The organism is Streptomyces sp. NPDC006643 (genome assembly GCF_042870175.1).
Classification (GTDB): Bacteria; Actinomycetota; Actinomycetes; order Streptomycetales; family Streptomycetaceae; genus Streptomyces.
On record NZ_JBIAHA010000011.1, the window covers coordinates 170,443 to 226,378 of the forward strand.

The window sequence follows — 55,936 nt, forward strand, 5'->3', positions numbered from 1 at the left end:
ATCTCGACGCGTCCGTAGGTCCGGCCGGGGCGCCGCCGAGGGGGGGCGTCGAACGCTGCCGGGTCCGAGCAGGTCTCGGGCCCGGTTCCCGGCGGTTCCGGGCCCGGTCCCCGGGCGCCGTACAAATGTTGCCGACGGTGTGTCGGCGGGTTTGACTGGGGCAGGCGGTCGATACGACCGCTGTTGTCCCGTGCGCCGATTCCGGCCGCGGGATGTCCCCTACCGACGGGAGGCCGCTCGTGAGCGAGTCGACGTCCAAGGCCCCGTACACGACCAACAACGCCGGCATCCCGGTGGAGAGCGACGAGAACTCGCTCTCCGTCGGCCCCGACGGTCCGATCCTGCTCCAGGACCACTACCTCATCGAGAAGATGGCCCAGTTCAACCGGGAACGGGTGCCCGAGAGGGTGGTCCACGCCAAGGGCTCGGGCGCGTACGGCGTCTTCGAAGTGACGAACGACGTCAGCCAGTTCACCAAGGCCGACCTCTTCCAGCCGGGCAGGCGCACCGAGATGCTGGCCCGCTTCTCGACGGTCGCCGGTGAGTTCGGCTCCCCCGACACCTGGCGCGACCCGCGCGGCTTCGCCCTGAAGTTCTATACGGAGCAGGGCAATTACGACCTGGTGGGCAACAACACGCCGGTCTTCTTCGTACGCGACACGATCAAGTTCCAGGACTTCATCCGCTCGCAGAAGCGCCACCCGGCAACCGGGCTGCGCAGCAACGACATGCAGTGGGACTTCTGGACCCTGTCGCCGGAGTCCGCGCACCAGGTGACCTGGCTGATGGGCGACCGGGGCATCCCGAAGTCCTTCCGCCACATGAACGGCTACGGCTCGCACACCTTCATGTGGGTGAACGCCGCGGGTGAACGCTTCTGGGTGAAATACCACTTCAAGACCGACCAGGGCATCGACTATCTCAGCCAGGCGGACGCCGACGAGATGGCGGGCAGCGACGCGGACCACCACCGCCGGGACCTGTACGAGTCGATCGAGTCGGGCAACGCGCCGACCTGGAGCCTGAAGGTGCAGATCATGCCCTTCGAGGACGCGGCCGACTACCGCTTCAACCCGTTCGACCTGACGAAGGTGTGGCCGCACGGCGACTACCCGCTGATCGACGTCGGCCGGATGACGCTCAACAGGAACCCGGACAACTTCTTCGTCCATATCGAGCAGGCCGCCTTCGAGCCGTCGAACATGGTCCCGGGCATCGGCCCGTCGCCGGACAAGATGCTGCTCGGCCGGCTGTTCTCGTACCCGGACACGCACCGGTACCGGATCGGCCCGAACTACGCGCAGCTGCCGCCCAACCGGCCGCACTCGCCGGTCAACTCGTACGCCAAGGACGGCCCGATGCGGTACGTCGCGTCGAACGCGGCGATGCCGTACGCCCCGAACTCCTACGGCGGCCCGGCCGCCGACGTGGAGCGCTTCGGCGACCCCGCGGGCTGGGCGGCGGCGGGCGAGATGGTCCGCGAGGCGTACACGAAGCGGCGTGAGGACGACGACTGGGGCCAGGCGGGCACCCAGGTCCGCAAGGTGCTCGACGACGCGCAGCGCGACCGGCTGGTGTCGAACGTCTCCGGTCATCTGCTCCAGGGCGTGACGCGGCCGGTGCTCGACCGGGCGCTCCAGTACTGGCGTAACATCGACAAGAACATCGGCGACCGGATCGCCGCCGAGGTCAACGGCGGCTGAGCGGGGCTACGGCCGGTCCCGGCCGCCTCCGCCGCCCCCGCCTCCTCCGTCGGTGCCGGCGGAGGAGGCGCCGCCGGTGTCCGTGCCTCCGTCGCCGCCGCCGTCCGCGCCGCCGTTGTCACCACCGCCGTTGTCACCGCCTCCGTTGTCGCCGCCGCCGGAGTTGTCACCCGGCCCCGGCGGCGAGGTGGAGGGATCGCCGGACGGCGTGGGGGGATCGGACGGCGACGGGTCGGTCCCCGGACCTGACTGCGACGGGTCGGGCGGCGGCGTACTCGGGTCCTTGGTCTCCGACTTGTCCGGGGACGGCGTCGTCGAGGGCTTGGGCGGCCGGTAGGTGTCCTTGGCGACATCGAGGTCGAACGAGGCGTCGGAGCCGCCGCCCAGCGCGCCGAGCGTGTAGTCGGCCCAGATCTTGGCGGGGAAGCCGCCACCGTTGGCGCGGCCGGAGTTGGCCGTGCCGGTGAGGGTGACCTGGCCGCCGCCCTCGGCGGTGGACTCGCCGAACAGGGCGACCACCGTGGTCAGTTCGGGCGTGTAGCCGGCGAACCACGCGGACTTGTTGTTCTCCGACGTACCGGTCTTGCCCGCCGCCTCGTACGCGTCGGTGTTCGCCTCGTGCGCCGAGCCGTTCTTCACGACGCCGGTGAGGGCCGAGGTGACGGTGTCGGCGGACTCGCGGCTGATCGCCTGGTCGCCGATCCGTTCGGGCAGGTCCACCGCGCCGTCCTTGTGCTGGGCGGACTTCAGGATCGACGGCGTGACCTTCTCGCCGTGGTTGTCGAGCGTGGCGTACACGCCCGCCATGTCCCAGGTGGAGGCCTGCATCGTGCCCAGCGTGATCGCGGGCCGCTCGGGGAAGTTCTTGTCCCGCATGCCGAGGCCGAGCGCGGTCTTCTTCACCTTGTCCGGGCCGACGTCGACGACCATCTGCGCGAAGACCGCGTTGACGGAGTCGTTGGCGGCTTCCTGGACGGTGATGTCGCCGTAGTCGACGTCGTCCTCGTTCTGCGGCGCGAAGGGGGTGTCGCTGCCGACGACGGGGCGCTTGCTGGTGCCGTCGTAGACGGTCCTGAGCCCGATCGTGTCGCCGTCCTGCGTCCTCGACTCGTTCTCCAGCGCCGAGGCGAACACGACGGGCTTGAAGGTCGACGCGGGCTGGTAGTCGGTGCGGGTGGCGTTGTTGATCCAGTGCTCGGTGGCGCCGACCCCGCCGTACAGCGCGACCACCGCGCCGGTCTTCGGGTCCACGGAGGTGGCGCCCGCCTGCACGGTCGCGTCGATCTTGTTCTTCTCGCGGTCGAGCTTGGACTCCAGCTGCTTCTCGACCGCGCCGACGAGTTCCTTCTGGCGCTTCTTGTCGACGCTCAGCGTGATCGTCCAGCCGCCGGCGTCGATGTCCGCCTTCTCGACGCCCTGGCGCTCCAGCTCGCTGTTGGCGGCCTCGATGAGATAGCCGGCCTGCCCCTCCGCGCCCGGGGCGGGCTTGGGCTTCTGCGGTACGGGGAACTTCAGCCCCTGGCGCTCGGCGCCGTCCAGCCAGTTCTCCTCGACCATGTTGTCCAGGACGTAGTTCCAGCGCTCCGTGACGAGCTTCCGGCCGCCGTCCGTGGCCTGGGCCCAGTCGTACTGGTTGGGGGCCTGGAGCAGCGCGGAGAGGTACGCGCCCTGGGCGAGGGTCAGCTTGGTCGCGTCGACGCCGTAGTACGCCTGGGCCGCCGCCTGGATGCCGTACGCGCCCCGCCCGTAGTAGCTGGTGTTGATGTATCCGGCGAGGATGTCGCTCTTGGTCATCCGCTGGTCGACCTTGAGCGAGATCACCAGCTCCTTGAGCTTGCGGGTGACCGTCTGGTCCTGGTTCAGGTAGTAGTTCTTCACGTACTGCTGGGTGATGGTCGAACCACCCTGCTTGCCCTTGCCGGAGACGGTGTTCAGCAGACCGCGGGCCGTGCCCTTGATGTCGACCCCGGAGTCCTTGTAGAAGGACTTGTTCTCGGCGGCGACGAAGGCCCGCTGGACGTCCTTGGGGACCTTCTCCAGGCCGACTATCTCCCGGTTGATCTCGCCGGTCCGGGCCAGGACCGTGCCGTCGCTGTACTTGTAGACGTTGCTCTGCATCTCGGCCTGCGCGTTGGCCGTCGGCACCGGGACCAGGAAATAGATCACGACGAACGCGCCCATGCCGAGCAGGCACAGCCCGAGGAACGTACCGAGCAGCTTCCTCAGCGTGAAGAAGCCGCGTATGCCGCCGGTCTTCCCCTTCGCCCGGCGCGGTCCACGCTGCCGGGCCTGTCGCGCTTCCGCTCGGCCCATCGCTCTGTCGCTCCGCTCTCGGGTTCTCGGTCTCCGCCTCGCCGGGCCTCGTCCGCTTGTCTCGCTTGCCACAGTTGCCGCAGTTGCCGGAATCAGCTCAGAAAGCTAACACCGTCCCCTGTGACAAAGGGGCGTGATCCGGTCGTATCCGACGTGACAATCAGCACCTGTCTCACTGGAACCGACTCACGAGAGGCGCGGAGGGTTGCGAAGCGCGTTAATGTGTAATCACAATGCTAGCTGCGCCGAGAGGGCGCGAAGTAACGAGAACGGGGACCAGTCATGCCTACGACCAGCACTCCAGTGGTGGACGATCTGCCCGAGATGCCCGCGCCGCGGGTCCGTGAGTTCCAGGCGAGGAGCATCGGCGGCGGCCTCGCGCTGCTGCTCGGGCTGCTCGGCCTGGCCGGCGGGATCGTCCTGATCGTGATCGGCGCGACGCTCTCGTCGACCGGCGCGAAGGCCGCGCTCATCGTGGTCGGCATCCTGCTCGCGATCGCCGCGTTCTTCGCGATGTGCGGGCTGAACATGGTGGCGCCGGGCGAGGCCCGCGTCGTACAGCTCTTCGGGCGCTACCGGGGCACGATCCGCGTCGACGGTCTGCGCTGGGTGAATCCGCTCACCTCCCGCGCGAAGATCTCGACGCGCGTACGGAACCACGAGACCGCCGTCCTCAAGGTCAACGACGCCTACGGCAACCCGATCGAGCTGGCGGCGGTCGTCGTCTGGCGCGTCGAGGACACCGCGCAGGCGCTCTTCGAGGTGGACGACTTCCTGGAGTTCGTCTCGACCCAGACCGAGGCCGCCGTCCGGCACATCGCGATCGAGTACCCGTACGACGCCCACGACGAGGACGGTCTCTCGCTGCGCGGCAACGCCGAGGAGATCACCGAGAAGCTCGCCGTCGAGCTGCACGCCCGGGTCGAGGCGGCCGGTGTGCACATCATCGAGTCGCGCTTCACCCACCTCGCGTACGCTCCGGAGATCGCCTCGGCGATGCTCCAGCGCCAGCAGGCGGGGGCGGTCGTGGCCGCGCGCCGGCTGATCGTCGACGGCGCGGTCGGGATGGTCGAGGCGGCCCTCACCCGGCTCCAGGAGCAGGACATCGTCGAGCTGGACTCCGAACGGAAAGCGGCCATGGTCAGCAATCTTCTGGTCGTGCTCTGCGGTGACCGGGCCGCGCAGCCGGTCGTGAACACGGGCACGCTCTACCAGTGACGGAACGCAAGCAGGTACTCCTGCGGCTGGATCCGGCGGTGTACGACGCCCTGGCACGGTGGGCGTCCGACGAACTGCGCAGTGCCAACGCGCAGATCGAGTTCCTGCTCCGCCGGGCCCTGGCGGAGGGGGGCCGGCTCCCGGGCAACGCGAGACCGATCCCGCGCAGGGGCAGGCCGCCCAAGGCCCAGCAGACCGCGAAGCCGGCGGAGGAGCCGCCGGCCGAGCCGCCGGCTCAACCCGGAGACGTACCCGGCGCCGGCCCCGACGTACGCGACACCCCGGACGACCACGCACCGTAGCCCCTGCCCGAGGAGAGCCCCATGTCACTCGACGCGCTGAAGGCCGCCGTTCCCGGCTACGCCAGGGATCTGCGCCGCAATCTCGACGCGGTCGTCGAGCACGGCGGGCTCTCCGAGCAGCGCCTGTGGGGAGCGGTGCTGGCCTGCTCGATCGCCGCGCGCTCGGCGCGGGTGCTGCGGGAGCTGGCACCCGAGGCCGAGGCCCGGCTCTCCCCCGAGGCGTACACGACGGCCAAGTCGGCAGCCGCCGTCATGGCGGTCAACAACGTCTTCCACCGGACCCGGCATCTGCTGTCGGACCCGGCCTACGGAGAGCTGCGTACGGGCCTGCGGATGACGGCGCTCGGTCATCCGGGCGTCAGCAGGGCCGACTACGAGTTCTGGTCGTTCGCGGTCTCCGCGATCAACGCCTGCGGTCTCTGTCTCGACGCGCACGAACGCGCCCTCAGACGGCTGGAGGTGGATCGCGAGACGATCCAGGAGGGCATCAAGATCGCGGCCGTGATCCAGGCCGTCGCGACGACGCTCGACGCCGAGGCCGTCATGAATCCCGCCGCCGATCCCGCTACTGATCCCTCTGCCGGCCCTGCTACTGGTCCTTCTGCTGATCCTTCTGCTGATCCTTCTGCTTGAGGCGGTCCATCAGCGCCAGCATGTCCTCGACCATGGCCGGCTCCAGCCCGCCCAGATGGAGGACCTCGCGCTGGTCGACGTCGTAGGACGGGTCCAGCGGGTCCGTGTCGTCGTAGTCGACGACCTGGCCGACGGAGAGCGAGAGCACCGCCTGTCCGTCCAGGACCTCCAGCGCCGGATTCTCCCCGCCGGACTGCGTCACCAGATAGGCGCGCTCCCCCACGTCGGGAACGAGCTTCAGCGTCTCCGCCCCCGACCCCTGGTCGGCCGGGTGGACGAGCGAGGCGTCGAACTGCGGCCCGGGGTCGGTCTTCTTGTGCAGCGTGTAGGTGATCTCGGCGTACGCCCGGACGGTCGGCCCCGGATGGTCCTCGCGTCCCGGCGGCAGCTTCCGCGCGAGGTTGACCGTGCACACGGCCTGGTCGAGCGCCTTGTCCTCGCCCGTCGCCGCGAACGGGTCCCGCTTCGCGCCGATGGCGGCGCTCAGCGCCGACAGGTCGGCGTCCAGGCAGAGATTGCGGCTGACCCGGTAGCCCTGGAGGTCCGGTCCCCCTCTGTTGTACGCCCACAGGCCGCCCGTCCAGGCGAGGGACGTCACCAGCACACCGGTCAGCCCCCACACCCACGGGCGCTGCCGCAGCGGCACGCCCCGGATCAGCGGACGGTCGTCGGCGCCCATCGTCTCCGGCTCGTGCTCGGGGACGTGCTCGGGAACGCCGTCGCGTTCAGGGGCTCTCGGTGCCGGTACCGGCGCCGAGGTCCCGCCCTCCAGTTCCGGTTCGGAGATCATTCCTTGCCGCTCCGGGGCTCGCCCGGCGGCTCGTCCGGACCCGGCTCGTCCGGACCCGGCGTGTCCGGGCCGGTGGTGGGCGGCCTCGGAGGCGTGGGGGTGGTGGCGGCCGGGGCGGGCGTCGGGGCGATGTCGTGCGCCGTGGCGCCGTGCGGCCCCGGTCCGCCGCGCATCGCCTGTTCCAGGCTGTACGCGCGGAGGTAGCCGACGACGGTGTTCGTGACGGCGACCAGCGGCACCGCGACGACCGCTCCGCCGATACCGGCGACCAGTCCGCCCGTCGCGACGGCCAGTACGACGGCCAGCGGATGGACCCGCACCGCACGGCCGAGGATGAAGGGCTGGAGGATATGGCCCTCGATCTGCTGGACGGCGAGGACCACGATCAGCACCATCAGCGCCGTGAACACGTCCTGGGTGACCAGTGAGACGACGACGGCGAGCGCGCCGGAGATCACCGCACCGACGAGCGGGATGAACGCGCCGAGGAAGATGAAGACCGCCAGTGGCACCGCCAGCGGGACATCGAGGAAGTAGAGCCCGAGGCCGATGAAGACCGCGTCGATCAGCGCGACTATCAGCGTGCCGCGTACATACGCCGTGAGCGTGCGCCAGGCGCGCGGTCCGGCGCCGGCCAGACCCGGCCGGGCCGCCGCGGGCGCCAGTTTGAGCGACCACTGCCAGATGCGCTTGCCGTCGTACAGCAGGAAGAGGGTGGCGAACACGGCGAGCAGGACACCGGTCAGCAGCTCGACCACCACGGTCACGCCCTGGATGCCGGCGGAGGTGATCTCCTCGGTGTTGGTGCCGATGGCGTCGCTGAGGCTCTTCGCGAGGTCGTTGATCTGCTGTTCGGTCACATGGAACGGGCTGTTGAGCAGCCAGCGCTTCAGTTCCTCGATGCCGTCCGTGACCCGGTCGGAGAGCACGTCGATGTTCTCGACGACCTGCCACACCACGAACCAGCCGATGAGACCCATGATGACGAAGCCCGAGACGGCCGTCACCGCGGTGGCCACACCGCGCGGCAGGCCCCACTTCTTGAGCCTGGCGACGGTGGGCTGAAGGAGCGCGGTGACGAGCAGGGCGCCGACGAAGGCCATCGCCACGAGCTGCACGGCGCTGATGATCTTCATCAACACCCAGAGCATGCCCGCCAGTACGAGCAGCCGCCAGGCCGCCTCGGCGGCGACCCGCATGCCCCACGGGATCGCCGCGACCGGCTCAGGCTTGGCCGCGACGCTGGGCGCGTAGTCCGGCGGCGCCGGGACGCTGTCCCGTACCGTGCCGCCGCCCGGCTCGTCATCCCCGACGGCCTCGGCCCGGCGTTCCCCCAACCGCTCGCCCAGCTGGGTCAGTTCAGCCCCGACCCGGCCGAGCCACCCCGGCAGTTTCGACATGCTCGATCCTTCTTCCCCGGAGTCCTACTGCCTGACGGTACACGCGCAAAGCCCCTCCCCGTAGGACGGGGAGGGGCTTCACAAGGTTGAGCACCGACGGCGGGCGACGCCGGCGGGAAGAACGGGGTGCGGCTCAGTACCAGTTGTTGGCCTGCCAGAACGACCAGGCGCCACAGGGGCTGCCGTAGCGGTCGTTCATGTAGTTCAGGCCCCACTTGATCTGGGTGGCCGGGTTGGTCTGCCAGTCGGCGCCGGCGGAAGCCATCTTGGAACCGGGGAGCGCCTGGACCAGACCGTAGGCACCCGACGAGGGGTTCTGGGCCTTGTAGTTCCAGGTGGACTCGTGGTCCACGATGTTGCTGAAGCACTGGTACTGGTCGCCGGGGATCATCTGGCGGGCCATCGCCTGCACTTCGCCGACGGAGTACGAGCTCTGCACCGAGAAGTCGGAGGAGTCACGCGTCGCCGAACGGCTGGCACGCTCCTTCTCCTCCTTGGCCTCGCGCTCCTTCTCGGCCTGGTCCTCGGCGGCCTGCTTCTTCGCCTTGGCGTCCTTGGCGGCCTGAATACGAGCCGATTCCTCGGCGGACTTCTTCGCTGCCACGTCGGCGGCATTGGCCTGCGCGTCGGCCTGCTGCGTCAACGACGCGGTCTGGACCTGGGCGTGCTGACCCGCGGGGATGTCTGCGAGGAGCGTCGTGTCAGCTGCGGTCGCCTCGAAATTGTCGTCCGAGGCCTGGGGAGCGCCCGAAGCGACTCCCACGACTGCGCCGACGGTGGTGACCGCTGTAGCTGATGCCACGGCGAATCCCCGGACCGAGATCCGGCTCACACGGTTTCCTTCCAGCAGCGTCCGTGTACGTGACCTCACGGATGCAATCGTGCCCCTGGCGCTGGTCTCCGTACCGCACGTCACGGGAGACACGGGCCCGTCGGCAACTCCCGTGGTGGAAGCACCGGATGAAGCTCGGGCGGCATACGACGACAAGTGTGGAGTTGTGGTGGTGCCGCATCCCTGAAGATGCACGGGTGTCGTATGCGGGGCCTGACGGAAGCAAGACTCTGCCGGACGCCGACGCCGCAGGGCAATTCTTCGTTGCGTGGGATAGCTCACACCCCGTTTGCCACACCAGTTTCACGGAAATGGCGGCGCAGAACGGCGCCGCCCGGCTAGGCTCTTGCGGCCTTCCCGGACGGCGCCAACTACCGCATTCAGGCGGAGAACTAACCTTCCTCCAGCATTTCGGTCACCAGCGCGGCGATGGGCGAGCGCTCGGAGCGGTTGAGGGTGACATGCGCGAAGAGCGGATGGCCCTTGAGCTTCTCGACGACGGCGACCACTCCGTCGTATCTGCCCACCCGCAAGTTGTCGCGCTGCGCCACGTCATGGGTCAGCACCACACGGGAGTTGGCCCCGATCCGGGAGAGAACGGTCAGCAGGACGTTCCGCTCCAGCGACTGGGCCTCGTCGACGATGACGAACGCGTCGTGCAGCGAACGTCCGCGGATGTGCGTCAGCGGCAGCACTTCGAGCATGCCGCGCCCCAGCACCTCCTCGATCACCTCACGGCCGGCGACGGCCGACAGGGTGTCGAAGACCGCCTGCGCCCACGGGCTCATCTTCTCGGCCTCGGTGCCCGGCAGATAGCCCAGCTCCTGCCCGCCGACCGCGTACAGCGGCCGGAAGACCATCACCTTCTTGTGCTGACGGCGCTCCAGGACCGCCTCCAGGCCCGCGCAGAGGGCCAGCGCCGACTTGCCGGTGCCCGCGCGCCCGCCCATCGAGACGATGCCGATGTCCGGGTCCTGGAGCAGTTCGAGCGCGATGCGCTGTTCGGCGCTGCGCCCGTGGATCCCGAATGCCTCCCGGTCGCCCCGGACGAGCTTCACATTGCCCTCGGGGGTGATCCGGCCGAGCGCCTTGCCCCGGTCGGACTGGAGGACCAGCCCGGTGTGCACGGGCAGGTCGGCCAGCTCCGGCACGTACAGCGTCTCCTCGGAGAAGAGGAGGTCCACCTGCTCGGCCGAGAGCGCCATCTCGCTCATTCCGGTCCAGCCGGAGTCGGTGATGGCCAGCTCGGCGCGGTACTCCTCGGCGAGAAGTCCGACCGACGATGCCTTGATGCGCAGCGGCAGGTCCTTGGAGACGACGGTGACGTCGTACCCCTCGGCCTGGAGATTGCGCGCCACCGCGAGGATCCGCGAGTCGTTGTCCCCCAATCGGAAGCCGGCGGGAAGGACGCCGGGATCGGAGTGGTTGAGCTCGACGCGCAGCGTGCCGCCCAGGTCGCCCAGCGGGATGGGGGCGTCGAGGCGGCCGTAGCGGATACGGAAGTCGTCGAGCAGGCGCAGGGCCTGCCGGGCGAAGTATCCGAGCTCCGGATGGTGCCTCTTGGCCTCCAACTCCGTGATCACCACGATCGGCAGCACGACTTCGTGCTCGTCGAAGCGGGACATGGCGTTCGGATCGGCCAGCAGGACGCTGGTGTCGAGAACATAGGTGCGCCTGTCGGGCATGCGGCGCTTTGTGCTGGTCACCACGGAAGGACGTACCCCCTCGGACGAGGTCGGGATGCGACGGCGTCACGGGCTGTGGTCGCCCGCCTGGCGGCGGACGGCGGACCGGACTCGGGCCCAAGTGCATGGGCCGAGGACCGGCCCTCCACGGCGCCCGTACGCGTCACCGTACGATCGTCCTGGTGCAAAGGGCCTCCCGGGCGGACGGCTGGGCCGACCGCTGAGATTCGACGCCCGCCGTCATCGCTGACGGTTCTGCTCGGACGTCGACCTGGGAGAGGTATTCCCTCGAACGCCCGCCGCCATGCCACGGCATATGACGGACAGGGCGTGAACCTCGGGTGACGAGTCGGTCAGCCGCCCGCGCGCGCCGTGCGGCGGCGGGGCCGGCAGGCACCGGGGCGGATTCCGGGGAGGGGTATCGGAGGGCTTGGGGGGACGGGCTCAGGCGCCGTAGCGCCGGTGTCGTGCCGCGTAGTCACGGAGCGCTCGCAGAAAGTCGACCTTCCGGAAAGCCGGCCAGAAGACTTCACAGAAGTAGTACTCCGAATGGGCGCTCTGCCAGAGCATGAAGCCCGACAGACGCGTCTCCCCGCTCGTCCTGATCACCAGGTCGGGGTCGGGCTGGCCGCGGGTGTAGAGATGCGAGGCGATCAGGTCCGTGTCGACTATCTCGGCCAGCTCCTCGAAGGAGGTGCCCTTGCTCGCGTGGTCCAGGAGCATGGAGCGGACGGCGTCGGCGATCTCCTGCCGGCCGCCGTAGCCGACGGCGACATTCACCAGTATTCCGGTGTTGCCGACCGTGGCCTGCTCGGCCTCCTTGAGGACGGTCTGCGTACGGGAGGGCAGCAGGTCCATCGTGCCGACGTGGTGGACCCGCCAGCGGCCGTCGGCCGCGAGATCGCTCACGGCGTTCTCGACGATGCCCAGGAGCGGGATCAGCTCGTCCTCGGAGCGCTCGAAGTTGTCCGTGGACAGCAGCCACAGGGTGACCACCTCGACGTCGGTCTCGTCGCACCAGCCGAGCAGTTCCTGGATCTTGCTGGCGCCCGCCTTGTGGCCCTGTTCGGTGGTCCCGCCGGACGCCTTGGCCCAGCGGCGGTTCCCGTCGAGGATGACGCCGATGTGCTTGGGCAGCCCTTGGGTGTGATCGAGGCGCCTTTCCACCCGGCGTGCGTAGAGCCTGTACACCAGGTCGCGCAGGTTCACTGAGTCCACCTCTCGATTTCTGATGGGGACCGCCCGCCGGGCGGACCGCGGGGCGCCCGTCACGGCGGGGAGGGCCGTCCGCGCAAAGGGGGACCGCCCCTGGCACCCGAAGCCGTCACATTACTGCGCGGGCGGCACGACGGCCCAACCCGGTCTGTCACAAGTCCGTGATAGGGAAGGACTCGTGACTGATTCCGCCTCCTTCCTCGCAGCCCACGACCGGTACGACTCCATGGAGTACCGCCGCAGCGGACGCAGCGGCCTCAAGCTGCCCGCGCTCTCGCTCGGCCTCTGGCACAACTTCGGTGACGACCGGACGCTCGACTCGCAGCGCGCGATCCTGCGCCGCGCCTTCGACCTCGGGGTCACCCACTTCGACCTGGCGAACAACTACGGTCCCCCGGCGGGATCGGCCGAGCTGAACTTCGGCAAGCTCTTCGCCCAGGACTTCGCGGCCTACCGGGACGAGCTGATCATCTCGACCAAGGCCGGATATCTGATGCACCCGGGCCCGTACGGGGAGTGGGGCTCCCGCAAGTATCTGACGTCGTCGCTGGACGCCTCGCTGAAGCGGATGGGCCTCGACTACGTCGACATCTTCTACTCGCACCGCTTCGATCCGCACACGCCTCTCGAGGAGACGATGGGCGCGCTGGCGTCCGCGGTGCGGCAGGGCAAGGCGCTGTACGTGGGTGTGTCGTCGTACAACGCGGAGCAGACCGCCGAGGCGGCGCGGCTGTTGAAGGAGATGGGCGTGCCGGCGCTCATCCACCAGCCCTCGTACTCGATGATCAACCGCTGGATCGAGGACGACGGTCTGCTGGACACCCTGGAGGCGGCCGGTATGGGCTGCATCTCCTTCGTGCCGCTGGCGCAGGGGCTGCTCACCAACAAGTACCTGAAGGGGATTCCGGAGGGGTCGCGGGCGACCCAGGGCAAGTCGCTGGACCCGGGCCTGCTGTCGGACGAGGTCGTGCGGAGGCTGAACGGGCTCGACGCGATCGCCCGGGGGCGCGGTCAGTCGCTGGCGCAGCTGGCGATCAACTGGGTGCTGCGCGACGAGCGGATGACGTCGGCGCTGATCGGCGCGTCCAGCGTGAAGCAGCTGGAGGAGAATGTCGCGGCGCTGTCCGGGGCCACGCTGTCGGCCGACGAGTTGAAGGAGATCGACTCCTTCGCCGTGGACACCGAGGGCACCAACATCTGGGCCGGACGGAACTGACCGCGCGCACCGCGTCCGGGACCGGACGAGGTGCGGACGAGGTGCGGACGAGGTGCGGACGAGGTGTGGAGACAGAAAACGGGCCGGTCCGTGGGGGGGATACGGACCGGCCCGAGGGGGGGTTTCCACCATAACCCTTCGTAAGTGGTGCCGCGTGCCACCCAGGACCACCGCTACGCTCCGGAGTTGCCGGATTGCTGCGTCCAACACGTAGAACGCCCTGGACAGCGGGCCTGAGGCCGCTGTCCAGGGCTTCTGATTGGCGAGAAGTCGCCACCCGATGGGAGTAGTCGGGGGGGGCGGTTCAGACGGCGGCGACTCTCCCCACCGCCTTCTCCTTGTTCGCGACGATGGCGTCCATGTTGGTGTGGCCCCACTCGCCGAGCGGCACCAGCGCCGCGTTCAGCGCCCGCCCCAGCTCGGTGAGGGAGTACTCGACGCGCGGGGGCACCTCGCGGTAGACCTCGCGCTTCACGATGGAGTCGGACTCCAGCTCGCGCAGTTGCTGGATGAGCACCTTCTCGCTGACCCCGACGATGTGCCGGCGCAGTTCGCCGAAGCGCAGCACGTCGCCGGCGTCCAGCGCCCACAGGATCATCGGCTTCCACTTGCCGCCGACGACGGCGACGGCCGCGTCGAGACCGCAGCTGAAGGGGCTTTCGGGCTGTCCTGTCACTGCCAACTCCTCGCCAGATGCCGATACTTACCTTTGCGGCAGTACTCCGTCACAGGGAAGTGTACGAGAGGGTCGGAGGGGGCGGCCGAATGCGGTCGGGAACTGTCCTAAAGGCTTCCTAGGGTGGGCCGTATGACGACGAAGAACAGCGAATCCGGCGCCGGAACCGGTGGCGTGCGGGTGACTTGGGCCGCCGCCAACGCCCGGCGGCTGGCCAGGCAGGGGCTCGCCGCACCCATGGACGGCGGCCCCGCCGCCGTCACCGCCGCCATGGTCGGCGCCCACGCGCAGGTCCTGTCGGCGGCCGAACAGTCGGTGGCGCTGCGGCTGGCCGGCGGCGCGACGCGGGAGTCGGTGCGGACCGCCCTGTGGCAGGACGGCAGCCTGGTCAAGACGTACGGGCCGCGCGGCACCGTACATCTGCTGCCCTCCGCCGACCTGCCGCTGTGGACCGGCGCGCTCTCCGCCCTGCCTGCCGGACGCAACTCCATGCCGCCGGCTGTGCGCATGAGCGAGGACGAGACGGACCAGGTCGTCGGCGCCATCGCCGACGCGCTGGCCGACGACGACCTGACCGTCGACGAGTTGACCGACGAGATCGTGGCGCGCACGGGCCCGTGGGCCGGGGACCGGGTCATGGACGCGTTCCAGACGAAGTGGCCGCGGTGGCGGCAGATGACCCACACGGCGGCGCACCGCGGCGCGCTCTGCTTCGGGCCCAACCGGGGGCGGAAGGTCACGTACACCAACCCGCACCGGCTGCTGCCGGGGTTCACACCGCTGCCGGGACCGGTGGCGCTGGCCGGGCTGGTGGAGCGTTATCTGTACGCGTACGGCCCCGCCACCCCGCAGCACTTCGCCAAGTGGCTCACGGCTCCGGTCGGTTGGGCCGGTGAGCTGTTCGACAGGCTCGCCGCGCAGGGCCGCACGGAGCGCGTCGACCACACGGGCGGCCCGGCGTGGGTGGTGGCCGGTGACACGGACTTCCCGGCCGCGCGGCCGGACCCGGGCGTACGGCTCCTGCCCTACTTCGACGCCTTCACCATCGCGTCCCAGCCGAGGACACGGCTCTTCGCGGGCGCGGCGTACGAGCGGGCGCTCGCGGGCGGGCAGGCCGGGAACTTCCCCGTGCTGCTGATCGACGGGGTCGTCGCCGGGGTGTGGCACCAGCGCCGCTCCGGGAAGTGGCTCGACGTGACGGTGGAACCGCTGCCCGGCACGCTGCCCGCCGCGCGGCGCGCGGAACTTGAGGAGCAGGTGGAGCGGACGGGCGAGATCCTTCGGGGCACGCCGCGGCTGACGGTCGGACCGGTGTCGGTGGGCGCGCACGCGTAGGGAGGTGCGGGCCGTCTCTCAGGAGGGCTTGACCGCCTCGATCAGAAAGCGGGTCGTGGTGGCCACGAAGGGGCCGTCCGTCTCGATACGGCGGTGCAGGGCGGCGAGTTGGTCCCGGTACCCGCCGACCGTGAAGCCGGGCACCATCCAGATCACCTTCCGCAGGAAGTAGACGACGGCGCCGATGTCGTGGAACTCGGTGCGCAGCGACGCCGTCCGCAGATCCACCACGTCGAGCCCCGCCGCCTCCGCCGCCGCCCTGGCCCGCTCCGGGTCGCGCGCGGCGCGGCCCTCGGGCGGCTGCGGCCCGTGGAAGTACTCGACCAGTTCGAAGACGCTGGCCGGGCCGACCTCCTGGGAGAAGTAGCCGCCGCCGGGCCGCAGGACCCGGGCGATCTCGGTCCACCACGCGCGCACCGGGTGGCGGCTGACGACGAGATCGAACGCCGCGTCCGCGGAGGGCAGCGGCGGTTCGTCGTCGTCGCTCACGACGGCCACGCCGAGGGGGTGCAGGAGGGCGGTGGCGCGGGCGACGTTCGGCGGCCAAGCCTCGGTGGCCACGGTCAGCGGCGGCAGCTTCGGTACGGAGGCGAGGACTTCACCACCGCCGGTCTGGATGTCCAGCGCGGCGGTGGCACGGCTCATCCGCTCGGCCATGGCACGGGCGTAGCCCCACGGGGGCCGCTCCTCCGTCGCCCGCCCGTCCAGCCAGGAGAAGTCCCAACCGTCGACGGAGACGGCTTCGGCCTCGGCGATCAGGTCGTCGAAGGTACGGGAGCGGGGGCTCGGGTGGGGGCGGCCGGGCTCGGTGGGCATGGGGAGATGGTGACAGGAACGCCGTACGGGCCGCGAACGGTTTAGGCGGCGAGCGCGCCGAGCACCACACCGACCAGCGCCCCGGCGATCATGAAGGGGCCGAAGGGGATCGCGGACTTGCGGTTCGCCCGGCGCAGGGCCATCAGCCCGAGGCCGTACAGCGAGCCGAACAGAAACCCGGCGAACGCGCCGACGAACAGCACCAGCCAGCCGTACCAGCCGAGCACGACGCCGAGCGAGAGCGCGAGCTTGACGTCGCCGAAGCCCATGCCGTTCGGGTTGATCAGGAAGAGGACGAAGTAGCAGGCCCCGAGCACGAGTCCGCCCAGGAGCGCGGCCGGCCAGGAGCCGCCGTCCTCCGGGAGGAGCGCGGCGATCCCGAGCAGCACGGCGGAGGCCGCGGCGAGCGGGAGGGTCAGCTGGTCGGGGAGCCGGTGCACATTGCGGTCGACGAGCGCGAGCAGTACGGCGAAGGGTGCGAGCAGCAGCCAGACGGCGAGTTCGGGGCGGGGGCCGGTGGCGGCGGCGAGGACGCCGCAGACGAGGGCGGTGCCGAGGGTGACGGGGAGGGAGGGGACGTAGCGCGCGCCGCGCAGGACGGGTGCGGGGTCTTCGTCGGAGGTGCCGTCGTCTGCGGCTGTGTCCGCGTGTGCGTGTGCGGCGGTGTCCGCGTGTGCGGCTGTGTCCGCGTGTGCGGGCATCAGGGCCTCGCCGGCCTCCGCCCGCCCCGGGGACGCGGTGGCCGCGGAGTCCGTACGCCCGGCCCCGCCGGCGGCCGTGACCACGCCGCCCGCCGCCGCGCAGGTCGTACAACCTGCCGTTCCCAGCCAGCCGTTGGCGGGCCCGGTGATCGGGTGTCCGGCCTCGCAGCTGTCGCGGTACGCGGCCTCCGGCTCGACGGAGAGCCGGTACGCGGCGCGCGGCAGGAGCAGCCCGGTGGCCGAGCCCCAGAGGACGGCGACGACGATCAGCGTGGCGTACACAGGGTCGACCTTAGAGCCGTCCACGGCGCGGCTCATAGGTCCAGGGGCCCACATCGGGCGGTCTCCGGGCCCAGTTCCGGCCGTCCCGGCGGAGAGCCGTGCGGTCGGGTCGTATGGTCGGCGCCATGGGCAAATGGCAGAACGGCAGGGGCAGAATGACGGTCGAGGGCCGGGACGAGCCGGTGGAGCTGGAGATCGCCGCCTCGTACGGCACACGGCGGCGCGGCCTGCTCGGGCGGACCGGGCTCGACGGTGCGCTGCTGATCACGCCGTGCAGCAGTGTGCACACGTTCCGGATGGGCTTCACGATCGATGTGGCGTATCTGGACAAGGAGTTGAGGGTCGTGGACGTCCACACCCTGAAGCCCGGCCGGCTGCCGCTCCCCCGGTTGCGGGCCCGGCATGTGCTGGAGGCGGAGGCGGGCGAGATGGAACGGTGGGGTGTGCGGCCGGGCGTACGGCTGACGGTGGACGCGTAGTCCCGCGCCGGGCGCGCTACTTGAGCTTCGCCGCCTGGGTGGCGAGCAGGATCGACGGGATCTCCGGGGTGGCGGCGCCCTCGAAGTTCGCGGTGTAGAAGGTCGCGACCGTGCCGCCCACGCGTACGACATGGAACACCAGCGGCACCGGGTCGCCCTCGAAGTCGCCCGTCACCACATACGCGAGAGTGTCGTCGCCCGCCTTGGGGACGTCGACGCGCCGGACGGCCGAGTACGTCGACGGGCTGTCCGCGCCGCTTCCCCCGAAGCCGTCCTCGCAGGCCTTGACCGCGTCGCCCAGCCGGCTGAGCAGCGTGGCGGCGCCCCGCGTGCCGTGGGTGGTGAGGAATTCGGAGATGGCGGGGCGGCCGGTCCTCGCGCCGATGAGCTGGCGGTAGACGGCCGCCGAGGCCTCGGGCTCGGGCCGGCCGTTGATCATCGCGGTCAGCGGGGCGCAGTCGGGGTCGTCGGCCGTCTCGCCCTGCGCGGGGGGACCGCCCATCGGCTCCACCTTGAACGTCGACACGTCGCCGGTGGCCAGTACCGCCGTGTCCAGCTCGGCCTCGGTCAACTCCTTGCCGCCGCCGGCGCCGACGCCCTTCACCTTGGGATCGACCGTCTTCGGCTGCTCCTCCAGGGCCGGCGGTTCGGAGACCTGACCCGGGTCCTTCGGGTCGTTCGGGTCCTTCGCCTCCGTCGTGGCGCTGGCCGCGGCGTCCGGTTTCCGTGGCTTGTCGGAGTCCTCGTCGCCGCTGTCCGCGCCGCCGCACGCGGTGGTGAGTCCCAGTACGAGCACGGTCAGGGCGGCGACCGTGCCGGTGCGGCGTGACATACGCGCCGTCCGCGTCCTCATCGAAATCCCCTCTCTCGCTTCCCGCTCTCCTGGCCTCGGCCGGCCGGGCCCCCGCCGATCAGCCGAGCTTGTCGAGGTCCAGCTCGATTCCGACCGGTGTGGAGAGCCGGCCGGTGAAGCATTCGTGCCAGGCCCGTTCGACCACCGACAGCCGGTCTCTGGCCTCCCCCTTCGGCAGGATGTTGGCCTTCGCCCGGGTCAGATGGCGCCTGGCCTCGGCCGTTTCGCCGCGTTTCGCGAGGAGCCGGCCGAGCCAGGCGTTGTTCGAGACGAATTCCGGCGCGCGTTCGACCGATTCCGAGATGAGCCGGAAGGTGAGTTCCCGGTCACTGCTTCCGACGCCGTTCCATTCGTTGATCGCCGCCAAGTGCATGGCCGCCATGGGCCGATAGGCGGATTCCACCGGAACGGCGGTCAGCAGGCGCCGCGCCTTTTCGATGCTCTCGTCGTCCATCAGCAGATGCAGCGCGCTGTGGGAGTGGAGCAGTACGGCACGGGGATTCCCCTCGTCCGCGGTGACCAGGTCTCCCACCATGGCCACCGCCGCGTCCTCCTCGTCGAACCACTCAAGGCCGAACACGACCTGCACATAGTCGAGTTGGCGCTCGGCCGTGCCTTCCTCCCGCGCGAGCCGCTTGACCGCGGCGCGCTCGGAGTCGTACCGGTCCTGCTGCTTCCGCTGCTCCTGCTGATCCATCGGATGACTACCTCGGGCGTTTGGCCGGGATGAATGCCGTACTGATCCTGACGACGCCGTTGACCATACGCCCACGAATGGTGACGGTTTCGCCGTCGATGACACGGTCCAGTTCGAACTCCCCCGGCCGGCCTCCGGGCTTCTGTGTCATCGGTCCGTCGCCCAGACTGTCCACGATCTTCTTCATCGCCCCTTCACGGCCGCCCGAATTCCTCACCAGGTCCTGGAAACCGTGATCCTCCTTGTTGAACACATGGTCGAGGACCTTCTCGGTGTTGTTGGCCTCGTACGCCTCGTCGAGCTGCTTGCGCGTCAGCGGTTCGCAGATGTCCTGGTTGTGGACCAGGACCGGGGCGGATCCGACGTAGACGTAGTACGTGTGGATACCGCTGACGGTGAGGTCGTGCGTGGTCTGCCGCTCGGTGCGGCGGGCGACGGCGGTGACCTCCAGGGACGTACCGGAGGGCGTACGGAGGTGGTCGCCGGCCTCGATGTCCCCGGCGTCCGCCCAGCGCCGCTGGTCGCTCAGCCAGAACGGGTGCGTGTCGGTGGCCGTGACGGCGGCCGGTCCGCTGCTCGTGGCGACGGTGAGGCGGGTGAAGTCCTTGTCGTCGTGGGTGGTGATGGTCCGCTCGACCGTCCGGGCCGCTGTCCGGCCGGTCCCGGGGTCGGTGGCGACGACGCGCATACCGACCCGGATCTTGTCGATGGCCAGACGTCTGCCGTCGGCAAGCAGCACAGGAGTCCCGGGCAGGAAGCTGTGGTTGACGGCGCAGGACCCCGGGCTGTCGCCGTCCTTGGGTTTGTCCTTCTTCTCCTGGTCGAGTCTGCGTCTGGCGTCGGCGAGTCCGTCCTCCGCGTCGTCGACCCGCTTGCGGTTCTTGATCAGCCCCTTGAGGCCGTCGTACAGGTCCCCGCCGTGCTTCTTGAGCTTCTTGACCAGCTCAACGGCTTTCTTCCACTTCCACGGGGCCCCGTACTTCGCCGCCAGCTTGCCCACGGCGCCGCCGACGATGCTGAGAAGCACATTGACCAGGGTTTCCGTGCAGGCGCCCATGTCGCCCTTGGTGATGCAGTCCAGCGCGTCCGTGATGCCGAGCTCGTCGGCCAGGATCCTGGCGAGTTCCTTCGCCGCTTCCTTCGTCTTGTCGCTGTCGCTCTTCTCGGCGGCCTGAGCGTCCTGAAGCTCTTTCAGCGCCGCGTCGTAGTCCAGCTCGACCTGTGACTTCCCACCGTCGCCGGGGTCGCCGTCCGCGCCGTTGCCGCCGTCGGCCGCGCCGTCGGCGGGAATCTCTTCCCCGCCGCCGTCGTCGTCCTCGGCGACCGTGCCACTGCCACCACCGCAGTCACCACCGCCGGTGATCCGGCAGACCTGCGTGCTGATCCCCTCGGCAAGGGCCGGCCCGACCCCCGTACCGACCAACGCGCCCACGATCGCCGCGACAACGACGACCAGGCCGACGTACTCGATCGCCCCCTGGCCGCGCTGCGAGCTGCGCAGGGCCCCCAGCAACCTGACGCCGGTCCGTGGCAGAGCGCCCCGAACCCGACGCCGAATCCGGCGTACTACCCCCGATGACACCATAAGGGCGACGTTACGACGCCGACCTGTTCCGGTCATGGGCCCGAGGACCCAACGGCGGACTCATAGCGGGCGGAAGACGCGGGTCAGGGCAAGCGGGGCAGGGCAAGAGAAAGCCCGTCGGCATCGATCAGCGATGCCGACGGGCCTGCTCTGCGGAGGTTGTGGGGGGTTACTCTCCGCCGCCAAGGATCTCGTCAACGGTGTTCGAAAGGCCCTCGGCGATCGACTCGTCGACGCCGGAGCCGACGATGGCCGCGATGATGAGCGCCACGAGCACGATCACACCGACGTACTCGACCGCGCCCTGGCCCTTGTCGCCGCGCCGCTTCATCGCCGTGACAGCGGTGTTCGTCCACGTACCGACGTAGACCTTGACGTTGGCGGCGGCCTTCAGCGTGACGTTCGACATGAGATTCCCCTTTGTGTCGGCCGGCCGGCGACCGGCCAACTCGTACGAGTCTTCGATGCCGTCCGCGCTTCCGGCTTCCTCCTGGCCGGTCTCGCTGGCGACATGAGAAACGTACGGCGGCACCGGACCCCCCGCATAGGCCCCAAGGCCCAAACCCCGGGCCCAAAGGGCGCCTTGGGCCTGACAGGCGCGCGGGATGGGACGGGGCGGACACGCGACACGGCCGGGGCGTATGTGACATCCATACGACACCGGCCGTGTGAGCACGACGTGGCACGGGCGGGTCAGCTCTGGGAGCTGTCCACCTCGCCGCGCGGGAAGGAGATCTCCACGCGGCGGTTCTTCTTGCGGCCTTCCTCGTTGCTGTTGTCCGCGATCGGGTACTGCTCGCCGTAACCCCGGATCTCGTACGTGATCCCGGCGGCGGCCAGTTCCTTCTCCAGGACTCCGTGCACGGCCTCCGCGCGCTGCTTGGAGAGGACGTCACCGTGGGCGGACGAGCCCAGGTTGTCGGTGAAGCCGAAGACCCGGACCTTCTGGGCGCCCTGCTTCTCGATCTCCGCCGCCACGGCGGCGATACGGGCGTTGGCCGCGCTGGAGAGCTTCGCGCTGTCCTTGCCGAAGAGGACCTCGGCCTGGAGGGCGAACTTCACCGACTCGCTGGTGTCCTCACGGCGTTCCTCGCCCCCCTCCGACTCGACGACGGAGATGAGCGGAAGCACCTTCGCCGGCGCGAGCGTGGCGCCGTCCCGGAGCTTGAGCCCGGTGGACTCGCCGTTGACCTCGGGCGGCGGTGAGGTCGCCTCGGTGCCCGGCGGGGTGCTCGGCGTCTCGTCGGCGTACGCGCCCGTGGCCATGGTGAATTGCACGCTGGTGAACAGCACGGCCGCGGCGATGGCGGCTGCCGCAGGCCGGGCGCAGGCCCGGCTCTTGCGTGCGGTCGCAGGCATCAGGAGATCTCAATCGTCGCGGCGGGCATGGAGGGCATCAGGAGATCGACCTCGGTGGTGCCCTCCGGGGGCGCCGGGAACTGGGCGAAGACGCCGATGTTCTCATTGGCCTTCAAGGACGAGATGCCCGTCGTGGTCAGCGGATAGCCCTCGGTGTCGCGCAGCACGTAGTAGCGCTTCTTCTCCTTCTTGTCCACGAGTGTCAGACCCGCCAACGACCTGCCGGTCCGCCGGACCTGGCTCTCGTCACCGTTCCAGGAGATCGGGGCGCCCACTCGCTCCCCGGTCGTGTTCTTGATCGTCCCGGTCACCGTCAGAAAACCGTCCTGGTCACGGACGGCGGTGTGCACGACCAGCTGGATGCCGTCGTTGCCGTTGATGGTGGCGAGGGTCTGGCTGGTGTCGGGCACCGTGTCGCCGCCGCCGTTGTCGTCGTCGTTCGACTTGTCCCCGCTCGGGGCGGACGACGACGCGCCGTCGTCCTTCGCGCCGTCGTCGCCACTGCCGCACGCCGTCAGAGACACGGTCAGCGCCAAGGCCGCGAGGGCGCAACCCGCGGCCCTACGGGCCTTCGTTCCATGCCGCATATTCATCAGTGTTGATCCTTTGCGTTCACTCGCGGTCAGTCTTCGGCCAGTCGGACGGAGAACAGGACAGACATGTCGGGCAGCACCAGATTTTCGGGGTCCAGATCGAGGGGGTTGCCGTCACAGACGAGTTCACCGGGCAGCGAAGGCTCCTCCTCCTCGCCCTCCTCGGGCTCGGAGTCCTCTCCCCCGTCGTCGTCCTCCACCGCCGGCCTGAACTCGCAGCGGGGTACGACGACCGCCGTGGCCGTGGCCCTGGCTCGTTTGTCCTCGGTGCCGGGCAGGATGCTCTCGCCCATCGGTTCGAGGGTTTCGACCTCGACGGTGAAGCCCCATCGGCCACCGCCGGCCCTATCGCATCCGCGCTGCGACAGCCGCACATCGTTCTTCTCCGCGAGGAGCCGGGCCTCCTGGCAGCCGACGAAGGGGCCGCTCGGGCTGCCGTTGAAGATGTCGTCGAGATAGCCGGGGGTGAAGAAGTTGGCGAGCAGCTCGATCCCGAACTGGTCCCGGGATTCCTGCGCCACCGCCAGCGCTGCCGCGTCGGCGCCGGACTGCGCGCCGTTGCGCGTGGCGCCCGCCTGGCCCACCGCGAAGAACGCGAGCGCGAGAAAGAGCAGGCCCGTCACCATCGTGACGTAGATGGGAGCGGCCTGCCCGGTCTCACGGGTGGTGCGTCGGGTCACTCGCCCCCGCCGAGAATCTCGCCCACCGTGTTCGAGAGACCCTCCGCGATCGACTCGTCGACGCCCGAGCCGACGATCGCCGCGATGATCAGCGACACCAGCACGAGGACCCCGACGTACTCGACCGTGCCCTGACCCTTGTCGCTCCGGCGTCTCAGCGCCTTGACGCCGGTCTTGACGTGGGTGGCGGCCTTCAGCGTGACCTTCGACATGAGATTCCCCCTCGTACGAGTCCTGGATGCCGCCCGTGAATCCGGCTTCCTCCCGGCCGGAGTCGTTGGCGGCAGGAGAAACATACGGCTGAGGGAGGCCCTCGACCAACTGTCCGAAGGCCCAACTCGGGCCCCGGACGCTCGACTTGGTTCTCTTCTCGGCAGCCCGGTCCCCGGGGCCCGAAGCGCGCTCAGCCACGACCGGCCGACCCCCCTCGTGTCCCGTGCCAGAAGGCGATCGCCTCGCCCCGGCTCCCCGCGTTCAGCTTGGCGAAGATGCGGTTGATGTGGTTCTTGACGGTCTTCTGGCTGATGAAACAGGCGGAGGCGATCTGCTGATTGGTCATGCCCGACGCGATCAGATCCATGATCTCCACCTCCCGCTGGCTCAGCTCCGAGTAGAGGCCGTCCGGTGCCCCGGTCGCCCCGGCCGCACCGGGCATCCCCGACGCCGCCTGTCCTTGAGGAGAATGTGCCATATTCGCTTGCGAAAGCGAAGGCCCTTGAGCAAATTGTTGCGGGTTCAACTCCCGATCAACAGGTGTTACTTGCCGGTTTGTCGGAGAAACGTACGGCGGGTGCCCATGACCGGCGTGTGCGTTTGCAGATGAATGGACCGGCGGGGCGGGCTGGTAGCCGGGGCCGGTGAACGCCGTGCCGAGTCCCTCGGGCAGCGCGCCGGAGCCCGGGTCCGTACCGCCGCCGCCCCGCACGCTCGCCAGCAGCGCGCTGGAGGCGGAGTGGGTGAAGTGGGCCCGGCCCTGCTTGATGTCCCTTACGGCGGCGACCAGTTGGTCGGCGGTGAACTCGCCGTGGACGAGATAGCCGCCCGCGCCGAGCCGCAGCGCCTCGTGGACGATCTCGCTCTCGCGGCTGTACGTCATCATCAGGACCGGCGCGAGCCGCACCAGATGCGGCAGGGCGGAGATCCCGTCGACGCCCGGCATCCGGACGTCCAGCAGGATGACGTCCGGATGGTGCTGGACGGTCTGTTCGTACGCCTGGCGGCCGTCGGCCGCCTCCGCGGCGACCTCGATGTCGTCGCGGCCGGACAGCAGGACGGTGAGGCCCGCCCGTACGACCGGGTTGTCGTCGGCGATCACCACGCGCAGCGCGGGCGCCGTGGGCATCGGGCCCGGCAGGGCGGGGAATCCTCCGGATGCCGCCGGCGGTGCTGACGTGGGGACCCCGGCGGTGTGCTCCGAGCTGAGCGGTGTGGCGTGCGAGGACGAGTGCTGGGATACGTGTGACTGCTGCGTCCAGTGCTGCCCGGAGCTGCGCGAGTAATCGTCCGGCATGGCTGCGGCCTCCTCTCCATGGGTGGGGACGGTGGGTTGAGTGGGTCGGATGAATCGAGCGGGTCGGGCGGGTCTGGCAGGTCTGGCGGTTGGTCAGTTGAGCAGGGGTGCGGGGTGCTGCGGGTGCGCGTTCCGGGGCAGGCCCAGAGCGTTGAGCGAGAGTTCCAGCCGTACTTCCGTACCCCGCGCCGCCCGGCCCCTGCCGATGCGGATACGGGCCCCGATCGACGCCGCGCGCTCCACCATCCCGACGAGGCCGAAGTGACCGGCGCGGCGGAGGTCTTCGAGCGAGGTGCCGTCCGGCAGGCCCTTGCCGTCGTCGTACACGCTGATGCGCAGCACGTCGCGTACCACTCCGGCCGATACGTCGACGTACGTCGGGCTCGCGTGCCGTTTCGCGTTCTCCATGGCCTCGGTGGCGATGGTCAGGGCGTGCCGGGCCACGGCGTGCGGGATGGGCGGGCTCGCCGAGTCGCCGAGCCGCCGGAAGGCCGCCGGGAGGCCGTGGCGCCGGGTGAAGTCCTCGGTGCGCGCCCGGAGTTCGGCGACGACGTCGACTCCGCCGTCCAGACCGGACTCCCGGCGCAGGTCGGAGAGCAGTTCGCGGGACTCGGCGGCGGCGCGGCGGGCGGAGCGGGCGACCAGCTCGGCCTGGTGCTTGACGGTGAGCGGGTCCATCCGGTCCGCCGTGCTGGCGAGTCCGTCGGCGGCCATCGCCAGTCCGTGCAGGGTCTTGGCGACCGAATCGTGCATCTCGCGGGCGAGCCTGGCGCGTTCCTCCTCGACCGCGCCGGTGACGGCGAGCCGGGCGCGGGCCTCGGTGAGGGCCTGGCTGGCGGTGCCGAAACCGAGCATCAGATTGCGCAGGGTGCTGCCCACGGCGCCGGCGATGACACACAGGCCGGGGAGCAGGAGGGCGCTGAATCCCACCTCGATCTCGGAGTTGACGGCGTAGGCGCCCGCCACGATCAGGGCTTGCAGGACCGCGAACAGGGCGGCGCCGCGCCAGCCGTAGACCAGCCCCGCCAGCAGCGGGGTGCAGATGGTGACGTACGCGAGTGTCGAGTCCGGGGATGCGGTGATCAGCAGCAGGGCACCGACCACCGAGTCCGCGGCCAGCAGCGCCGGGTGCCGCAGGAGGATGGGTCCGAAGCGTTCCCAGTCGCGGAACAGCAGGTACGACAGCATGAAGGTGGCGACCACGGCGGAGGCGACGAGCCAGGTGGCGAGACCCTGCGCGGTCCGTTGCAGCGCGAAGGGGGACGCCAGCGCGATCATCGCCAGCCGGAAACCGAACACCTGACGGCACAGCGCCTGGAGGGCGTTGATCTGAATCGGCAGTGACGGCACGTGCGAGGGCGTGCCGGCGGTCGAGCCGATGGGCTCGTTGCCGATACCACCTCTGAGGATGGCCATTCTCGCGGTCATGGTGACTCACCTCCTGCTCGGTCGTCGATGAGCTGTGCCCGGTCCGGCGCCGGTCGGGTCAGCCGAGGATGTTCCCGAAGTCGACGCCGGAGCCGTAGTAGAAGCTGAGAACGATGAGGATCATGGTGGCCGGGAGCATGACCATCGTGACGACGAGCGTGGTCTTCGGGACGGCCTTGGCGGCGTTGCGGCGGGCGTTCTGCGAGTCGGTGCGCCGCATGTCGTTGGCGATCTGGATCAGGGTGTCGACGATGGGCGCGCCCAGCTCCTCGCCCTGCTGGAGAGCGGTGACGAACATCGAGACCTGGTCGGAGTCGTTGCGCCTGCGCAGATGGTCGAAGGCCTCCCGGCGGCTCACACCCATGTCCATCTGGCGCAGGGTGATGCGCAGTTCGTCCGCCCACGGGCCCTTGTACCTCTCCGCGACGCGCTCCAGCGCCTGGCGGAAGCCGAGGCCGGCGGAGACGACGACTGCCAGGACGTCCAGGAAGTCCGGCAGGGTGCGCTCGATGTCGTCGCGGCGCTTGCGGATCGCCGCCCGGATGATGACGTCGGTCCAGACGAATCCGAAGACCAGGGCGAAGATGCCGAGGGGCAGCTGACCGCGGATCACCAGGGCGAAGCAGGCGAACGCCCCGAGGAAGCCGTAGACCGCGCGCCGTGCCGCGTAGCGGTCGACCGTCATACCGCCGGGGTTGCCGGCCATGTCGAGGCGGCGGCGGATGGCGTCGACGCGCTTCGGGCCCATCATGCGCAGCACGGAGGGGGCGTAGCGCATGCCGAGCCGGTCGATCCCGGAGCCGACCGCGGTGGTCCGGGTGGCGCCGACCTCCAGTGCGACGGCGAGGTCCCCGGGGAGTTTGGCGTCGGCCCGGTACAGGCGGATCCCCTGGAAGACGCCGTACACGGCGAGTCCCAGGACCGCTGCGAGTAGAAGTCCCATGTCGTAGCCCCCTCTCAGACCTGGATCCGGGACATCCGCCGGATGGCGATGTATCCGACGGCGTACAGCGCGAAGGCGAGGATGGTGCCGACCTGCCCGACCGTGGCACCGGTCATCTTGTCCAGCGCCCCTGGTGTCATGTTGTTGATCAGCAGGAGGAAGCCGAGACCGATCAGGGGCACCGCGAGTGCCGTGACCTGGATCTGTGAGAGCACGGTCTTGACCTCGCGCCGGGTCTCCTTGCGCTCTTCGAGCGTCTCCGTGAGGTTGCGCAGCGAGGTCACGACCTGGCCGCCGGCCCGGCTGGAGAGGACCAGTGTGGTGACGAGGACGACGAGTTCGCGGGACGGGAGCCGTTCGGCCAGCTCGTCCAGCGCGTCGTCCAGCGTGTGCCCGATGGCCAGTTGGTCGGCGACCTTGCGCAGTTCCTCACCCGCGGGATTGTCCAGCTCCTCCGACGCCATCACCAGTGCGGTGCGCATCGCGAGGCCCGCCTGGGTCGCGTTGGCGAGTACGCGTGTCAGCTCGGGCAGCTGGTTGATGAAGGCCTCGGTCCGCTTGACCCGCTGCCAGTTCAGGAACGCGTTGCCGCCCCACAGACCCGCCAGTGCGGCCAGTACGCCGAAGAACGTGGCGAAGATGGCACCGACGATGAAGTAGAGACCCAGCAGTCCCGCCGCCATGTAGACCAGATACTCGCCCGGCGTCAGATCGAGGCCGGTGACCGTGATCTTGCGTTCGACGCGCTTGCCGAAGGTCGTCCGGCGCAGCCGGCGGTCGAAGGCCCCGAAGCGGCGTTGCCGGCCGCCCGGCGTCAGCTGCCCCGTGTGGGACATCCGCTCGACGAGCGCCTCGTGTTGGGCCTTGCCCGATGCGTAGATGTGCACGCCGACGACGCCGAGCACACACGTGAGCAGTGTGATGCCGATCGTCAGGAGCGGAAGATTATCCATGTCGTGCGGGGACTTTCTGGGTGAGCGGCGGACAGGGGCGGTGGTCGGTGGCGGGCGCGGACGCGGGCCTGGGTGCGGGCGCGGGCCGGGGCTCGGGCGCGGGCGCGGGCATCAGGCGATCGCCTTGCGGACGGTCAGCTCGCCCTCGGCCTGCGCGACCCCGAAGGCGGGCGGGATGGCTTCTCCCCGCATGTAGAGGCGTTCCGCGATCCGGCGGGGCATGGGGTAGTACTCGAACTGCCCCTTGACCTGGCCGTCCGTGGTCATGGGCTCGGCGAGATAGCGGCAGACCGACACGATGCGGTACTCCTCACGGCCGTGCGAGTCGACGATGGCGATCTCGGTGAGCCGGCGGGAGCCGTCGGCGTGCCGGGTGAGCTGCACGATCACATCGACGGCGCTGTTGATCTGGTCCTTGATCGCCACGAAGGGGATCTCGACCTCCGACATGGATGCCAGGGTCTGCATACGCATCAGCGCGTCCTCGGCGCTGTTGGCGTGCACGGTCGCGAGCGAGCCGTCGTGACCGGTCGACATCGCCTGGAGCATGTCAAGCGTTTCGCCGCCACGGACCTCACCGACGATGATGCGGTCGGGGCGCATACGCAGGGAGTTGCGGACGAGGTCGCGAATGGTGACCTGGCCCTTGCCCTCCACGTTGGCGGGGCGGGTCTCCAGGGTGATGACGTGCGGCTGCTGGAGCTGGAGTTCGGCGGAGTCCTCGATGGTGACGATGCGCTCGCCGGACGGGATGAGAGCGGAGAGCGCGTTGAGGAGGGTCGTCTTGCCGGTGCCGGTGGCGCCGGAGACGATGACGTTGAACTTCGCGCGGACCAGCCCGGACAGCAGGAGCATCATCTGCTCGTCGAGCGAGCCGAGGGCGATCATCTCGGGGAGGGTGAACGCCCTCGGGAAGCGCCGGATCGTGAGGATCGGCCCGCTCAGGGACAGCGGCGGGATGATGACGTTGACACGCTCGCCGGACGGCAGTCGCGCGTCCACCATCGGATTCGCCTCGTCCACCCGGCGGTTGACGGTGGAGACGATGCGCTCGATGGTCTGCATCAGCTGTTCGTTGGAGGCGAACCGCATCGGCAGCATCTCCAGCCGGCCGCTGCGCTCCACGAAGACCTGCTCGTGGCCGTTCACCATGATCTCGCTGATGGAGGCGTCTTCGAGCAGCGGTTCCAGGATGCCGAGGCCGAGCGCCTCGTCGACGACGCGGCGGATGAGCTGGGAGCGCTCGCCGGAGGAGAGCACGGGGCCCTCGCGGCTGATGATGTGGCCGAGGACCCGCTCCAGCCTGGCCCGGCGTTCGGCCGCGGCCAGCGCGGACATCTCCGCGAGGTCGATCTCCTCAAGGAGCTTGGCCCGGTAGACGCCGACGAGCAGACTCTCCTCGCTGCGTCCGTTCGCCGGATCGGGGCTGCTGATGCGCGCCCTCAGGCTCATGTCCTCAACTCCCAGGTGGTGCCGGTGTGATGCTCGGGTGGTGCGTGCGTACGTGCCGTACACGCCGGTGGCTCACGCCGGTCAGTCGCAGGGCATCGTGGTGCTCCTCTCGGCGTCCTCGAAGTCGAAGACGTCCGGCAGGATCGACGGGACGGCGACGCGGGCGGTGACCTCGACCTCGTCGCCGAAGCACCAGGCCGAGTCGATGTCGGCGCCGTCGGCGAGCCAGTCGCTCATGGAGGCCCTGCCGACGTCCTTGTAGCCGCCGTCGTACTGGGACGCGGCGCGGGCGGCGGCGCGGGACGCCGTACCGGCCTGCTGGACGGCGTACGCGGCGAGGCCGAGCTGGATGGCGGCGAGGCCGACGAAGAGCAGGAGGGTGATGAGGCCGGCGAACTCGACGGCGGCCTGGCCGCGGTCGTCACGCGCCCTGTCCTCGGACCGGCCCCTGGCGCCGGCCCTGCCCCTGACCCTGTCGCTGTCCTGGGGCTGCGGAGATCGCTTCGGCATGTCAGCTCTCCCTCACGGCGGCCGACCGGCCCGGGACACTGGTGAACGGGATGTTGATCGATCCGGGGAAGAGGAACGGGATGTCGAGGTCGACCTCCGCCTTGACGAGGTCGCCGTCCTCCTGGCAGTGGATGTCGGCGCTCCAAGCCTCCGGCAGGTTCTTCTCGCCGGCCTCCCGGCACGCGTCGGTGCGCGTCCGGGGCGCCTCCGCCACGGTCCCGGCCCGGACCGCCTCGTCCGCCGCGTTGCCCGCGAGGGAGAAGGTGTAGCCGATCATCGCGGCCTGCCAGAGCAGGACGGCGGTGACCAGGATGAGCGGGATCACACCGGTGAACTCGACGGCGGCCTGACCGCGGTCGTCGCGAGCCCGCAGCGCGGCCCGGACGCGACGTACCCCGCCTCGTACGCCGCGCACGCGACGTACGCCGCCGCGCTCAGCTGTCCGTATCTGTGGATTGCCCATGGTTCAACGTGCCCCCTCAGCCTCGTCTTCCGCGCCGAACCCCGACCGAGCCCCGGTCCCCCTTGAACTTCCCCTGCTTCTGCGCGCCTTCGGGAATCTTCACCAGGCCCAGCTCGCCGGCGAGCGCCCAAAGCGCCTGCTTCACCGTCGACTTGGGCTCCAGGTCCTGCATCCGGCCCGCGTCGACCGCCGCGTGCAGCTCCTTGAAGTTGGCCGGGATGACGACCCGCGACACCTTGGTGCTGGTGATCTTCTCGATGAGCGGCGGCTGGATCTCGGTGTTCCGCATATAGCGGTTCACCACGATCGTCGTCTCCTCCGCCTTGCGGATCTGTAGCCGGTCCCAGAGCTTGACCATGCGCTTGGCCGCCCGTACCGCGACCACGTCCGGCGTGGCCACCAGCAGGGAGGTGTCGGCCATCTCGATCGCCGCCGCGTTCGCGCTCGTCGTCTGGGTGCCGCAGTCGACGATCACGACCTCGTAGCGGTTGCGCAGGGCGCTGACGATCTGGCGCACTGACCGGTCGTTTATCTCCTCGCCCCGCTCCCCCTCCCCCGGCGCGAGCAGCAGCCCGATACCGGTGTGGTGGGTGAACACCGCGTCCTGGAGCACGCGGGGCGAGATGTCCTGGATGGTGGCGAGGTCCACGATCGAGCGGCGGAACTGGACGTCCAGGTACGAGGCCACGTCACCGGCCTGGAGGTCCAGATCGGCGAGCGCCACCGACATGCCCGACGCCTTGGCGGCGAGGGCGAGTTGGACGGCGGTCACCGTCGTACCGACGCCGCCCTTCGCCCCGCTCACCGTGACGACGGTGCCACCGGGGCCGGTGAACACGTCGCCGCCGTGGCCGAGATGGCGCCGTACGCCCACGGACCAGGCCGCGGCGGCCTGGACGCGCTGGGCGAGTTCCTCGTACGAGAGGGGGAGGCCGACCAGCCCGCGCGCGCCCGAGTCCATCGCGGCCGAGAAGAGGCCGGGGCTCACGTCGGCGGTGACCAGGATGACCCCGACCGCCGGGAAACGGAGCGCCACCTCCCGGATCAGCTCCAGTGCCGGGACCGGACCGATCCGCTCATGTACCAGAACTACTTCCGGAAGTTCGTCGATCGACTCGGTGGCCAGCCTGGCCAGGGTGTCGATCAGCGAGGTCGAGTCACCGACCGGCCCGGCCGGCTCCGCGTCGGGGAGCTGGCTGAGCAGGGTGGTGATGGATCTGGCGGCGTCGGCATCGCCGACGACCGGAAGGATTCTGGTCGTCATTCGTCCCTCACTTGTCCCCTTCGAGGGTGTAGGTGCTCTCCCCGGGGCGCAGCGTGGTGGGGCTGTCGTCGGGAAGCAGGGCGAGGCGTACGTGCTGTGCGAAGGACTCCGCGTAGGCGACGCGCTGGGCGTCCTTGGTCTTGAGGGCGAAGGTGATCGGGACGGCGGTCTTCGGGCCGCTGCTGCGGTCGTCGTCGTCCTTGGGCTCCAGCGGCGTCAGTGAACCGACGTCGATGACCTTGGCGTTGGGCACGATGATCCGGGACTGCGCGTCGTCGCCCTCGTTCTGGGCGGCGAAGGTGGCGAAGATGTTGACCAGGTCGCCCGCGTTGATCTTGCCCGCCACACCGGTGGCGGCGTCGATCATGATCGCGATCTCCTGCTCGTCGTTGGCGAGGGCGGGCCGTTTGACGATCATGTCGTCCTGGAGCAGCGACCCCTTCTTGAGCTGGGTGACGGCGATCTTGCCGTTGACGACGGCGAGGTCGGTGACCGCGTTGTCGGAAAGCCAGCGCTTGGGCATCTCTATCTTCTCGAACTGCCCCTCCTCAAGCGCCGTGTACGGAGCCACGTCCGCCTTCAGCCGGTACGCGGGCACCTCGGGTCCGACCTTCGAATTCACGTCGCTGATCACCGAGAGCACGCCGGCGAAGGCGCCGAAGGCGCAGAGGACGGAGAGAAGAAGGAGAATGATGCCGCGGCGTTGCCGTGAATTCATGAGCGGGACAACCTCGTTCGAAGACGTGGGACGGGGAGTGACTGGTCGGGCACGGGACGAGGACCGCCACCGGCTCGTACGGACCGCCTCCAGGCGGACTACGGCCCGCCTGCCGGGCGGGCTACGGCCCGGGGCGCATGGGTGCTCCTTGGGTCAGGACACCGGAACCTTCTCTTTGGTTCTCGGCCGGGGAGAGCGGCGCGGAGCAGAATCCGCACCGATCACCGATGAGTTCGAGACCGCACCAGGAACACACCTCTCGCCGTACGGATGAAACCAGCTGGTAAAGAACGGAGATATCCGGCAGGAACGCGGCGAATTCGATCATCTTGGACGTTCCCCACCAGCGTGGGGAATCCGCGAGAAGCGCCATCTCCTGCACCCCCTGCACCTGCCAGGCGGGCGCGAGTGTCGCGGTCACCCAGTCCGATTGCAATTGTCCCTTTCCGACCAGAAGTTGCGTGCCGAATTCAGGACCGGTCAGCTCGCCGTTGCCGATCTTGATCAACTGGGGGTCGGGGTTGGCGAGGACACCGAACTGCGAGCCCGGCACCCACGACTTGGCGTGCGACTTGAGGCTGACCGGGACATGGTCGAGCTTGGTGACCGAGTTGAGGAGGGCACCGGCGTGGATGTAGTGCGAGAGCAGCCGGGCCGCCGACGCGACGACGCCCGCGCTGAAGTCGCAGATGGACAACTGCCGTAGCTGCCGCACGAGTACGGCGAGTCCCAGCGGCGGCAGATCCAGCTTGAGAAGGGCGATCCGGTCGCTCTCCAGGACGGAACGCACGGTGTACAGCCGCCGCTCGTGCGCCACCGGGAGGGCGGCGGAGTAGACGGCCACGACGTAACCGTGCTGCTCCACCAGGACCTGCATGTCCGCGAGCGCGGCCTCCAGCGGCTGGACGTCCGGGGCCTGCAACAGGGCCGCCGTGGGCGTCTGCTGGTCGGTGGGCGGCAGCACCAGATCGTGACTCGTGACGGCTATGGCGGTTGACACCTGGATCCCCGTTCAGCTCGGGCGTCGGAGTTCCGGCGACCGCGGTTTTCGCTACTGCTGGGCCCTGCTGCTCGGCGTTCGATAGTCCTGGTCGGTGGTGAAGTCCCCTCGACTTCGACTACCGCTCAGCACTTTATCCACGACTTAGCGCACAGAGAACACCTCACCGATGTCATTGGTACGCCGCTCACTTCGTACGCACCACCAAAGTCGGGCGAAGCAGTCAGCCGTTAACCCATGTTTCATTTGACGCCGAAACTAGCCGACCGTCGAAGCGCCCACCAGGTAACTGGTCCGCTTTGGGTCCGGGTTGGGCCCACGGACCCACGCCACCGGGTCCGGGCCGTCCGTACGCTCCGTTCCGATTCCGTATTACGCGAAAAGTTGTGCGGTCACCGAGGGGGACGGTCGGATGGGACGGGAACTGATACGAGGGCGACCACGGGGCGACCGCGGCACCTCCGCCACCGAGTACGTGGGCGTGATCGTGGTCGTCGCGGCCATCGCGGGGGCGATGGTCGGCACCGGCGTCGACGGGACCGTCGCCGACCAGTTGAAGTGCCTGGTCACCTTCGGACCGTGCGACCCCGGCGGCGGCAAGCCGAACCGGTCCGCGCCCAAGACCGACGCCGACTACGAGCCGCCGCTCTGCCAGATCTCCTCGATCAGCGACAAGGCGGGCGCCAAGGGGAAGTTGCTGTTCATCGAGTGGGGCGAGGAGTACGGCTTCCAGCAGCAGACCTTCCAGGCCAAGACCGACGTGAACAAGGACGGCAAGGTCGACGACAACGACCAGCAGGTGATGATGACCTTCACCGACGCCGCGTCCGTCGCCGCCAAGAAGGACTGGAAACCGGGCGCCAAGGTCGGCAAGTTCGGCTCGGACAAGGTCGAACTCGGTGCCGGGATCAAGGTGACCAACGGGGACACCTGGGTCTTCGACAGCGAGGAGGACGCGGCGGCGTTCCGCGAGGACATCGAGGACCTGAAGACGTACGAGCTGGCCAACCGGCACGCCAACTCCCGTGGCGGCGGGCTCGGGAACAGCATCGCCTACCTCTTCGACAGCGGTCCCCTGTACGAGGAGGAGCAGCTGCGCAAGCGCATCGACGAGAAGCTCGGCAACCGGCACATCAGCTACGGCAAGGTGGGTCTGGAGGCGAGTGCCGCCGGCGGTATGAAGCTCTCGGCGGGCGACGAGAAGAAACTCAGCGCGACGCTCGGCGGCAGCTTCAAGTTCTCGCCCGAGGTGACGTGGACCGACAACAACTACCGGAACCTCAAGTCGTACACGTACAGCGCCGCCATCGAGTACACGGGCAAGGTCGGCTACGAGGCCGGGCCCGTCAGCGGGGAGTCGAGCGCGACGACGACGCAGACCGGCACCATCACCGTCAGCCACGACAAGACGACCGGTGAGCTGCTGCGTATCGACATGACACGTACCGTCGAGAAGGGCGCCACGAAGGACGGCGTCACGGTCGGCGGCGACAACGGCAAGAAGGACGGCGACAAGCGCGGCGGCAGCGGCAGCGTGAAGGGCACGGACAACGAGACAGGTATCGAGGTCGTCACCAACTCCGTCGTCATCAAGCCCGGCGCCGAGGGTGACAAGCAGCGCGCCATCGCCCAGGAATGGCTCGACGGCACCGGCGACAACGGGGCGCCCTTCGCCTACATGTTTGACGACCACGCACCGACGAAGCGGCCGGGCAACGACGACCCGTTCGGCCAACTCCTTTTCGACGAGGGCCTGTCCAGCAAGAACACGTACACCGGCCAGACGGAGGCCGCGGAGTACGGATTCGAGCTGAACCTGGGTCTGAGCTTCGGCTTCTCGGTCTCCACCGAGAAGAAGGAGGAGAGCCTGGGCGACGCGCAGTTCCTGGGTGCGCCGAAGGGGGAGAACCGCAGCTATGTCCCGTACAGCTACTGTGCGAACTGATCCCGGGGACAGGAGCACACACGCCATGAGCAGCAAGAAGACGACGAGAGGGACGACGATGGCCAGGCGGATCCCGACCATGCCCATCGCCTCGATGCCCCTCGCCTCCGGCGCGCTCGCGACGCTCCTGCTGCTCCTCGCGGGGTGCGGCGCGGACTCGGGCGGCGGCGCGGTGCCGGAGGGCTGGGGCACGCTCAAGACCCCGGCGGTCACGGTGGCGCACCCGGCGGCGTTCGAGGAGCAGGGCGCCGGTGAGCGCAGCAAGTACAACGCGGCGGCGGCGACGCTCTCCGACGAGAGCGGGACCATCGGCATGATCACCGTGCAGCTCGACTTCACCGACGCCGACTCGGTGGAGGAGGCGGCGATCGGCGCCGAGGCCGGGGTCGCGCTCGGCTCGACGCTCGGGAAGCAGGAGGAGATCCAGGTCGCGGGCCCGGACGGGGACGAAGAGGCCCGGCGGGTCAACTTCGAATTCACCCAGAAGGATTCAGGCACCGGCTCCGGGGCGGGGACCCCGGGCGGCGCGCTGAACCCGAAGGCCGGTACCCGGGTCGACGGCGTGATCATCGCGGGCCTCGACGCCGACGACAAGTCGTACGCCGTACGGATCGACGCGGTCAAGGGAAAACTCGGCAAGGGCGATCTGAAGAAAATCATCGACTCGATCACGGTCAACTAAGCGGGGTCCACGATGGATGTTCCGGGCGGCGACTACCTATTCTTCGGCGGCATGATTCTTCTTTTCGGCTGGCTGGCAACGCACTACGCGCGTCGCCTTTCGGGCGTGAATCGGGCACTGCGAGCGGGTATTCGGGCGGAAGGCACTTGCGTGCGAATCGAGCAGGAGCCGTACAACCGCTCGGACGCGCAGCGGCACTTCTTCGCGTTCCGTACGCCGGACGGCCGCCAGATCGAGTTCGAGGATCTGGCGAGCCGGTCGATACGGGTCGGCGACCCGGTGACGGTGGCGTACGACCCGGCCGCGCCCGACCGCTCGGCGACGGTCGCGGGGCGCGGCCACTGGTCGCCGGTGCTCCAGTACGGGGTGCTGGTGGTGGGCTGCGGGCTCGCGGCGGCCGGGTTCGCGGCGGTTCTTCTTCTCACGGTGGTCTGAACGGTGGTTCCGGGGGCGGGATTCAGGTTCCCGCCCCCGGACCGACATGCACAAGCACTGATGGAGGCGGTTGGCGATGACGAGGTACGGCTACCCGGGGGCGTCCGTCCAACGGGAGGAGGGGCGCGGAGCGGCGGTGTTCGCCCTCGCGCGCGCCTGGGCGGCCGGCATCGTCGTCCTGCTCCTGACGGAGTACCTCCAGACCACGCTGGTCAACGACCACCTGGCCACCTCGGAGAACCTGGAGACCTTCAACGGCAGACTGATGCTCGTCCACATCCCCAACGCGGTCTGCATAGCCCTGGCCACCTGGGCGGCGGGCCGGTTCCACCGCGAACCGTTCCGCGACTCGAAGGCGCAGCACGCCCTCGCGGTCTGCACGGTCGGGGTGGCGGCGCAGGCGCTGAACATGGTCATCCAGTGGGAGAACCTGGAGGCGGAGGGCGTTCTGATGTCGAACGCGGTGCTGGTGGTGGGTGTGGTGGCGGGATACGCGGCGGAACGGCTCCAGGACGAGTGACGGGCGCGGCAGGAGCCGCCCGCCGCTCGAAGAACTCGTCCAGCAGGGCGAAGAGTCCGTCGACCGCCTTCCGGTGCTCGTCCAGTGACCACGGCTGGGCGGGTCGCCCCTGGGGGAACACGATCTCGACGACCTGGGCGGACCAGACGAGATTCCGCCCGGCCCGCTTCGTGTCCGCGAGCCACTCCCGCAGGCCGTCCAGCAGCACGCCGCCGCAGGCGTGGTCGTAACCGCCGAGGTACGCCGCCACCCCGTCGAAGGTGACACGGCCGACGTACATGGCCGTCCGCTTGCTGAATCCCTCCCAGAACCGCTGATGCGACTCGACCGGCCGGCCCCTGCCCCGGCTCCAGGCGGCCGGGATCCGCGACAGATCGGTGCCCGCGCCCCAGGTCGAGTAGCTGACCGCCTCCGGCCCCACGCCGAGGGCCGCGAGGAGAACGGCCGTACGCGCGGCGGGATCGACGGGCCCGGACTTCCTGACCCAGACGTACGTTCCCGCCGGATCGCGCTCGTGATGAGTGACGACGAAGTCGGTTCCGTCCAGGGTGAAGAACGCGGCACGCAGGGCGCCGTGCCCGTCCCACGACTCCTCGACGGTCAATCCCAACCGCCGTGCCACGGAATCCAGTTCCACGGCGAGCAACGCAAGCGCGACCAACGGCTCGGTCGCCGCCTGAAACATCGAACACTGCCGCGCGGGACCGCCCGCGCCGACGGGGTCCGGGTCGGGGTCAGGAAGGCTGATCATCTCGCTCACGCGGCCAGTCAATCACCGCTTCCCGACGAGGAGGCGCCGGATGCCGGCCGCGGCAGCGGGGTCCCGTCGTCGGTTCGCCGGCTCCGTTCCGCCGAAAGCGGTGCCCATGTGGGGAGTTCGTGTCAGAGGTATTGACAACTTGAATGGTCTGGACCATTTTTACGGCCAAGCGGTGGCCACCGTTCCCGACCCGCACCTCCTTACCCGACATCCCCAGCGGAGGCATCAAGTGGAACGTGTACCCGACGGCAGACGCAGACCCAGCAGGAGCGCCGATCGACGTGGGCGGGCGCGGAGTTGGCTGGGTGGGGTGGTGGCCGTGCTGGCCGCCGGGGCCCTGAGTGTGGGTGGGTTGGGGGGCGTCGCCCAGGCCGCCGACATCAACGTCGCCAAGAACGCCGGCTTCGAGTCCGGGCTCGCCAACTGGAGCTGTAGCGGCGGGAGTGGGGCCGCTGTCGGGTCTCCCGTACGGAGCGGGGCCGGCGCGCTGAAGGGGACGCCCGCCGGGCAGGACAACGCCCGGTGCTCGCAGTCCGTGGCCGTGCAGCCCAACTCGACCTACACGCTGAGCGCGTGGGTGCAGGGCGGGTACGCGTATCTCGGGGCCAGCGGCACCGGGACCACCGACGTGTCGACCTGGACGCCCGGCGAGAGCGGCTGGAAGCAGCTGACGACGACCTTCAGGACCGGCGCGTCGACGCGTGCCGTGACCGTGTACACGCACGGCTGGTACGGGCAGAGCGCGTACCTCGTCGACGACGTGTCCGTCTTCGGGCCGGACGGCGGCGGGGGCGGTGACCCCGACCCGCAGGCACCGGGCACGCCCGCCGGGCTCGGTGTCGGCGCCGTGACCTCGTCGTCGGTGGCGCTGAGCTGGAACGCGGTGAGCGGCGCGACCGGGTACAACATCTACCGGGACGGTACGAAGGTCCAGACGGCGACCGGGACTTCGGCGACCGTGACCGGGCTGGCGGCGGCCACCTCGTACCAGTTCCAGGTGTCGGCGACCAACGCCGTCGGCGAGTCCGCCAAGTCGGCGGCCGTCAGTGGCCGGACGTCACCGGGCGGCGGCGACCCGGGCGGGCCCGCCGTACCGAAGCACGCGCTGACCGGGTACTGGCAGAACTTCAACAACGGCGCGACCGTCCAGAAGCTCAGGGACGTACAGGCGCAGTACGACATCATCGCCGTCGCGTTCGCCGACTCGACGGCCACGCCCGGCCAGATCGTCTTCAACCTCAGCTCGGCCCTCGGCTACTCCGGGGTCGCCGAGTTCAAGTCCGACATCGCCGCCAAGAAGGCCGCGGGCAAGTCGGTGATCATCTCGGTCGGCGGCGAGCTGGGCAACGTCACGATCAACAGTGACGCCTCGGCGACGGCGTTCGCGAACAGCACCTACGCGCTGATGCAGGAGTACGGCTTCAACGGGGTCGACATCGACCTCGAACACGGCATCAACTCCACCTATATGACGAAGGCGTTGCGGCAGCTGTCGGCGAAGGCCGGCTCCGGGATGGTCCTCACCATGGCGCCGCAGACGATCGACATGCAGAACACCGGCACCGAGTACTTCAAGACCGCGCTGGCCGTGAAGGACATCCTCACCGTCGTCAACATGCAGCACTACAACAGCGGTTCGATGCTCGGCTGCGACGGACAGGTCTACTCGCAGGGCACCGTCGACTTCCTCACCGCCCTCGCCTGCATCCAGCTCGAAGGCGGACTCGACGCCTCCCAGGTCGGCATCGGGGTTCCGGCGTCCACCCGTGGGGCCGGCAGCGGTTACGTCTCCCCGACCATCGTGAACAACGCGCTGGACTGTCTGACGCGCGGCACCAACTGTGGCAGGTTCAAGCCGTCGAAGACCTACCCGGGTCTGCGCGGCGCGATGACCTGGTCCACCAACTGGGACGCGACGGCCGGCAACGCCTGGTCGAACGCGGTCGGCCCGCACGTCCACGCCCTGCCGTAACCCGTCACCGACAGGCCGCGGTCCCCCCACGCACAGACCAGCAGCGCCGCCGCTCCCCCGGCGGCGCTGCTGCGTGTTCGGCCACGACCGGCGCCGGGGCCGGATGCGGCCCATCGCGTCCAGACCCTTGACAAGGCCAATGGTCTGGACCAGTTTGTACGGCGGTACGGACCGGGCCACCGTTCCGTACCGCCCCCCACATCTCCCCCCCACGGAGGCCATGCAGTGCTCAGGCTCAAGACCCTTGCCGCGGCAGGCGTTCTCGCCGCCGGACTGGCCGTACCGACGGCCCAAGCGGCCCCCTCCCCCGCCCCCGCCGCCGTACCCGCCCACGCCGTGACCGGGTACTGGCAGAACTTCAACAACGGGGCCACCGTCCAGACGCTGGCCGAGGTCCAGGACGACTACGACATCATCGCCGTCGCGTTCGCCGACGCCACCGGCACGGCCGGACAGGTCGACTTCACCCTCGACTCGGCCGGTCTCGGCGGTTACACCGACGCCCAGTTCAAGGACGACGTGGCCGCCAAGCAGGCCGCGGGCAAGTCGGTCGTCATCTCCATCGGCGGCGAGAAGGGCACCGTCGCCGTCAATGACGAGGCGTCGGCGAACGCGTTCGCGACGTCCGTGTCCGCGCTGATGGACGAGTACGGCTTCGACGGCGTCGACATCGACCTGGAGAACGGTCTCAACTCCACCTATATGACGCAGGCGTTGAAGTCGATCGCCGGTCAGGCGGGCGACGGCTTCGTCCTCACGATGGCGCCGCAGACCATCGACATGCAGTCGACGTCCAACGAGTACTTCAAGACCGCGCTCGCGGTGAAGGACATCCTCACCGTCGTCAACATGCAGTACTACAACAGCGGTTCGATGCTCGGCTGCGACGGACAGGTCTACTCGCAGGGCACCGTCGACTTCCTCACCGCCCTCGCCTGCATCCAGCTCGAAGGCGGACTCGACCCCTCGCAGGTCGGCCTCGGTCTGCCGGCCTCGCCGAGCGCGGCGGGCGGCGGATACACCGACCCCGCCGTCGTCAACGACGCCCTGGACTGTCTGACGCAGGGCACCAACTGCGGCAGCTTCAAGCCCGACAAGACCTACCCGAGTCTGCGCGGCGCGATGACCTGGTCCACCAACTGGGACGCGGCGGCGGGCGACGCCTGGTCGAACGCGGTCGGCCCGCACGTCCACGGCCTGCCGTAGCGAAAGCGTACGAACCACCCCCCACAGACCGGTGGCGCCGTCGGACCCCGACGGCGCCACCGCGCGTTTGCCTCAGGCCCGGATCACCAGGGCAGGTCACGCACCTGCTGTACGCACAGCACGACGAACAGCAGCCCGCCCGCCGCCAGCATCACATTGCTCACGATGCCGTTGCGCCATTCCGCGGGCGTACGCGAGGAGTTGAGCAGCCACAGCAGTGTGAGCGCCAGGAAGGGCATGAAGAACGCGCCCAGCACGCCGTAGACCACGACCAGGCCGAACGGCTGGTCCAGGAAGAGCAGCCCTATCGGCGGGAAGGTCAGCCAGAGCAGATACGCCCGGAACGGCACCGACCGCTCGCGCGCGCCCGAGGCGACCTCCTCGACCGTCCCCTCGCCGACCGCGGTACCGGTCCTGCGCTCGCGCTGGAAGCGCTCCACGAAGTCGGCGAACATCAGGCTCACGCCGTGCCAGACGCCCACCAGCGCGCCGAAGGACGTGGCGAAGAAGCCGATGAGGAAGAGCTTCGCCGTCACCACCCCGAAGCGGTCCTCCAGGATCACCCCGAGATCGATGAGGCCCCGGTCGCCGGAGGTGAGCGCGATCTGCGAGGAGTGCAGCAGCTCGGCGCCGATGATCAGCATGGCGACGACGAAGACACCGGTGGTGATGTAGGCGACGCGGTTGTCGATGCGCATCACCTTCATCCAGTTGGTGTTGGTCCAGCCCTTGGCGTTGACCCAGTAGCCGTACGCGGCCATGGTGATCGTGCCGCCGACCCCGCCGATCAGGCCGAGGGTGTAGAGCAGCGAACCGTCCGGCAGTACGGGCGCGAGCCCCGCGAAGGCCGCCCCGAGGTCGGGCGCGACGCGTATCGCGACGTACACGACGATCAGGAACTTCATGCCGATGACGACCGTCATGAACTTCTCGAAGACCAGATACCTGTTGAACCAGACGAACAACAGCCCCAGCAGACCGAAGATGATCGCCCAGGTCTTGAGGCCGGGACCGTCGGGGAAGAGCGCGACGATCGGCAGGGCGCTGGACGACATGGCGGTCGCGCCGTAGACGAAGCCCCACACCACGACGTACACCGCGAAGTAGACGGTGGTCCACTGTCCGAGGCTGCGCCAGCCCTCGAACAGGGTGCGGCCGGTGGCCAGATGCCAGCGGCCGGCCGCCTCGGCGAGGGAGATCTTGACGACGCAGCCGATGACGGCCGCCCAGAGCAGCGTGTAGCCGAACTTGCTGCCCGCGATGAGGGTGGCGACCAGGTCGCCGGCGCCGACACCGGTCGCGGCCACCACGATGCCGGGACCGATGTACCTCCAACTCGACTTGCGTGGGCCTGACTTGCTCGCCGCCGTACCGCTGTCGGTGATATCTGCCATGCGTCGACCTCCACACTCGTCCCCGTAAGTGACTCGGGTCACCAAATCGGGACGGCGAAGATCGCGCAAGAGGTTCGGCGGTCTCGGTTCCGTTTCCGTCGGGCGGACCGCGTCCGGTCAGGGCGTCCAGGGAGGCACGGGCGGTGGATTGTCCCGGCGGCCGAGATAGACGTTGAGGACGTGCCCGAGGTCGCGGAACCAGTGGTTCAGCGTCACGCTGTTACGCGCCTTCACCCCGCACTCGTAGAACTTCCCGCCGGGCAGGACGACGGCCACCATGAGCCGGTGACCGCCGACGCCCGGTTTCGAGTGGATGCTCTGGATCTCCGCCCACGGGAACTCGGCGCTCTGCCCCTCGAAGTCGAAGGTCACGCCGGTCTCGTCGATGACGATGCCGCTCCGGCTGTCGGCGGCCAGGAACTCCGGGCTCTGGTACGGGGGTGGAGACGGGGTCTGGTGCGGAGGCGGCGGGGGCGGCGGCGCGTACGCCGCGGCCGGTGGCTGCGCGTACGGATTCCCCGGCACCGGACCGTACTGACCGTACTGCTCGTTCATCCCCAGCCCCCGTCATGCTGTTCGACTCAGCCGTACCGTACCTAAATCACCAGGCTGAGCAGCGCGGCGACCACGAATCCGGCCACCGACAGGACCGTCTCCAGCACCGTCCACGACTTCAGGGTGTCGCGCTCGGAGATGCCGAAGTACTTGGCCACCATCCAGAAGCCGCCGTCGTTGACGTGCGAGGCGAAGATCGAGCCCGCCGAGATCGCCATGATGATCAGCGCGAGATGCGCCTGCGACATGCCCTGGCCCTCGACCAGCGGTACGACGATGCCCGCCGTGGTGACGATCGCGACCGTCGCCGAGCCCTGGGCGACGCGCAGTACGACGGAGATCAGCCACGCCAGCAGGATGACCGGCAGACCGACGTCGTTGAAGGTGTCGGCGAGCGCGTCCGCGATGCCGCTGCCCTTCAGTACGGCTCCGAAGACACCGCCCGCGCCGACGACCAGCAGGATGTTGCCGACCGGCTTGAGGGAGGCGGTCGACACCGTCTCCAGGGACTTGCGGGACCAGCCGCGCCGGATGCCGAGCAGGTAGTACGCGAGGAACAGCGCGATCGTCAGCGCCACGAAGGGGTGGCCGAAGAACTCCACGACCGACCGCAGCGTGCTCGGGTCCAGGGCGATGGAGGAGAACGTCGCCAGCAGGATGAGGATCAGCGGGGTACCGATGATCGCCAGCACCGTGCCGAGGGCGACCGGCTTCTCCGGCGGGGTCACGCCGGACGCCTTCTGCTCGGCGGCGACGGCGCTCTTGGCCTCGGCCGCGGCCTCGACCATGTCCTGCGGTACGTCGACGAAGAGGCGCTTGCCGATCCACGCGGCGTACACCCAGGCGGCGAGCACGGCCGGGACACCCACGACGACGCCCATCAGGATGACCCAGCCGAGGTCGACGTCGAAGAGGCCCGCGGCGGCGACGGGGCCGGGGTGCGGGGGCAGGAACGCGTGGGTCATCGACAGACCGGCGAGCAGCGGCATCGCGTACAGCAGGATCGACTTGCCGGAGCGCCTGGCCGCCGCGTACACGATCGGCGCGAGGACGAAGATGCCGACGTCGAAGAAGACCGGGATACCGAAGACGACACCGGTGACGCCCATGGCGAGCGGGGCGCGCTTCTCGCCGAAGAGGTTGAGCAGCCGGGTGCTCAACACCTCGGCGCCGCCCGACACTTCGAGGATCGCGCCGAGCATGGTGCCGAGTCCGATGATGATCGCGACATGGCCGAGGATGCCGCCCATGCCGGACTCGATCATCGAGACGGCGGCCGACTTCTGGACCGTACCGAAGAGTTCGGTCACGGAGAGTCCGGCGGCGAGGCCGACGGCTATGGAGACACCGAGGAGGGCGACGAACGGCTGGAGCCTGACCTTGATGATCAGGACGAGGAGAAGAACGATTCCGAGGACGGCGACGGTCAGCAGACCGGCCGTCCCGTCTATGAGAAGGAGCAGTCCACCGGTGTGGGGCGGCGCCTCGGGGGTGGGGGGAGCTTCGGCGGCGAGCAGCATGAGGGGGGACCTCTGATTTCGTGCATCAGTGCATCTGTGCGTCGGTGCTTCAGTGCGTCAGTGCGTCGGTGCAGGGGGGATCGCGGCACGGCGCCCGTGGGGTACGGGGGAAGAGGCGCCGTGCCGTGCGGATCGGGGCGGTGGGCGCGTCAGCCGAGTACGGCCAGCGCGTCGATCTCGATGAGCAGCCCGGCCGGGAGGCCGACGTACACGGTCGTACGGGCGGCCGGCGCGTCCTGGAGGTTCTGCTCCTCGAAGTAGGTGTTGTAGATCTCGTTCATCTCGGCGAAGTGCGCCACGTCCGTCAGGTAGACGCGCAGCATCATCACGTCGTCCCAGCTCGCGCCGCCCGCCTCCAGGACCGACTTGACGTTGGCGAGGGTCTGGAGCGTCTGCTCGCGCAGCGTCGGTCCGGCCACGGTCGGGGCCTCGCCCGGGACGGCCGGGAGGAAGCCGACCTGCCCGGCGACCTGAAGGATGTTGCCCTTGCGGACGCCGTGGGAGAACTTGGCCGGCGGCGCGGCGTGCGTGGCGGGGACGACGGCGGTCTTCGCGGTCTGGTCGCTCATGAGATCTCTTTCTGAAGAGCAGGAGGTGCTGCTGGTGCGGGTACGGAGAGGGCGGCGGGTGCCGGTTGGTGCGCGTTGCCCGAGTACTCACGGCTGATCGCGTCGGCGGTGCGGCGCAACAGCGGGAGCAGGGCGAGGAGTTCATCGGCGGTGACGACGACATTCGGCGCGGACACCGACATGGCGGCGACGACCCGGCCGTCCGTACCTCGGATCGGGGCGCCGATGCAGTTGATGGACTCCTCGTGACCACCGAGGTCGGTGGCCCACCCCTGTTCGCGTACGGTCGCCAGCTCCTTGAGGAAGGCGGCGGCGTTCGGGATCGAACGGGGGGTGTACATGGGGAAGTCGAGCCGCTCGGCGAGTGCGCGGCGCTCGGCCTCGGACCGGTCGGCGATGAGCAGCTTGGCGACGGCCGCGACGGTGACGGCGACCGGTTTGCCGATCCGGGAGTACATCCGTACCGGATAGCGGCTCTCGACCTTGTCGATGTAGAGGACCTCGCTGTCCTCTATGACGGCGAGATGGACGGTGTGGCCGCACTGTTCGCCGAGCGCCACGAGGTGCGGGTGGGCGATCTCGCGTACGTCCAGGCTCTCGACGGCCTCCTGCGCGAGTGCGAAGAGGCGCGCGCCGAGGCGGTAGCGCTGGTCCTGCTGGCGGTAGACGAGGCCGTGTTCGTGCAGGGTGCGGAGCAGCCGCAGGGCGGTGGACTTGTGTACGTCGAGCCGTGCGGCGACCTGGCCGAGGTCGGCCGGGCCCTGGGCGAGGAGCGGCAGGATGCTCAGCGCGCGGTCGACGGTCTGGCTCATGAGGTGGGCACCGTTTCCCGCCGTGCGGGGAGGTCCGCTTCCCCGGTCGTCCAGCCGGGCCCGAGGCGCAGCGCGCCCCACGCCGTGTCGTCCAGTGCGGCGAGGCGGTCGGCGTGGGCGCGGGCGGCCGGGACGCAGACGTCGCCCGCGTCGGTGAGTACGGCGGCGGCCATCAGATGGCCGTGGCGCAGCCGGGCCCCGGTGGGCAGGCCCCGGAGGGTCGCGGAGAGGAAGCCGGCGGCGAACGCGTCGCCCGCGCCGACGGGGGCCACGACATCGACGCGCAGAGCCGGTACGGAGGTGACGATGTCGGCGCCGGGGCCCGTCCCGTCACCCGTGCCGGTCCCCTCTTCCCGTACGAACGCGGTCGCGCCGTCCGCCCCGGCCTTCACCACCAGTACGGCGGGCTCGGGCAGCGCCGCGCGGATCGCCTCCGGGCTGTGCAGGTCCCAGAGCTGCGCGGCCTCGTCGTCGCCGACGAAGACGAGGTCGGCGCCGCGCGCGATGTCCCGCAGCACGGCCGGGCCCGAGCCGTCGCGCCACAGCGCGGGCCGGTGGTTGACGTCGAAGGAGAGCAGCGGGCGGCCGGGCCGGCGCTCGGCCAGCTCGCGCATCAGGGCGAGGCAGTCGTCGGAGAGCGCGGCCGTGATGCCGGACAGATGCAGGACGCGCCCGGCGAACAGGTCGGCGCGGTCCATGGTCCGGGGGGACATCGCGGACGCGGCCGATCCCGCCCGGTAGTAGGCGACCTCGTGGGCGGTGGTGGAACGGTCCGTGGCCGTACGGAAGTAGATGCCGGTCGGGCGGCCGTCCGCGTCGCGGCGTACGGCGGAGGTGTCGACGCCGTACGCGCCGATGGCCTCCACGAGGTGGTCGCCGAAGCCGTCGGCGCCGACGCGGCTGATCCACTTCACCGGGTGCCCGGCGGCGGCGAGCGCGCAGGCGACGTTCGACTCGGCGCCGCCGATGGTGCGGGTGAAGGCGGGGACGTCGGCGAGGCGGCCGGGGTGCGAGGGCAGGAAGGTGACCATCGACTCGCCGAGGCAGACGACCTCGGTGGTCTCGGACGGGCCCCCGGGGCGTGTCGGGTCCGCTGCTACCGGTGCGGGCACTCGGGGCTCCTCGTTCGTCTGTCGGCCGGCGGGCGCCGGGGCTCATCATTGACCCGGCAACGGCTCGGATGTTAGACAGCGTCAAGCGATATACGCAATGGGTGTTGCACATGTTGCAACGAGATTGACGCGGGACAGATGACAGATGGAGGAAGCCCTATGGCGGTCGGCAACCGGCTCGGCGAAGAGCACCTGAGGGACGAACGGCTCGACCACCGCTTCAAGGGGCTGCCCCCCGACGCCGAGGGCCGCACGGTCGCCGAGCTGGCCGCCGAGCGCCGCAACCTCTTCACGGGCGGTTTCACCACCCCGGTGCTCGCTCTCTCCGCCGAGTCCCTGACCCATAACCTCGCGCTCCTGGAGACGTACTCGGAGCGCCACGGCCTCGCGTTCGCCCCGCACGGCAAGACATCCATGTCCCCGCAGCTCTTCGCGCGCCAACTCGACCGCGGCGCCTGGGGGATCACCGCCGCGCTCCCCCACCAGGTGCGTGTCTACCGGGCGTTCGGCATCCAGCGGATCTTCCTCGCGAACGAGGTCGTCGACGCGGTCGCGCTGCGCTGGCTCTCCGCCGAGCTGGACGGCGACCCGGGCTTCCGCTTCATCTGCTACGTCGACTCCGTGCGCGGCGTCGAGCTGATGGACGAGGCGCTGCGCGCCGCGGGCGGCTCACGCCCGGTGGACGTCGTCGTGGAGCTGGGCGCGGGCGAGGGCGCGCGGACCGGTGTCCGCAAGGAGGCGGAGTGCGCGCTGGTCGCCGACGCCGTGGCCGCCACCGACCGGCTGCGGCTGGTCGGCGTCGCCGGTTACGAGGGCGAGGTGCCGCACGCCGACAACGACACGGTCCGCACCTGGCTGCGCCGACTGACCGCGCTGGCGGCCGAGTTCGACGCGGCGGGCCGCTTCTCCGGGACCGTGGACGAGATCGTGGTGAGCGCGGGCGGCAGCGCGTGGTTCGACGCGGTCGCGGAGGTCTTCGCCGAGATCCCGGTGCTGTCCCGCCCCGTGTGCAAGCTGCTGCGCTCCGGCGCGTACGTCTCCCACGACGACGGCCACTACAAGCGGCTGACCCCCTTCAACCGGGTCCCGGCCGAGGGCGCGCTCCAGCCGGCGTTCCGGCTCTGGGCGCAGGTGATCTCGCGCCCGTCGCCCGAGCAGGCGTTCGTGAACGCGGGCAAGCGGGACGCCGCGTACGACCTCGACCTGCCGGAGGCGCAGGTGGTCCGTGACGCGCGCACCGGCGAGATCCGTCCGGCGCGCGGCATCACCGTGACCGGCCTGTCCGACCAGCACGGCAAGCTGCACACGTCGCCCGACGCGGTGATCGAGGTCGGTGACTGGGTGGGCTTCGGTCTGTCCCACCCGTGCACGTCGTTCGACAAGTGGCAGCTGATCCCGCTGACCGAGGCGGACGGCACGGTCACCGACTTCATCCGTACGTTCTTCTAGGACCTGTCAGGAGCTGTGGGGCCATGGATCTCGTCATACGGGACGTGACCGTCGTCGACGGCACGGGTCAGGAGTCCTACCGGGCGGACGTCGGTGTGACCGACGGCCGGATCGCGGAGATCCGGCGGCACGGGCCGGGCGCGGGCGCGCCGCTCTCCGGGGCGCGCGTCCTCGACGCCGACGGCCTCGCGCTCGCCCCCGGTTTCATCGACATGCACGCGCACAGCGATCTCGCGCTGCTGCGCGACCCCGACCACTCGGCGAAGGCCGCGCAGGGCGTGACCCTTGAGGTGATCGGGCAGGACGGCCTGTCGTACGCGCCCGTCGACGACAGCACGCTCGCCGAGGTCCGCAGGGCGATCACCGGCTGGAACGGGGGCGGTCCCGGCGACACGTCGGTCGACTTCGACTGGCGGACGGTGGGTGAGTATCTGGACCGGCTGGACCACGGCTTCGACGGCCGGGGCATCGCCGTCAACGCGGCGTATCTCGTGCCCCAGGGCACGGTCCGGATGTACGCGGTCGGCCAGGACGACCGGCCGGCGACCCCGGCCGAGCTGGACCGGATGCGCCAACTGGTCGCCGAATCACTGGAGCAGGGCGCCGTCGGCATGTCGTCGGGGCTGACGTACACCCCGGGCATGTACGCGGACGACGCCGAACTGACCGAGCTGTGCCGGGTGGTGGCGCGCTACGACGGCTACTACTGCCCGCACCACCGCAGTTACGGCGCGGGCGCCCTGCGCGCGTACGAGGAGATGGTCGACCTCACGCGGACGGCGGGCTGCGCGCTCCATCTCGCCCACGCCACCATGAACTTCGGTGTGAACAAGGGCAAGGCCCCTGATCTGATCGCCCTGTTGGACAAGGCGCTGGACGGCGGCGCGGACATCTCGCTCGACACCTATCCGTACACCCCGGGCTGTACGACGCTCGTGGCGATGCTGCCCAGTTGGGCGAGCGCGGGCGGCCAGGACGCGATCCTGGAGCGGCTGCGGGACGCCTCGACGGCGGAGAAGATCCGGCACCACATGGAGGAGATCGGCGCGGACGGCTGCCACGGCGTGCCCATCGACTGGGACACCATCGAGATCTCCGGGGTCTCGGATCCGGCCCTGACCGCTCATGTCGGCCGGACGATCGCCGAGACGGCGCGGCTGCGCGGCGAGAGCGGCTGGCTGACCGCCCGCAAGCTGCTGATCGACGACCGGCTCGGCTCAACGATCCTCCAGCACGTCGGGCACGAGGAGAACGTGCGGGAGATCATGCGCCACCGTGTCCACACGGGCGGCAGCGACGGCATCCTCCAGGGGGCCAAGCCGCACCCGCGCGCGTACGGCACGTTCCCCCAGTATCTGGGCCGCTACGTACGGGAGTTGGGCGTCCTGTCGCTGGAGGAGTGCGTGGCGCATCTGACCTCCCGCCCGGCGGCGCGGCTGCGTCTCACGGACCGGGGTCTGGTCCGTGAGGGCTACCGCGCGGATCTGGTGCTCTTCGACCCGGACACGGTGGCGGCGGGCTCGACCTTCGCGTCCCCGCGCACGCTGCCGGTGGGGATCCCGCACGTACTGATCGACGGCCGGTTCGTGATCGAGGACGGCCGGCGCACGGACGTGCTGGCGGGGCGGTCGGTACGGCGTACGCCACGTACTGCTTAGGCGCTCGCGATCCGCAGGATCAGCGCGGCGATGGCCAGGACGATGAAGACGACGGCCGGCGCGAGCGCGTAGTCCTTCGCCCTGATGTGGTAGATCACCGCGCCGGCGAAGTACAGGAAGACGCCGACGGCCGCCGCCATGCCGATGAACGGCACCCAGAAGCCGACGATCAGACCGATCGCGCCCGCGGCCTTGAGCGAGGCGAGACGCGGCAGCCAGGAGTCGGGCACCCCGAGTGCCTTCATCGAGTCGGTGATCTTCGGGTCGCGGGTGGACATGAAGAAGGCGGAGGCGCTGAGCGCGGCGGCCAGCAGGACGGCGACGACGGCATGGGCGATGAACACGGGGACCTCTCGAAGGTTTTCCGGTGAGCGGGGGCCCGCCGCGTGGCGGCGTGACGGGTACACCGTGCGCGTACCGGCGGCCGGGAGGAAGGCCGGGCCCAGGCTGGTAGTGGGAGGGCTACGATCCGGCTCGCTCCCGGGCGTACATTCGACGGGTGAGCGAAAGTGAGCTTGGCCGGTTCCTGCGGGCCCGACGCGAGAACGTGACCCCCGCCGACGTGGGGCTGCCCGCCGGCAGCCGCCGCCGTACGCCCGGTCTGCGCAGGTCCGAGCTGGCCATGCTCGCCGGGATCAGCGTCGAATATCTGGCCCGGCTGGAGCAGGGCAGGGACCGCCACCCCTCCCCGGAGATCCTGGCCGCGCTCGCCGACGCGCTGCTGCTGCCCACCGAGGCGCGCGGCGAGCTGATGCACATCGTGAAGGTGACGATGGGCACCAGCAAGCTCTGCCTCGGTACGGTCCGTCCGCCGGACCGGGAGGTGCGGCCCACGCTGCACGCCCTGCTCGGTCAACTGGAGCCCGCACCGGCCGTGTTGCTGAACCGGCTCGGTGAGGTGATCGCCCGCACCGGCGGTTACGAGCGGCTGTTCGGCCCGGTCGGTCTGCTGGACGCGCCCGTGCCGAGCCTGCCCCGGTTCGTGTTCACCGATCCCCGGGCCCGCGCCGCGTACCCGGTGTGGGAGTCCGTCGCGGACGATCAGATCGCCCGGCTCCGGATCAACTCCCTGCCGGACGACGCGCATCTGATCGCGCTCGTCGAGGAGCTGACCCTGGTGGCGGGCGCCGAGTTCACCGAGCGGTGGAAGCAGCCCCTGCGCACGCCGGAGCGCTCCGGGGTGCGCCGGCTGACGCACCCCGGAGCGGGTGAGCTACGGCTGGCGGAGGAGACGCTGGAGCTGCCCGAGGGGGACGGCCTGCGCCTCGTCGTGCATCTGCCGGCCGACGAGGCGACGGCGACCGCGCTCGACTCGCTCACCGGCCGCAGGCCGGGCGCGCTGCGCGCGGTCGCCGGGTGATTCCCGGACGGCCGCGCGCCGTCGCCGCGTGATCCCCCGGACGGCCGCGCGCCGTCGCCGGGTGATTCCTTACGCGGTACGGACCCGGTAGACCGACGTCGTACCGCTGATCTCGTTGCCGACGACCAGCAGCGCGTCACCCGTCGGGCTGTCCTTCGCCGGGACGAACAGCACGCCCTCCGGACCCAGGTCCCCGGCCGTACCTGCCTCCGGGTCGCCGTCGAAGTCACGGGAGTTGACATAGCCGGCGGCCTTCGGGCGGCGCGGGTCGCTCAGGTCGTACGCCGCTATGCCGCCGGGGCGCTCCAGGCCGACGAAGGCGTACGTCGTGCCGCGCACCGATCCGGTGGTGATGCCCTCCGGCTCGGGGCCCTTGCTGTCGCTGCGGCTGTCGGGGTCGTTCTCGGCGTTGTCGGTGTTGAAGTTCTCCGGGAACGCCTTCGCCGTCAGCTGCTCCAGGTCGTCGCCGGAGTCCCAGACGAGCCGGCCGCGCTCGTCGCGTACGGAGATCGAGCGACCGCCCAGCGAGTTCAGCTCGGTGACCCGGCCCTGGCTGTCGGTGGGCGAGGTGCTGGTGATGTTGAGGCGGCCGAGCGCGCCGTCCTGCTGGAGCGCGGCGGCGTCCGGGAACGCCTTCGGGTTCAGCTCGACGTCCTTGACCCGCACCTCCTCGGAGAAGCAGTCCCAGTCGCGGGCGTCGCCCTCGTTGGCGCTGACGGTGTACTCGCCGCCGCGCGCGCCGAAGGCGTGGATGCCGTCGGGCTTGTAGAGGCCCTTGACCGGCCAGGTGCGGATGTTGACGCCGTCCTTGTCGGAGGCGTCGAGACCGTTGCCGCGCTTGGAGTGGTCCTTCTCGCCCAGCGGGACGATCTTCTCGACCTCGGCGCGACGCAGGTCGAGAAGCGCGAGCGCGTTGTTCTCCTGGAGCGTGACCCAGGCGGTGCGGCCGTCCTTGGACACCGCCACGTACTCGGGCTCGATGTCCTGGCTGACGGAGGCGTTCGGGCCGTAGATCAGTACGCCGTCCCGGATCAGCTCGTTCTTCCTGCGGTCCCACTTCTCGAAGCCGGCGGTGCGCGCGGTGGCGCGACGCAGGTCGCCGTTCCGGCCCCGGTCCAGGTCGATGACGCTGACCGAGCCGACGGGGTCGGTGCCGGCGGGCTCCTCGCCGCCGGGCGGGCAGTACGAGTCGGGCTCGCCCTCGTTCGCGACGACGACGCGGTCACCCTCGGGGGTGAACGTCACCATGTCGGGCAGGGCGCCGACGCGTACTTCCTTCAGCTTGCGTCCGTCAAAGGCGCGGAAGAACGAGACCGTGCCCCGGTCGGTCTTGGCCTCGGCCTGCTGGGCGACGGCGACCAGGCCGTCGTGGATGCTGACGCTGTTGGCGCCGGGTGTGGCCAGCTGGCCGGTCTTGCGGGGCTTGGCGGGGTTCCGGATGTCGAGGATGTCGACGGTGCCGGCCTGCGCGTTGATGGTGAAGACCCGGCGGGTCCTGGAGTCGTACGCGGTGATCTCCGCGCCGCCCTCGTCGTACTTGCCGCTCTCGTAGCGGCCGAGGAGGGTGAGGTCGAGCGTGCCGCCGTGGCCGCCGCCGTGGCCCGGCTTTCCGTGCGAGCCGGTGGCGAGCGCCGACGGCAGCAGAGCGGTGGTGGCGGCCATGACCGTGACGGTGGCCAGGGCGAGGAGTGTGCTGCGCTTCTTCATGAGCGCCCAGCGTTGTGCGGACCTCCGCTGCACGGGTGAACTGTCCGGGCTTCCGAGGTGAACACTGCCTCAACAAAATGCGCGCTCCGCGCCGGGATCCGGCGGCCGTCCGTCTCACACTCCGGACCGACGTGGTCAAAAACACCAGGCGCCCCGCGAAACCCGGCCGTAAGCTCGCCGTCATGCAGGTCATCCAGTCAACCAAACTCGCCAATGTCTGTTACGAGATCCGGGGCCCCGTCCTCGACGAGGCGATGCGGCTGGAGGCAGCAGGCCACCGCATCCTCAAGCTCAACACGGGAAATCCGGCGGCGTTCGGCTTCGAGTGCCCGCCCGAGATCCTGGAGGACGTCCTCCGCAATCTCGGCGACGCGCACGGCTACGGCGACGCGAAGGGGCTGCTGTCCGCGCGGCGCGCGGTGATGCAGCACTACCAGACCAAGAACATCGACCTGGACGTCGAGGACATCTACCTCGGCAACGGCGTCTCCGAGCTGATCCAGATGTCGATGCAGGCGCTGCTCGACGACGGCGACGAGGTCCTCGTACCGGCGCCGGACTATCCGCTGTGGACCGCGTCCGTCTCCCTGGCCGGCGGCACGGCCGTGCACTACCGCTGTGACGAGCAGGCCGACTGGATGCCGGACCTCGCCGACGTCGAGCGCAGGATCACCGACCGCACCAAGGCGATCGTGATCATCAACCCGAACAACCCGACCGGCGCCGTCTACAGCGACGAGATGCTGCGCGGACTGACCGAGATCGCCCGCCGGCACAGCCTGATCGTCTGCTCGGACGAGATCTACGACCGGATCCTGTACGACGGCGCGACCCACACCCCGACCGCCGCCATCGCGCCGGACCTGCTGACCCTCACGTTCAACGGTCTGTCGAAGAACTACCGCGTCGCGGGCTTCCGCTCCGGCTGGCTGGCGGTCTGCGGCCCCAAGACGCACGCGTCCTCGTACATCGAGGGCCTGACGATCCTGGCCAACATGCGTCTGTGCGCCAACATGCCCTCGCAGCACGCGGTGGCGACGGCGCTGGGCGGGCGGCAGTCGATCGAGGACCTGGTCCTGCCGGGCGGGCGCATCCTGGAGCAGCGGAACACGGCGTACGAGCTGCTGACGCAGATCCCGGGCATCACCTGCGTGAAGCCGAAGGGCGCGCTGTATCTCTTCCCGCGGCTCGACCCGAAGGTCTACAAGATCAAGGACGACCGGCAGCTGGTCCTCGACCTGCTGGCACGCGAGAAGATCATGGTCGTGCACGGGACCGGCTTCAACTGGCCGGAGCCCGACCACTTCCGGATCGTGACGCTCCCGGCGGCGCAGGAGCTGGCGGACGCGGTGACGCGGATCGGGAACTTCCTGGACGGCTACTCGCAGCCGTAGGGGGCGTCCCACCCGCGCTTCGACCGGACTCAACTTTAGACTGATTCCAATGTAGGATGGTCTCCTGACGACGGCAGGAGGCCATTCCCATGTACGAGCCGATCCGCACCAAGTCGGTCCACTCCATGGCCGGCGCCGACGCGGACACCGACTTCCCGCACCGCACCCGCGAGGAGGAGCTGGACATCCAGCTCGCCGGACACCTCGCGGCACTGCTCGCCGTCACCGACGACCTCGGACTCGACGGGGAAGCCGACCGGATCGCCGACCAGGTGACCCGGCTGCGCGGGACCCGCCCGCTACGCGCACCGGCCCCTGCGTCCGCCCCACCCACCGACCTCCACCGGCGCGCGCTCGCCCTGGCCGGCCGCGCCCTGGTCGTCGCCGCCTCCCGGGCGGACACGGCGGCGGCGATCCTCGCGGCGGAACAGATGGACACCCACACGGCGGCGCTCCACACCCCGACCCCGGAGGAACCCGCTCTGGCCACCGCCCACTGACGGGTCCGCGTGCGTCAGATAGGCAGGTTCCAGCCGGCCCCTCGTAGGCCGAGGGCCGGGGACTTCGCTCGCGGAGACCTGCGCCAGCCGCCTCAGCCCTGCCTCCAGTTCCCGTAGGACCGCGGGGCTCGGCGTCGCGTATCCCTCGCGCGGGACCCACTCGGGTGCCAGGCGCCAGAATGCGCCCGCGTCGATGAGGGCCTCCATCTCGGCGGTGGTGCCCGATTCCCCCCGTTGACGTGTACGTCGCGGCAAGGTCGCCGGCGCGATGAACCGGAGCCGCGTGGGATCCTCGGCGATCCACTCACCGGGGCCCTGCACCGGCCGCAGTACGTAGTCACCTCGACGGACATCCGTGAGGATCGCCAGTCGCCCCGAGACTTCGTCCCGTACATGGTCACCGACCCAGGGCTTCGCCTCCGTCACTCGCCGGCCTCGCACTTCAGGTCGCCCCAGACCCGTTTCCCCTCATGGAGCAGGTCCGTTCCCCACCGCCAGGTCAACGCGTCGATGATCGCGAGCCCCCGCCCGGTCTCGTCGCCGTCGCCGGCCGTCGCCCGAAGCATCGGGATCGCTTTCGAGTTGTCCGCCACCGCGATACGCACGAATGTCTCGCTGGGCCGGGAGACGGTCACACGAACCGAGCAAGTACGCGTGTGGGTAACGGAGTTCGACAGCAGCTCCGTTACGACCAGAGCCCCGGCGTCAACGAGGTGATCCAGCCCCCACGCCCCGAGCGCGGTACGGACGAGCGATCGGGCCGGGACGACGCTGCCTGCCGT

General features: G+C 69.8%; 55 protein-coding genes and 1 pseudogene (2 of these 56 running past the window's edge). 19 read left to right on the top strand and 37 right to left on the bottom strand.

The window, feature by feature from the left end; translation table 11 throughout:
* A protein-coding gene (locus ACFYNU_RS17025) for a SpoIIE family protein phosphatase (protein WP_356597143.1) crosses the window boundary here: on the top strand, positions 1–18 show its final stretch. It extends 1,917 nt beyond the left edge of the window; only the last 18 of its 1,935 coding nucleotides appear in the window; the start codon falls outside the window, past its left edge; its stop codon occupies positions 16–18.
* 194 nt (positions 19–212) lie between these two features.
* On the top strand, positions 213–1,703 hold the full coding sequence (locus ACFYNU_RS17030) for a catalase (protein ID WP_388766535.1): 1,491 nt from the start codon (positions 213–215) through the stop codon (positions 1,701–1,703).
* A gap of 6 nt (positions 1,704–1,709) precedes the next feature.
* Here ACFYNU_RS17030 and ACFYNU_RS17035 read toward each other — a convergent pair whose 3' ends face one another.
* Positions 1,710–4,016 carry a transglycosylase domain-containing protein gene (locus tag ACFYNU_RS17035; protein ID WP_356594782.1) on the bottom strand — a complete coding sequence of 769 codons (2,307 nt, stop codon included), beginning with the start codon at positions 4,014–4,016 and terminating at the stop codon, positions 1,710–1,712.
* A gap of 282 nt (positions 4,017–4,298) precedes the next feature.
* Here ACFYNU_RS17035 and ACFYNU_RS17040 point away from each other — a divergent pair, with 282 nt between their 5' ends.
* The 3 genes and pseudogenes from ACFYNU_RS17040 to ACFYNU_RS17050 all read left to right on the top strand — a co-directional run.
* Positions 4,299–5,234 (top strand): SPFH domain-containing protein, encoded by a 936-nt coding sequence (locus ACFYNU_RS17040; RefSeq protein ID WP_356594780.1) that lies wholly within the window; start codon positions 4,299–4,301, stop codon positions 5,232–5,234.
* Positions 5,231–5,536 carry a hypothetical protein gene (locus ACFYNU_RS17045; protein ID WP_356594778.1) on the top strand — a complete coding sequence of 102 codons (306 nt, stop codon included), beginning with the start codon at positions 5,231–5,233 and terminating at the stop codon, positions 5,534–5,536. The genes ACFYNU_RS17040 and ACFYNU_RS17045 overlap by 4 nt, the downstream gene beginning before the upstream one ends.
* 21 nt (positions 5,537–5,557) lie before the next feature.
* Positions 5,558–6,082 (top strand): annotated as a pseudogene (locus ACFYNU_RS17050) (carboxymuconolactone decarboxylase family protein); the annotation flags it as partial.
* Between the two features lie 43 nt (positions 6,083–6,125).
* On the opposite strand, the gene ACFYNU_RS17055 reads toward ACFYNU_RS17050, so the two are convergent.
* From ACFYNU_RS17055 to ACFYNU_RS17075, 5 genes are all read right to left on the bottom strand, one after another.
* Positions 6,126–6,959 carry a hypothetical protein gene (locus ACFYNU_RS17055; protein ID WP_356594776.1) on the bottom strand — a complete coding sequence of 278 codons (834 nt, stop codon included), beginning with the start codon at positions 6,957–6,959 and terminating at the stop codon, positions 6,126–6,128.
* Positions 6,956–8,359: an AI-2E family transporter gene (locus tag ACFYNU_RS17060; protein WP_356594774.1), complete on the bottom strand. Its 1,404-nt coding sequence runs from the start codon at positions 8,357–8,359 to the stop codon at positions 6,956–6,958. The genes ACFYNU_RS17055 and ACFYNU_RS17060 overlap by 4 nt, the downstream gene beginning before the upstream one ends.
* 133 nt (positions 8,360–8,492) lie before the next feature.
* A complete protein-coding gene (locus tag ACFYNU_RS17065) occupies positions 8,493–9,191 on the bottom strand; it encodes a transglycosylase SLT domain-containing protein (protein WP_356594772.1) in 699 nt (232 codons plus the stop codon).
* A 392-nt stretch (positions 9,192–9,583) separates the two neighbouring features.
* Positions 9,584–10,900, bottom strand: coding sequence for a PhoH family protein (locus ACFYNU_RS17070; RefSeq protein ID WP_356594770.1), 1,317 nt, complete (start codon positions 10,898–10,900; stop codon positions 9,584–9,586).
* Between the two features lie 420 nt (positions 10,901–11,320).
* Positions 11,321–12,085 carry an isoprenyl transferase gene (locus ACFYNU_RS17075; protein WP_356594796.1) on the bottom strand — a complete coding sequence of 255 codons (765 nt, stop codon included), beginning with the start codon at positions 12,083–12,085 and terminating at the stop codon, positions 11,321–11,323.
* Positions 12,086–12,269: 184 nt separating this feature from the next.
* On the opposite strand from ACFYNU_RS17075, the gene mgrA reads away from it, so the two are divergent.
* A complete protein-coding gene (gene mgrA, locus ACFYNU_RS17080; RefSeq protein WP_356594768.1) occupies positions 12,270–13,307 on the top strand; it encodes an L-glyceraldehyde 3-phosphate reductase in 1,038 nt (345 codons plus the stop codon).
* Positions 13,308–13,611: 304 nt separating this feature from the next.
* Here the strand turns inward: mgrA and ACFYNU_RS17085 are convergent, their stop codons facing one another.
* On the bottom strand, positions 13,612–13,983 hold the full coding sequence (locus ACFYNU_RS17085; protein ID WP_356594766.1) for a helix-turn-helix domain-containing protein: 372 nt from the start codon (positions 13,981–13,983) through the stop codon (positions 13,612–13,614).
* A 132-nt stretch (positions 13,984–14,115) separates the two neighbouring features.
* Between ACFYNU_RS17085 and ACFYNU_RS17090 the strand changes: the two genes are divergently transcribed.
* Positions 14,116–15,318 (top strand): winged helix DNA-binding domain-containing protein, encoded by a 1,203-nt coding sequence (locus tag ACFYNU_RS17090; RefSeq protein WP_356594764.1) that lies wholly within the window; start codon positions 14,116–14,118, stop codon positions 15,316–15,318.
* Positions 15,319–15,336: 18 nt separating this feature from the next.
* On the opposite strand, the gene ACFYNU_RS17095 is transcribed toward ACFYNU_RS17090, so the two are convergent.
* Both ACFYNU_RS17095 and ACFYNU_RS17100 read right to left on the bottom strand, forming a co-directional pair.
* A complete protein-coding gene (locus tag ACFYNU_RS17095) occupies positions 15,337–16,134 on the bottom strand; it encodes a class I SAM-dependent methyltransferase (protein ID WP_356594763.1) in 798 nt (265 codons plus the stop codon).
* A 41-nt stretch (positions 16,135–16,175) separates the two neighbouring features.
* Positions 16,176–17,117, bottom strand: a complete 942-nt coding sequence (locus tag ACFYNU_RS17100; protein ID WP_356594794.1) for an A24 family peptidase — start codon at positions 17,115–17,117, stop codon at positions 16,176–16,178.
* Positions 17,118–17,242: 125 nt separating this feature from the next.
* On the opposite strand from ACFYNU_RS17100, the gene ACFYNU_RS17105 reads away from it, so the two are divergent.
* Positions 17,243–17,596 carry a DUF192 domain-containing protein gene (locus ACFYNU_RS17105; protein WP_356594761.1) on the top strand — a complete coding sequence of 118 codons (354 nt, stop codon included), beginning with the start codon at positions 17,243–17,245 and terminating at the stop codon, positions 17,594–17,596.
* A 16-nt stretch (positions 17,597–17,612) separates the two neighbouring features.
* On the opposite strand, the gene ACFYNU_RS17110 is transcribed toward ACFYNU_RS17105, so the two are convergent.
* The 18 genes from ACFYNU_RS17110 to ACFYNU_RS17195 form a co-directional block, all read right to left on the bottom strand.
* Positions 17,613–18,428, bottom strand: a complete 816-nt coding sequence (locus tag ACFYNU_RS17110) for a hypothetical protein (RefSeq protein WP_356594759.1) — start codon at positions 18,426–18,428, stop codon at positions 17,613–17,615.
* Positions 18,429–18,507: 79 nt separating this feature from the next.
* Entirely contained in the window at positions 18,508–19,146 is a 639-nt protein-coding gene (locus ACFYNU_RS17115) for a hypothetical protein (protein WP_356594757.1), read from the bottom strand.
* 7 nt (positions 19,147–19,153) lie between these two features.
* Entirely contained in the window at positions 19,154–20,659 is a 1,506-nt protein-coding gene (locus ACFYNU_RS17120; RefSeq protein WP_356594755.1) for a polymorphic toxin-type HINT domain-containing protein, read from the bottom strand.
* 241 nt (positions 20,660–20,900) lie between these two features.
* Complete coding sequence (locus ACFYNU_RS17125) at positions 20,901–21,140, bottom strand: hypothetical protein (protein WP_356594753.1); 240 nt, start codon at positions 21,138–21,140, stop codon at positions 20,901–20,903.
* Between the two features lie 284 nt (positions 21,141–21,424).
* Complete coding sequence (locus ACFYNU_RS17130) at positions 21,425–22,090, bottom strand: OmpA family protein (protein ID WP_356594751.1); 666 nt, start codon at positions 22,088–22,090, stop codon at positions 21,425–21,427.
* A complete protein-coding gene (locus ACFYNU_RS17135; protein WP_356594749.1) occupies positions 22,090–22,614 on the bottom strand; it encodes a hypothetical protein in 525 nt (174 codons plus the stop codon). Before ACFYNU_RS17135 ends, ACFYNU_RS17130 begins: the two co-directional genes overlap by 1 nt.
* A 98-nt stretch (positions 22,615–22,712) precedes the next feature.
* The gene (locus ACFYNU_RS17140) at positions 22,713–23,363 is read right to left on the bottom strand and encodes a pilus assembly protein TadG-related protein (protein WP_356594747.1); all 651 of its coding nucleotides are present in this window, start codon (positions 23,361–23,363) and stop codon (positions 22,713–22,715) included.
* Entirely contained in the window at positions 23,360–23,575 is a 216-nt protein-coding gene (locus ACFYNU_RS17145; protein ID WP_356594745.1) for a hypothetical protein, read from the bottom strand. The genes ACFYNU_RS17140 and ACFYNU_RS17145 overlap by 4 nt, the downstream gene beginning before the upstream one ends.
* A 191-nt stretch (positions 23,576–23,766) precedes the next feature.
* Positions 23,767–24,873: a response regulator transcription factor gene (locus ACFYNU_RS17150; protein ID WP_356594743.1), complete on the bottom strand. Its 1,107-nt coding sequence runs from the start codon at positions 24,871–24,873 to the stop codon at positions 23,767–23,769.
* Positions 24,874–24,966: 93 nt separating this feature from the next.
* Positions 24,967–26,301, bottom strand: coding sequence for a histidine kinase (locus ACFYNU_RS17155; protein ID WP_356594741.1), 1,335 nt, complete (start codon positions 26,299–26,301; stop codon positions 24,967–24,969).
* Positions 26,302–26,359: 58 nt separating this feature from the next.
* A complete protein-coding gene (locus ACFYNU_RS17160; RefSeq protein WP_356594739.1) occupies positions 26,360–27,244 on the bottom strand; it encodes a DUF5936 domain-containing protein in 885 nt (294 codons plus the stop codon).
* Positions 27,245–27,258: 14 nt separating this feature from the next.
* Complete coding sequence (locus ACFYNU_RS17165; protein WP_356594737.1) at positions 27,259–28,197, bottom strand: type II secretion system F family protein; 939 nt, start codon at positions 28,195–28,197, stop codon at positions 27,259–27,261.
* A 111-nt stretch (positions 28,198–28,308) separates the two neighbouring features.
* Positions 28,309–29,649 carry a CpaF family protein gene (locus ACFYNU_RS17170; RefSeq protein WP_356594735.1) on the bottom strand — a complete coding sequence of 447 codons (1,341 nt, stop codon included), beginning with the start codon at positions 29,647–29,649 and terminating at the stop codon, positions 28,309–28,311.
* Positions 29,650–29,730: 81 nt separating this feature from the next.
* Positions 29,731–30,159, bottom strand: coding sequence for a TadE family protein (locus ACFYNU_RS17175; protein ID WP_356594733.1), 429 nt, complete (start codon positions 30,157–30,159; stop codon positions 29,731–29,733).
* Between the two features lies 1 nt (position 30,160).
* On the bottom strand, positions 30,161–30,622 hold the full coding sequence (locus ACFYNU_RS17180; protein WP_356594731.1) for a TadE family protein: 462 nt from the start codon (positions 30,620–30,622) through the stop codon (positions 30,161–30,163).
* Positions 30,623–30,638: 16 nt separating this feature from the next.
* Positions 30,639–31,886, bottom strand: coding sequence for an AAA family ATPase (locus ACFYNU_RS17185; RefSeq protein WP_356594729.1), 1,248 nt, complete (start codon positions 31,884–31,886; stop codon positions 30,639–30,641).
* A 7-nt stretch (positions 31,887–31,893) separates the two neighbouring features.
* Positions 31,894–32,604, bottom strand: a complete 711-nt coding sequence (cpaB, locus tag ACFYNU_RS17190; protein ID WP_356594728.1) for a Flp pilus assembly protein CpaB — start codon at positions 32,602–32,604, stop codon at positions 31,894–31,896.
* 121 nt (positions 32,605–32,725) lie between these two features.
* Positions 32,726–33,604, bottom strand: coding sequence for a hypothetical protein (locus ACFYNU_RS17195; protein ID WP_356594726.1), 879 nt, complete (start codon positions 33,602–33,604; stop codon positions 32,726–32,728).
* A gap of 412 nt (positions 33,605–34,016) precedes the next feature.
* Here ACFYNU_RS17195 and ACFYNU_RS17200 point away from each other — a divergent pair, with 412 nt between their 5' ends.
* The 4 genes from ACFYNU_RS17200 (at position 34,017) to ACFYNU_RS17215 (ending at position 37,186) form a co-directional block, all read left to right on the top strand.
* Positions 34,017–35,549, top strand: a complete 1,533-nt coding sequence (locus ACFYNU_RS17200) for a hypothetical protein (RefSeq protein WP_356594725.1) — start codon at positions 34,017–34,019, stop codon at positions 35,547–35,549.
* 25 nt (positions 35,550–35,574) lie between these two features.
* Entirely contained in the window at positions 35,575–36,231 is a 657-nt protein-coding gene (locus tag ACFYNU_RS17205; RefSeq protein ID WP_356594723.1) for a hypothetical protein, read from the top strand.
* Positions 36,232–36,243: 12 nt separating this feature from the next.
* Positions 36,244–36,666, top strand: a complete 423-nt coding sequence (locus ACFYNU_RS17210; protein WP_356594721.1) for a DUF3592 domain-containing protein — start codon at positions 36,244–36,246, stop codon at positions 36,664–36,666.
* 76 nt (positions 36,667–36,742) lie between these two features.
* Complete coding sequence (locus ACFYNU_RS17215; RefSeq protein ID WP_356594719.1) at positions 36,743–37,186, top strand: hypothetical protein; 444 nt, start codon at positions 36,743–36,745, stop codon at positions 37,184–37,186.
* Here the strand turns inward: ACFYNU_RS17215 and ACFYNU_RS17220 are convergent.
* Positions 37,080–37,946: a hypothetical protein gene (locus ACFYNU_RS17220; RefSeq protein ID WP_356594717.1), complete on the bottom strand. Its 867-nt coding sequence runs from the start codon at positions 37,944–37,946 to the stop codon at positions 37,080–37,082. The two genes, ACFYNU_RS17215 and ACFYNU_RS17220, sit on opposite strands and share 107 nt — an antisense overlap.
* Before the next feature lie 229 nt (positions 37,947–38,175).
* Between ACFYNU_RS17220 and ACFYNU_RS17225 the strand changes: the two genes are divergently transcribed.
* On the top strand, positions 38,176–39,918 hold the full coding sequence (locus ACFYNU_RS17225; protein WP_356594715.1) for a glycoside hydrolase family 18 protein: 1,743 nt from the start codon (positions 38,176–38,178) through the stop codon (positions 39,916–39,918).
* Between the two features lie 225 nt (positions 39,919–40,143).
* Positions 40,144–41,124 (top strand): chitinase, encoded by a 981-nt coding sequence (locus ACFYNU_RS17230; RefSeq protein ID WP_356594713.1) that lies wholly within the window; start codon positions 40,144–40,146, stop codon positions 41,122–41,124.
* An 83-nt stretch (positions 41,125–41,207) separates the two neighbouring features.
* On the opposite strand, the gene ACFYNU_RS17235 is transcribed toward ACFYNU_RS17230, so the two are convergent.
* The 6 genes from ACFYNU_RS17235 to ACFYNU_RS17260 form a co-directional block, all read right to left on the bottom strand.
* Positions 41,208–42,518 carry an Nramp family divalent metal transporter gene (locus ACFYNU_RS17235; RefSeq protein ID WP_356594711.1) on the bottom strand — a complete coding sequence of 437 codons (1,311 nt, stop codon included), beginning with the start codon at positions 42,516–42,518 and terminating at the stop codon, positions 41,208–41,210.
* 117 nt (positions 42,519–42,635) lie between these two features.
* A complete protein-coding gene (locus tag ACFYNU_RS17240) occupies positions 42,636–43,073 on the bottom strand; it encodes a hypothetical protein (RefSeq protein ID WP_356594709.1) in 438 nt (145 codons plus the stop codon).
* A 41-nt stretch (positions 43,074–43,114) separates the two neighbouring features.
* Complete coding sequence (locus ACFYNU_RS17245) at positions 43,115–44,593, bottom strand: gluconate:H+ symporter (protein WP_356594707.1); 1,479 nt, start codon at positions 44,591–44,593, stop codon at positions 43,115–43,117.
* 149 nt (positions 44,594–44,742) lie between these two features.
* The gene (locus ACFYNU_RS17250; RefSeq protein ID WP_356594705.1) at positions 44,743–45,162 is read right to left on the bottom strand and encodes a RidA family protein; all 420 of its coding nucleotides are present in this window, start codon (positions 45,160–45,162) and stop codon (positions 44,743–44,745) included.
* A complete protein-coding gene (locus tag ACFYNU_RS17255; RefSeq protein ID WP_356594703.1) occupies positions 45,159–45,974 on the bottom strand; it encodes an IclR family transcriptional regulator in 816 nt (271 codons plus the stop codon). The genes ACFYNU_RS17250 and ACFYNU_RS17255 overlap by 4 nt, the downstream gene beginning before the upstream one ends.
* A complete protein-coding gene (locus ACFYNU_RS17260) occupies positions 45,971–47,086 on the bottom strand; it encodes a sugar kinase (protein WP_356594701.1) in 1,116 nt (371 codons plus the stop codon). Before ACFYNU_RS17260 ends, ACFYNU_RS17255 begins: the two co-directional genes overlap by 4 nt.
* Before the next feature lie 159 nt (positions 47,087–47,245).
* Here ACFYNU_RS17260 and ACFYNU_RS17265 point away from each other — a divergent pair, with 159 nt between their 5' ends.
* Positions 47,246–48,535, top strand: a complete 1,290-nt coding sequence (locus ACFYNU_RS17265) for an amino acid deaminase (RefSeq protein ID WP_356594699.1) — start codon at positions 47,246–47,248, stop codon at positions 48,533–48,535.
* A gap of 23 nt (positions 48,536–48,558) precedes the next feature.
* The gene (locus ACFYNU_RS17270; protein WP_356594697.1) at positions 48,559–50,193 is read left to right on the top strand and encodes a D-aminoacylase; all 1,635 of its coding nucleotides are present in this window, start codon (positions 48,559–48,561) and stop codon (positions 50,191–50,193) included.
* Here ACFYNU_RS17270 and ACFYNU_RS17275 read toward each other — a convergent pair.
* Positions 50,190–50,537 carry a DoxX family protein gene (locus ACFYNU_RS17275; RefSeq protein WP_356594695.1) on the bottom strand — a complete coding sequence of 116 codons (348 nt, stop codon included), beginning with the start codon at positions 50,535–50,537 and terminating at the stop codon, positions 50,190–50,192. The two genes, ACFYNU_RS17270 and ACFYNU_RS17275, sit on opposite strands and share 4 nt — an antisense overlap.
* Positions 50,538–50,692: 155 nt before the next feature.
* Between ACFYNU_RS17275 and ACFYNU_RS17280 the strand changes: the two genes are divergently transcribed.
* A complete protein-coding gene (locus tag ACFYNU_RS17280) occupies positions 50,693–51,553 on the top strand; it encodes a helix-turn-helix transcriptional regulator (protein ID WP_356594693.1) in 861 nt (286 codons plus the stop codon).
* A gap of 69 nt (positions 51,554–51,622) precedes the next feature.
* Here ACFYNU_RS17280 and ACFYNU_RS17285 read toward each other — a convergent pair whose 3' ends face one another.
* A complete protein-coding gene (locus tag ACFYNU_RS17285) occupies positions 51,623–53,260 on the bottom strand; it encodes a choice-of-anchor I family protein (RefSeq protein WP_356594691.1) in 1,638 nt (545 codons plus the stop codon).
* 182 nt (positions 53,261–53,442) lie between these two features.
* Here ACFYNU_RS17285 and ACFYNU_RS17290 point away from each other — a divergent pair, with 182 nt between their 5' ends.
* A complete protein-coding gene (locus tag ACFYNU_RS17290; protein ID WP_356594689.1) occupies positions 53,443–54,654 on the top strand; it encodes a pyridoxal phosphate-dependent aminotransferase in 1,212 nt (403 codons plus the stop codon).
* An 89-nt stretch (positions 54,655–54,743) separates the two neighbouring features.
* Positions 54,744–55,154, top strand: a complete 411-nt coding sequence (locus ACFYNU_RS17295) for a hypothetical protein (RefSeq protein ID WP_356594687.1) — start codon at positions 54,744–54,746, stop codon at positions 55,152–55,154.
* Between the two features lie 422 nt (positions 55,155–55,576).
* On the opposite strand, the gene ACFYNU_RS17300 is transcribed toward ACFYNU_RS17295, so the two are convergent.
* Positions 55,577–55,936, bottom strand: the 3' portion of a protein-coding gene (locus ACFYNU_RS17300) for an ATP-binding protein (protein WP_356594685.1). The gene runs 69 nt beyond the window's last position; only the last 360 of its 429 coding nucleotides appear in the window; its start codon lies beyond the right edge, outside the window — the gene reads right to left on this strand; it ends in the stop codon at positions 55,577–55,579.

What these genes read in the sequence shown, in the direction of transcription:
- ACFYNU_RS17290 (WP_356594689.1), top strand. Translation starts at nt 53,443, where the DNA reads ATGCAGGTCATCCAGTCAACCAAACTCGCCAATGTCTGTTACGAGATC.
- ACFYNU_RS17285 (WP_356594691.1), bottom strand. Translation starts at nt 53,260, where the DNA reads ATGAAGAAGCGCAGCACACTCCTCGCCCTGGCCACCGTCACGGTCATG.
- ACFYNU_RS17125 (WP_356594753.1), bottom strand. Translation starts at nt 21,140, where the DNA reads ATGTCGAACGTCACGCTGAAGGCCGCCGCCAACGTCAAGGTCTACGTC.
- ACFYNU_RS17250 (WP_356594705.1), bottom strand. Translation starts at nt 45,162, where the DNA reads ATGAGCGACCAGACCGCGAAGACCGCCGTCGTCCCCGCCACGCACGCC.
- ACFYNU_RS17185 (WP_356594729.1), bottom strand. Translation starts at nt 31,886, where the DNA reads ATGACGACCAGAATCCTTCCGGTCGTCGGCGATGCCGACGCCGCCAGA.
- ACFYNU_RS17170 (WP_356594735.1), bottom strand. Translation starts at nt 29,649, where the DNA reads ATGAGCCTGAGGGCGCGCATCAGCAGCCCCGATCCGGCGAACGGACGC.
- ACFYNU_RS17240 (WP_356594709.1), bottom strand. Translation starts at nt 43,073, where the DNA reads ATGAACGAGCAGTACGGTCAGTACGGTCCGGTGCCGGGGAATCCGTAC.
- ACFYNU_RS17165 (WP_356594737.1), bottom strand. Translation starts at nt 28,197, where the DNA reads ATGGATAATCTTCCGCTCCTGACGATCGGCATCACACTGCTCACGTGT.
- ACFYNU_RS17265 (WP_356594699.1), top strand. Translation starts at nt 47,246, where the DNA reads ATGGCGGTCGGCAACCGGCTCGGCGAAGAGCACCTGAGGGACGAACGG.
- ACFYNU_RS17245 (WP_356594707.1), bottom strand. Translation starts at nt 44,593, where the DNA reads ATGCTGCTCGCCGCCGAAGCTCCCCCCACCCCCGAGGCGCCGCCCCAC.
- ACFYNU_RS17200 (WP_356594725.1), top strand. Translation starts at nt 34,017, where the DNA reads ATGGGACGGGAACTGATACGAGGGCGACCACGGGGCGACCGCGGCACC.
- ACFYNU_RS17235 (WP_356594711.1), bottom strand. Translation starts at nt 42,518, where the DNA reads ATGGCAGATATCACCGACAGCGGTACGGCGGCGAGCAAGTCAGGCCCA.
- ACFYNU_RS17145 (WP_356594745.1), bottom strand. Translation starts at nt 23,575, where the DNA reads ATGTCGAAGGTCACGCTGAAGGCCGCCACCCACGTCAAGACCGGCGTC.
- ACFYNU_RS17055 (WP_356594776.1), bottom strand. Translation starts at nt 6,959, where the DNA reads ATGATCTCCGAACCGGAACTGGAGGGCGGGACCTCGGCGCCGGTACCG.
- cpaB (WP_356594728.1), bottom strand. Translation starts at nt 32,604, where the DNA reads ATGAATTCACGGCAACGCCGCGGCATCATTCTCCTTCTTCTCTCCGTC.
- ACFYNU_RS17035 (WP_356594782.1), bottom strand. Translation starts at nt 4,016, where the DNA reads ATGGGCCGAGCGGAAGCGCGACAGGCCCGGCAGCGTGGACCGCGCCGG.
- ACFYNU_RS17175 (WP_356594733.1), bottom strand. Translation starts at nt 30,159, where the DNA reads ATGCCGAAGCGATCTCCGCAGCCCCAGGACAGCGACAGGGTCAGGGGC.
- ACFYNU_RS17030 (WP_388766535.1), top strand. Translation starts at nt 213, where the DNA reads ATGTCCCCTACCGACGGGAGGCCGCTCGTGAGCGAGTCGACGTCCAAG.
- ACFYNU_RS17205 (WP_356594723.1), top strand. Translation starts at nt 35,575, where the DNA reads ATGAGCAGCAAGAAGACGACGAGAGGGACGACGATGGCCAGGCGGATC.
- ACFYNU_RS17270 (WP_356594697.1), top strand. Translation starts at nt 48,559, where the DNA reads ATGGATCTCGTCATACGGGACGTGACCGTCGTCGACGGCACGGGTCAG.
- ACFYNU_RS17160 (WP_356594739.1), bottom strand. Translation starts at nt 27,244, where the DNA reads ATGGGACTTCTACTCGCAGCGGTCCTGGGACTCGCCGTGTACGGCGTC.
- ACFYNU_RS17115 (WP_356594757.1), bottom strand. Translation starts at nt 19,146, where the DNA reads ATGGATCAGCAGGAGCAGCGGAAGCAGCAGGACCGGTACGACTCCGAG.
- ACFYNU_RS17110 (WP_356594759.1), bottom strand. Translation starts at nt 18,428, where the DNA reads ATGTCACGCCGCACCGGCACGGTCGCCGCCCTGACCGTGCTCGTACTG.
- ACFYNU_RS17090 (WP_356594764.1), top strand. Translation starts at nt 14,116, where the DNA reads ATGACGACGAAGAACAGCGAATCCGGCGCCGGAACCGGTGGCGTGCGG.
- ACFYNU_RS17180 (WP_356594731.1), bottom strand. Translation starts at nt 30,622, where the DNA reads ATGGGCAATCCACAGATACGGACAGCTGAGCGCGGCGGCGTACGTCGC.
- ACFYNU_RS17060 (WP_356594774.1), bottom strand. Translation starts at nt 8,359, where the DNA reads ATGTCGAAACTGCCGGGGTGGCTCGGCCGGGTCGGGGCTGAACTGACC.
- ACFYNU_RS17040 (WP_356594780.1), top strand. Translation starts at nt 4,299, where the DNA reads ATGCCTACGACCAGCACTCCAGTGGTGGACGATCTGCCCGAGATGCCC.
- ACFYNU_RS17215 (WP_356594719.1), top strand. Translation starts at nt 36,743, where the DNA reads ATGACGAGGTACGGCTACCCGGGGGCGTCCGTCCAACGGGAGGAGGGG.
- ACFYNU_RS17150 (WP_356594743.1), bottom strand. Translation starts at nt 24,873, where the DNA reads ATGCCGGACGATTACTCGCGCAGCTCCGGGCAGCACTGGACGCAGCAG.
- ACFYNU_RS17255 (WP_356594703.1), bottom strand. Translation starts at nt 45,974, where the DNA reads ATGAGCCAGACCGTCGACCGCGCGCTGAGCATCCTGCCGCTCCTCGCC.
- ACFYNU_RS17210 (WP_356594721.1), top strand. Translation starts at nt 36,244, where the DNA reads ATGGATGTTCCGGGCGGCGACTACCTATTCTTCGGCGGCATGATTCTT.
- ACFYNU_RS17095 (WP_356594763.1), bottom strand. Translation starts at nt 16,134, where the DNA reads ATGCCCACCGAGCCCGGCCGCCCCCACCCGAGCCCCCGCTCCCGTACC.
- ACFYNU_RS17130 (WP_356594751.1), bottom strand. Translation starts at nt 22,090, where the DNA reads ATGCCTGCGACCGCACGCAAGAGCCGGGCCTGCGCCCGGCCTGCGGCA.
- ACFYNU_RS17155 (WP_356594741.1), bottom strand. Translation starts at nt 26,301, where the DNA reads ATGACCGCGAGAATGGCCATCCTCAGAGGTGGTATCGGCAACGAGCCC.
- ACFYNU_RS17295 (WP_356594687.1), top strand. Translation starts at nt 54,744, where the DNA reads ATGTACGAGCCGATCCGCACCAAGTCGGTCCACTCCATGGCCGGCGCC.
- ACFYNU_RS17105 (WP_356594761.1), top strand. Translation starts at nt 17,243, where the DNA reads ATGGGCAAATGGCAGAACGGCAGGGGCAGAATGACGGTCGAGGGCCGG.